The 57,671-nt window shown below is 34.6% G+C and carries 49 protein-coding genes (2 of these 49 cut by a window edge); 7 read left to right on the top strand and 42 right to left on the bottom strand.

Features of this window, described 5'->3' with window-relative positions:
- The 11 genes in view from DOK78_RS04570 to flgB are tightly spaced (at most 34 nt apart) and all read right to left on the bottom strand, a layout consistent with a single transcriptional unit that may run on beyond the window.
- Positions 1–644, bottom strand: partial view of a flagellar hook-basal body complex protein gene (locus tag DOK78_RS04570; RefSeq protein WP_207942452.1) — the 5' portion only. It extends 211 nt beyond the left edge of the window; 644 of the gene's 855 nt are visible here — the first part of the coding sequence; the start codon lies at positions 642–644; its stop codon lies beyond the left edge, outside the window.
- A 34-nt stretch (positions 645–678) separates the two neighbouring features.
- Complete coding sequence (locus tag DOK78_RS04565) at positions 679–1,107, bottom strand: flagellar basal body rod modification protein (protein WP_207942453.1); 429 nt, start codon at positions 1,105–1,107, stop codon at positions 679–681.
- 17 nt (positions 1,108–1,124) lie between these two features.
- Entirely contained in the window at positions 1,125–3,788 is a 2,664-nt protein-coding gene (locus DOK78_RS04560; protein WP_207942454.1) for a flagellar hook-length control protein FliK, read from the bottom strand.
- 26 nt (positions 3,789–3,814) lie between these two features.
- Positions 3,815–4,234: a flagellar export protein FliJ gene (gene fliJ, locus DOK78_RS04555; RefSeq protein WP_207942455.1), complete on the bottom strand. Its 420-nt coding sequence runs from the start codon at positions 4,232–4,234 to the stop codon at positions 3,815–3,817.
- 14 nt (positions 4,235–4,248) lie between these two features.
- On the bottom strand, positions 4,249–5,586 hold the full coding sequence (gene fliI / locus DOK78_RS04550; protein WP_207942456.1) for a flagellar protein export ATPase FliI: 1,338 nt from the start codon (positions 5,584–5,586) through the stop codon (positions 4,249–4,251).
- 7 nt (positions 5,587–5,593) lie between these two features.
- On the bottom strand, positions 5,594–6,394 hold the full coding sequence (locus DOK78_RS04545; protein ID WP_207942457.1) for a FliH/SctL family protein: 801 nt from the start codon (positions 6,392–6,394) through the stop codon (positions 5,594–5,596).
- Complete coding sequence (gene fliG, locus DOK78_RS04540; protein ID WP_207942458.1) at positions 6,378–7,382, bottom strand: flagellar motor switch protein FliG; 1,005 nt, start codon at positions 7,380–7,382, stop codon at positions 6,378–6,380. The genes DOK78_RS04545 and fliG overlap by 17 nt, the downstream gene beginning before the upstream one ends.
- Positions 7,383–7,398: 16 nt before the next feature.
- Positions 7,399–9,027, bottom strand: a complete 1,629-nt coding sequence (fliF, locus tag DOK78_RS04535) for a flagellar basal-body MS-ring/collar protein FliF (protein WP_207942459.1) — start codon at positions 9,025–9,027, stop codon at positions 7,399–7,401.
- A 34-nt stretch (positions 9,028–9,061) separates the two neighbouring features.
- A complete protein-coding gene (gene fliE / locus DOK78_RS04530) occupies positions 9,062–9,382 on the bottom strand; it encodes a flagellar hook-basal body complex protein FliE (RefSeq protein ID WP_422389690.1) in 321 nt (106 codons plus the stop codon).
- A gap of 15 nt (positions 9,383–9,397) precedes the next feature.
- The gene (flgC, locus tag DOK78_RS04525) at positions 9,398–9,841 is read right to left on the bottom strand and encodes a flagellar basal body rod protein FlgC (RefSeq protein ID WP_207942461.1); all 444 of its coding nucleotides are present in this window, start codon (positions 9,839–9,841) and stop codon (positions 9,398–9,400) included.
- 19 nt (positions 9,842–9,860) lie between these two features.
- Positions 9,861–10,235, bottom strand: a complete 375-nt coding sequence (gene flgB, locus DOK78_RS04520; protein ID WP_207942462.1) for a flagellar basal body rod protein FlgB — start codon at positions 10,233–10,235, stop codon at positions 9,861–9,863.
- 620 nt (positions 10,236–10,855) lie between these two features.
- Between flgB and DOK78_RS04515 the strand changes: the two genes are divergently transcribed.
- The gene (locus tag DOK78_RS04515) at positions 10,856–12,904 is read left to right on the top strand and encodes a methyl-accepting chemotaxis protein (protein WP_339076342.1); all 2,049 of its coding nucleotides are present in this window, start codon (positions 10,856–10,858) and stop codon (positions 12,902–12,904) included.
- 65 nt (positions 12,905–12,969) lie between these two features.
- On the opposite strand, the gene DOK78_RS04510 is transcribed toward DOK78_RS04515, so the two are convergent.
- Both DOK78_RS04510 and DOK78_RS04505 read right to left on the bottom strand, forming a co-directional pair.
- Positions 12,970–13,251: a rhodanese-like domain-containing protein gene (locus DOK78_RS04510; protein WP_207942463.1), complete on the bottom strand. Its 282-nt coding sequence runs from the start codon at positions 13,249–13,251 to the stop codon at positions 12,970–12,972.
- Positions 13,252–13,305: 54 nt separating this feature from the next.
- Positions 13,306–15,258 carry a heavy metal translocating P-type ATPase gene (locus DOK78_RS04505; protein WP_207942464.1) on the bottom strand — a complete coding sequence of 651 codons (1,953 nt, stop codon included), beginning with the start codon at positions 15,256–15,258 and terminating at the stop codon, positions 13,306–13,308.
- A 345-nt stretch (positions 15,259–15,603) separates the two neighbouring features.
- Between DOK78_RS04505 and DOK78_RS04500 the strand changes: the two genes are divergently transcribed.
- Complete coding sequence (locus DOK78_RS04500) at positions 15,604–17,043, top strand: helix-turn-helix domain-containing protein (RefSeq protein WP_207942465.1); 1,440 nt, start codon at positions 15,604–15,606, stop codon at positions 17,041–17,043.
- A gap of 74 nt (positions 17,044–17,117) precedes the next feature.
- On the opposite strand, the gene DOK78_RS04495 is transcribed toward DOK78_RS04500, so the two are convergent.
- Together DOK78_RS04495 and DOK78_RS04490 are read right to left on the bottom strand one after the other, a co-directional pair.
- Entirely contained in the window at positions 17,118–18,521 is a 1,404-nt protein-coding gene (locus DOK78_RS04495) for a helix-turn-helix domain-containing protein (RefSeq protein ID WP_207942466.1), read from the bottom strand.
- Positions 18,522–18,553: 32 nt separating this feature from the next.
- Entirely contained in the window at positions 18,554–18,973 is a 420-nt protein-coding gene (locus tag DOK78_RS04490; protein WP_207942467.1) for a hypothetical protein, read from the bottom strand.
- Between the two features lie 281 nt (positions 18,974–19,254).
- On the opposite strand from DOK78_RS04490, the gene DOK78_RS04485 reads away from it, so the two are divergent.
- Positions 19,255–20,697: a helix-turn-helix domain-containing protein gene (locus DOK78_RS04485; RefSeq protein WP_207942468.1), complete on the top strand. Its 1,443-nt coding sequence runs from the start codon at positions 19,255–19,257 to the stop codon at positions 20,695–20,697.
- Positions 20,698–20,732: 35 nt separating this feature from the next.
- Here the strand turns inward: DOK78_RS04485 and DOK78_RS04480 are convergent, their stop codons facing one another.
- From DOK78_RS04480 to DOK78_RS04360, 25 genes are all read right to left on the bottom strand, one after another.
- A complete protein-coding gene (locus DOK78_RS04480) occupies positions 20,733–22,145 on the bottom strand; it encodes a PTS transporter subunit EIIC (protein ID WP_207942469.1) in 1,413 nt (470 codons plus the stop codon).
- A gap of 15 nt (positions 22,146–22,160) precedes the next feature.
- Entirely contained in the window at positions 22,161–23,819 is a 1,659-nt protein-coding gene (locus DOK78_RS04475; protein ID WP_207942470.1) for a glycoside hydrolase family 13 protein, read from the bottom strand.
- Between the two features lie 125 nt (positions 23,820–23,944).
- Positions 23,945–24,943 (bottom strand): LacI family DNA-binding transcriptional regulator, encoded by a 999-nt coding sequence (locus DOK78_RS04470; RefSeq protein WP_207942471.1) that lies wholly within the window; start codon positions 24,941–24,943, stop codon positions 23,945–23,947.
- A gap of 122 nt (positions 24,944–25,065) precedes the next feature.
- The gene (locus DOK78_RS04465; protein WP_207942472.1) at positions 25,066–26,463 is read right to left on the bottom strand and encodes a glycoside hydrolase family 32 protein; all 1,398 of its coding nucleotides are present in this window, start codon (positions 26,461–26,463) and stop codon (positions 25,066–25,068) included.
- Between the two features lie 93 nt (positions 26,464–26,556).
- The gene (gene gtfA / locus DOK78_RS04460; protein ID WP_207942473.1) at positions 26,557–28,002 is read right to left on the bottom strand and encodes a sucrose phosphorylase; all 1,446 of its coding nucleotides are present in this window, start codon (positions 28,000–28,002) and stop codon (positions 26,557–26,559) included.
- The gene (locus DOK78_RS04455; protein WP_243430751.1) at positions 27,999–29,690 is read right to left on the bottom strand and encodes a glycoside hydrolase family 13 protein; all 1,692 of its coding nucleotides are present in this window, start codon (positions 29,688–29,690) and stop codon (positions 27,999–28,001) included. The genes gtfA and DOK78_RS04455 overlap by 4 nt, the downstream gene beginning before the upstream one ends.
- 19 nt (positions 29,691–29,709) lie before the next feature.
- Positions 29,710–30,543 (bottom strand): carbohydrate ABC transporter permease, encoded by an 834-nt coding sequence (locus DOK78_RS04450; protein ID WP_207942474.1) that lies wholly within the window; start codon positions 30,541–30,543, stop codon positions 29,710–29,712.
- Positions 30,543–31,427: a carbohydrate ABC transporter permease gene (locus DOK78_RS04445; protein ID WP_207942475.1), complete on the bottom strand. Its 885-nt coding sequence runs from the start codon at positions 31,425–31,427 to the stop codon at positions 30,543–30,545. The genes DOK78_RS04450 and DOK78_RS04445 overlap by 1 nt, the downstream gene beginning before the upstream one ends.
- 65 nt (positions 31,428–31,492) lie before the next feature.
- Positions 31,493–32,800, bottom strand: a complete 1,308-nt coding sequence (locus DOK78_RS04440) for an ABC transporter substrate-binding protein (RefSeq protein ID WP_207942476.1) — start codon at positions 32,798–32,800, stop codon at positions 31,493–31,495.
- 59 nt (positions 32,801–32,859) lie between these two features.
- Entirely contained in the window at positions 32,860–33,852 is a 993-nt protein-coding gene (locus tag DOK78_RS04435) for a LacI family DNA-binding transcriptional regulator (protein WP_207942477.1), read from the bottom strand.
- Between the two features lie 167 nt (positions 33,853–34,019).
- Entirely contained in the window at positions 34,020–36,203 is a 2,184-nt protein-coding gene (locus tag DOK78_RS04430; RefSeq protein ID WP_207942478.1) for an alpha-galactosidase, read from the bottom strand.
- Between the two features lie 39 nt (positions 36,204–36,242).
- Positions 36,243–37,073 (bottom strand): carbohydrate ABC transporter permease, encoded by an 831-nt coding sequence (locus DOK78_RS04425; RefSeq protein ID WP_002290368.1) that lies wholly within the window; start codon positions 37,071–37,073, stop codon positions 36,243–36,245.
- 11 nt (positions 37,074–37,084) lie between these two features.
- Positions 37,085–37,957: a carbohydrate ABC transporter permease gene (locus DOK78_RS04420; protein ID WP_002290370.1), complete on the bottom strand. Its 873-nt coding sequence runs from the start codon at positions 37,955–37,957 to the stop codon at positions 37,085–37,087.
- A gap of 9 nt (positions 37,958–37,966) precedes the next feature.
- Positions 37,967–39,226, bottom strand: a complete 1,260-nt coding sequence (locus DOK78_RS04415) for an extracellular solute-binding protein (protein ID WP_207942479.1) — start codon at positions 39,224–39,226, stop codon at positions 37,967–37,969.
- A gap of 147 nt (positions 39,227–39,373) precedes the next feature.
- Complete coding sequence (locus DOK78_RS04410; protein ID WP_207942480.1) at positions 39,374–40,684, bottom strand: alpha-glucosidase/alpha-galactosidase; 1,311 nt, start codon at positions 40,682–40,684, stop codon at positions 39,374–39,376.
- 31 nt (positions 40,685–40,715) lie between these two features.
- On the bottom strand, positions 40,716–41,540 hold the full coding sequence (locus DOK78_RS04405; protein WP_207942481.1) for a carbohydrate ABC transporter permease: 825 nt from the start codon (positions 41,538–41,540) through the stop codon (positions 40,716–40,718).
- Positions 41,541–41,555: 15 nt separating this feature from the next.
- Positions 41,556–42,452 carry a carbohydrate ABC transporter permease gene (locus DOK78_RS04400; RefSeq protein ID WP_060792734.1) on the bottom strand — a complete coding sequence of 299 codons (897 nt, stop codon included), beginning with the start codon at positions 42,450–42,452 and terminating at the stop codon, positions 41,556–41,558.
- 82 nt (positions 42,453–42,534) lie between these two features.
- The gene (locus DOK78_RS04395) at positions 42,535–43,800 is read right to left on the bottom strand and encodes an extracellular solute-binding protein (protein WP_207942482.1); all 1,266 of its coding nucleotides are present in this window, start codon (positions 43,798–43,800) and stop codon (positions 42,535–42,537) included.
- A gap of 140 nt (positions 43,801–43,940) precedes the next feature.
- Positions 43,941–44,966, bottom strand: a complete 1,026-nt coding sequence (locus DOK78_RS04390) for a LacI family DNA-binding transcriptional regulator (RefSeq protein ID WP_207942483.1) — start codon at positions 44,964–44,966, stop codon at positions 43,941–43,943.
- Between the two features lie 242 nt (positions 44,967–45,208).
- On the bottom strand, positions 45,209–46,237 hold the full coding sequence (locus DOK78_RS04385) for a LacI family DNA-binding transcriptional regulator (RefSeq protein ID WP_207942484.1): 1,029 nt from the start codon (positions 46,235–46,237) through the stop codon (positions 45,209–45,211).
- A gap of 67 nt (positions 46,238–46,304) precedes the next feature.
- The gene (locus DOK78_RS04380; RefSeq protein WP_207942485.1) at positions 46,305–47,126 is read right to left on the bottom strand and encodes a carbohydrate ABC transporter permease; all 822 of its coding nucleotides are present in this window, start codon (positions 47,124–47,126) and stop codon (positions 46,305–46,307) included.
- Positions 47,126–48,007: a carbohydrate ABC transporter permease gene (locus DOK78_RS04375; protein ID WP_207942486.1), complete on the bottom strand. Its 882-nt coding sequence runs from the start codon at positions 48,005–48,007 to the stop codon at positions 47,126–47,128. Before DOK78_RS04375 ends, DOK78_RS04380 begins: the two co-directional genes overlap by 1 nt.
- Before the next feature lie 55 nt (positions 48,008–48,062).
- Positions 48,063–49,445, bottom strand: coding sequence for an extracellular solute-binding protein (locus DOK78_RS04370; RefSeq protein WP_207942487.1), 1,383 nt, complete (start codon positions 49,443–49,445; stop codon positions 48,063–48,065).
- 159 nt (positions 49,446–49,604) lie between these two features.
- The gene (locus tag DOK78_RS04365) at positions 49,605–51,836 is read right to left on the bottom strand and encodes an ATP-binding cassette domain-containing protein (protein WP_207942488.1); all 2,232 of its coding nucleotides are present in this window, start codon (positions 51,834–51,836) and stop codon (positions 49,605–49,607) included.
- A gap of 133 nt (positions 51,837–51,969) precedes the next feature.
- On the bottom strand, positions 51,970–52,947 hold the full coding sequence (locus tag DOK78_RS04360; protein ID WP_207942489.1) for a VOC family protein: 978 nt from the start codon (positions 52,945–52,947) through the stop codon (positions 51,970–51,972).
- 32 nt (positions 52,948–52,979) lie between these two features.
- On the opposite strand from DOK78_RS04360, the gene DOK78_RS04355 reads away from it, so the two are divergent.
- Positions 52,980–53,561 (top strand): alpha/beta hydrolase, encoded by a 582-nt coding sequence (locus DOK78_RS04355; RefSeq protein ID WP_207942490.1) that lies wholly within the window; start codon positions 52,980–52,982, stop codon positions 53,559–53,561.
- Positions 53,562–53,563: 2 nt separating this feature from the next.
- Positions 53,564–54,103, top strand: coding sequence for a DUF924 family protein (locus DOK78_RS04350; protein WP_207942491.1), 540 nt, complete (start codon positions 53,564–53,566; stop codon positions 54,101–54,103).
- Positions 54,104–54,217: 114 nt separating this feature from the next.
- Here DOK78_RS04350 and DOK78_RS04345 read toward each other — a convergent pair whose 3' ends face one another.
- Positions 54,218–54,883: an HAD family hydrolase gene (locus DOK78_RS04345; RefSeq protein WP_207942492.1), complete on the bottom strand. Its 666-nt coding sequence runs from the start codon at positions 54,881–54,883 to the stop codon at positions 54,218–54,220.
- A gap of 53 nt (positions 54,884–54,936) precedes the next feature.
- A complete protein-coding gene (locus tag DOK78_RS04340; protein WP_207942493.1) occupies positions 54,937–55,869 on the bottom strand; it encodes a helix-turn-helix transcriptional regulator in 933 nt (310 codons plus the stop codon).
- Between the two features lie 108 nt (positions 55,870–55,977).
- On the opposite strand from DOK78_RS04340, the gene DOK78_RS04335 reads away from it, so the two are divergent.
- Positions 55,978–56,457 carry a GyrI-like domain-containing protein gene (locus tag DOK78_RS04335; protein WP_207942494.1) on the top strand — a complete coding sequence of 160 codons (480 nt, stop codon included), beginning with the start codon at positions 55,978–55,980 and terminating at the stop codon, positions 56,455–56,457.
- 163 nt (positions 56,458–56,620) lie between these two features.
- Positions 56,621–57,671 carry the 5' portion of a Ppx/GppA family phosphatase gene (locus DOK78_RS04330; RefSeq protein ID WP_207942495.1) on the top strand. It continues 491 nt past the right edge of the window, so only the first 1,051 of its 1,542 coding nucleotides appear in the window; it begins with the start codon at positions 56,621–56,623; the stop codon falls past the right edge of the window.

Raw genomic sequence — 57,671 nt, 5'->3', positions numbered from 1 at the left:
CCATAATTATTACCACCCAATTTTTGTAAAGCATCGGGGTTGTTAAAAGTTGCGACCGCCACTCGACCAATAATTACATCTTGATTGCCATATTTAGCTGAAACTACCCCATATTTATCAATGGCCATTGATTGGTAAGCTTGACCATTAAATTCTTCAGGAACATTTAATGCTGCTAAAAGACTGTTATTAGTGATATCCGGTGCTGTCGTATTATTTGTGCTCACCGCTCCCATGACTTTCATCCCTGAACTATTTACTAGATCCCCATTGCCATCACGCGTGAAAATACCATCTCTAGTGTATAAGTTATTTCCTTCACCATCACGGACAACAAAATAACCACCACCTTCTAGATAAAAGTCTAAATCACGACCCGTTGAAGTCGGTGCGCCTGGTTCATGAATTGTATCAATGGAACCAACTTGTACACCTAAACCAATTTGTTGCATATTTGTTCCACCAAGTCCACCTGGTTGTCCAGCTGTTGCTTGAGTTGTGGTTTGACTCATAATATCTTGGAACATCACACGACTTGATTTGAAACCAATTGTATTAACGTTGGCAATATTATTTGCGATAACATCCATTTTAACCTGTAAATTTTTCATTCCACTAACGCCTGAGTACATTGATCTTAACATTTTTCTTTTCCTCCTAATTTTTCATGACAACTCATTATATTTTTTCACCAATTTCTTGAATACCACTCATGTAATATTCGTTCCCACCAACAACGATGGTTGCATAACCATCAACGAAGCGGACTTTTTCTACTTTTCCGGTAACAATTTCTTCTCCGTCTCGTACACTGACTTCACGCCCTAACATTTCAAACGCTTGTTGCTGTTGAGACATACGAACAGACTGATTTAGTCCGTCGCCAATTTCTTTAATTTGTTGCAAAGTAGTAAACTGAACAAACTGTCCAATATAATCGGTACCAGCATTTCCTCCAGATTCACCACCACCTGCCGAAACAGTGGGATTACTCATCGATGCAGAAAGAATTTTCAAAAAATCATCCATCGAAATTTCTGAAGGATCGCTTTTTTGACTCGTGGCATATGTTCCACCAAAATTAAGACTATTCACTGCGTCTGTCATCGTTCTTTTTCCTCCTTTTAAGCTAAAATACTCACGCGACTTTCGACTTCATGCTCGACAACATTTTCTTCTAGCTGTTGTTTTCGATATCGACCTGCCGGATGTCGTTGTTGTTGCATTGGACGTTCTTGTGAAAATCCCTGCTGAAACGACTGTGACAATGAGTTTTGATTATCGGTTGTCGAAGCAATCGTTGGTTCTGAACGAGTCACAGTAAACACAGACACATTCTCTTGTTTTTGTAATACTTTATCTAAGCGTGTCGTAATCGCTTCAAACATTTTTTTAGTTTGTTCTGATTGCACGGTTAATTCTAATGAAACAGATTGAGCGGTTACTTTCATTTTGACCTGAATTTTCCCCAAATCTCCTGGGTCTAAGTCAAAAGTCACCACTTTTTCATTTGGTCGCACCATTGTTTGTAACTCTTGCTGAATAGGCTTGGCTATTTCTTGAACTACTTTTTCAAATGTAGGTCCGTGTCCACTTTGAATTTTCGGTACATCTAAAGCGATTGTTCCAGCCTCGCGAACAGGTATCGTCGTTGGTGAACTGGTTACAATCTCTGAATTCCCTACAGATTTTGGTGTGATCGATTTATCTGTTGATTCAGTTTTAGTTGTCGAATGAACTTGGTCTGTCGATTCGACGTTTTCATTTTCAACTGGTAGACTTTGTTTCTCACTTTGTACTTCCACTCGATTTGTTGCTTTTGGTTCGCTAATTTCTTGATCCACTGGTATCGACTTATCTAAGATAGCTGCTGTCTTTTTAGCTGTTTCTGGTACTTCTTCTATTACAGTAGGAACTTGTTGTTTGTCTGAACCCACTATTTTTTCAATAATTGGCGCTTGAACTATTTCAGTAGGTGCTACCTCTTTAGACAGTACTTTGCTGGATAATACTTTTTCAACGAGCGTATCTGAACTTTTATTAGGCAACGTTTCATTTACCGCTTGTGTGCCTTTGGGTAAGTCTACCTCTGGATCGATTGTTCGATTCTTCAATACTACCGCTTCATCTATCCCATTTTCTAAATCAGTATTCAGTGTTTGTTGCTCAGATAATTTTTCAATTACTGACGACTCATCAAGAATCACTTCTGAAGATGGAACAGTTTGTTTGGTCTTAGCAACAGATGTTAGCAGTTCAGCTGTTGCCTCTAATTCTCCACTGTTTATTGGTTGTGTCACTATCGACTCTTCAATAGTGACTGGCCCAAGGAATTGATCAGACATTGATTTCAAACGATTTGGGAACAAACTGCCGTGAATCGATAATTCAGGGTTTGATTGTTCTAACAGATTTTCTTCTCCTTGATGATCCATTCCAAGAAATTTATCAGAAGTTGGACGCAAACGTTCGGGAACCATACTAGCCGCAATCGGTAGTTCAGCGTTTAGCTGTTCTGGCAGATTTTCTTCTCCTTGATGATCCATTCCAAGAAATTTATCAGAAGTTGAACGCAAACGTTCGGGAACTATACTAGCAGCAATCGGTAATTCAGCGTTTAGCTGTTCTGGCAGATTTTCTTCTCCTTGATGATCCATTCCAAGAAATTTATCAGAAGTTGGACGCAAACGTTCGGAAACCATACTAGCGACAGTCGGTAATTCAGCTGTTGGCAGTTCAGCTGATAGTTCTATTCCAACCCCATTTTTAAGTGGCTGTTCCTCTATATTTTTTTCTACTTGTTTCGTCTCTCCCATAAAGTTATCAGAAGTTGAATTTAAAGGATTAGTCCAGCTAATATCTGGACTTGCTGAATCCATTGTAGCCACAGACGAAGACTCTTCACCTGTTGTTTCTGGACTTGTTTGTGGCAATGTGTCTTTTTCTATTTGAGAAAATTCTCCAATTAAGATTTCTGAATTTTGATGCAATTGATTTTCTATAAAGCTTTGAGCTGTTGGCAGATGCTCTTTGGTCACTTGAAACGCCTCTGTTAGCATTTCTTTCGTATCCGGTACCGTTTCTAACAAATCTCCTGTAGGATTTACCAATGGTGGATTAAATTGTTGTTCTTCGATGACGGTATTTACTTCCATCGAACGATTGACGGGTAAAGAATTTATTTTTTCAGACGAATCACTTGTTACTTCTACAGAAAAAGGCGACGGCAGCGCCTCATTTGTCATCACTTCTGGATTTTCATTAACTGATGGAACCGTCTGAATAGCAAACATTTTGTTTTCTGAAACTCTATTAGAATAAGATTCAACAGATTCTTTAAATAAATTAGTCGTTCTATGTTCGTTTGATTTACCCAAAACATCTGTGGAGGGACTATTCGTTTGCATAAAAACTGCATGACTATTTTTTTGTTCCATTCCAACTAAAAATTCTGTGTCCATTCGAGTGGTCGTTTGTTGCATGTTACTAGTTTCATTGGTTGTTGAAGCAGATTGCTGACTTGACTGAGTAGCAAATGTGCTTATGGGTATGCTTGATGCTTGCGATGAATGTTCTTGCTTGGATATATTCGCTTTAGAAAAAGTGTCCTCATCCATGGACTGTTCTAGCTCTGAATGTTCAACAGTAGTTTCTTCTGATTGAACATCCTCGTCTGATGCCGACTGAAACTGTTGGAAGAACATTTGAAACATAGTACTGTCTGGGGCTGAAGATTGGTGGTTGGTTGTTGGAAACGTACTATTCGTTATTTGATGAATTCTTTCCATTTTTCATCCTTTCTATCAGCCGAGAATTAACTGATTCTTTTTCTATTTGCCATCTCATCTAGCATTTTTTGTTCTTCACGATTTACAGCTAATTGATGCTCCGCCATTTGTTTTTCTGAGAGTTTTTCTAAAACTTTTCTTTCTTTTTGTGCGGTAATATATGCTTGTAATTTGAGTTCTACAAAATGTTTAAGCTCATTAATTGTTTGAACTGTTTCTGTTAATTTTTGATTTAAATCTAACAAATACCACTGTTGAATTTGCATTCGATTGACGGTTGTTTCACGAATTTCCATCAATTCCCCTTTTTCTGCAATTAGTTGTTTCAAAATTTCTTCTTGTTCATTCAGTGCTTTTTGTGCTGAAGCATATTCTCTTTTTGCTTCATTTTCTTGAATCCAACGATAATCTAAAATTTTTTCTAGCGAGAATTGAAATTTTTCCACTTTTTACTCCCTTCTTACCCTCTAATCGTTGATACATCGCTAAATAAAGCATGTAGTTTCATAACTGTTTGTTCATAATCAGAAGGTTCTTCTACTTGTTGACGTAAAAAGGCATTGATTGGTTGATGTAACGAAATCGCATAATCTATCACAGCATTACTTCCTTTTTGATAAGCACCAATATCAATTAGGTCTTTTGCTTCCGAGTAAGCAGCCATATTTTCTTTTAGTTCACCGGCATGCTTATGATGTTCTGGAGAAACTAAACTTTTCATCAATCGACTCAAACTATTTTGAATATCAATCGCTGGATAATGATTTTGTGAAGCAATTTTACGCGAAAGTAAGATATGACCGTCTAAAATTCCGCGTACGGCATCAGCAATTGGTTCATTCATGTCATCCCCTTCAACCAAAACTGTATAAAACGCTGTAATTGAGCCTTTATCAGACATTCCACTACGCTCTAACAATTTTGGCAAAGCTGTAAATACAGATGGAGTATACCCTTTCGTGGTGGGTGGTTCTCCGATAGATAACCCAATTTCTCGTTGTGCCATAGCAAAACGTGTAACTGAGTCCATCATCAATACCACCTTCTTGCCTTGATCACGGAAATATTCAGCAATTGCGGTAGCAACGTGTGCTCCTTTTAAACGAACCAAAGGCGGCGAATCTGACGTCGCACAAACCACTACTGATTTTTTGTACCCCTCACTACCTAAATCATTCTCAATAAACTCTTTTACCTCACGACCACGTTCACCGATTAAACCAATGACAATGACATCTGCGTCACAGTAACGAGCAACCATTCCCAACAATGTACTTTTTCCCACACCACTTCCGGCAAAAATCCCCATACGTTGACCTTCACCGACTGTCATAATGCCATCAATTGCGCGTACACCTGTACTCATAATTTCAGCGATTCGTTTTCGTTTAAAAGGGTCTGGAGAGTCATTAATCACTTCATATTCAGGACTATTTTCATTTAAAACTAAATCGTCTAACGGTCGCCCCAGTCCATCGAGCGTGTGACCAAGCAAGTCATCATTTACTTTGACGGTTAAAGTTTTACCCGTAGCTTTCACTAAACATCCTGGGCCAATGCCTTCTAGTTCATCCAAAGGCATTAGCAAAACCGTTTGTTTCACAAAACCTACCACTTCAGATAACGCCGTTTTATTGCTATTGCGGATTTTAATTTCGCAAATTTCTCCAACAAATACATCTAGTCCTTCGACTTTTATGATTAAACCCACCACTTCGCTAACTTTTCCAAATACTGAAAAAAAGGAATGCCTTTTGGCTTGTTCGATATAAGAATCAATTGGTAATGTTAGCTCCATTGGTTGTTCATTCCTTTGTCAATTGTTTTAAAAATCGTTTTAATTCTTTTTCTAATTCAAAAGTTACCAGTGCTTCATCCGATTCCACTGATACATCATAAGGTCCCATAAGTTCGTCTTTCAAAACTAAAAATCTTAAGAAAGGTATTTCTTGTTTTCTGGATTCCATTTTTTCTACCAACAGATCGTAATAGCGTGCATTTGCTCGAATAACGATTAGTTGGTCGGGCTTTTCTAGCTTAATCAAGATTGGTTCAACGATTTTTAAAATCGTTTCGTTATCTATCTCTAATTTGGTTTGAATCAATTCTTGCGTCATCTCAACACTCAATTGAATGATTTCTTGACGCTTTTCTTGCACATAAATCGCACTGCTTTCAATGGCTTCTTGTAAAGATTCTTTGGCTTGAATAAATAAATGTTCAGCCTCTTCTTGAACCTTTTGCATGCCTTCTTCATGGCCTTGTTGAAAGCCTTGTTCATGACCTTCTGCTAAGCCAAGTTGATGGGCTTGTATTTGTACGTTCTCTGCTTCTTGTTCAATTTGAGCAGCTTCTAGTAATGCGGCCTGTTTAATTTTTTCAGCTTCTTCATGTGCTTCTTGTAAAATCTTAGCTTTCATTTCTTCGAGTTGTTGTAACTGTCGCTGTTCTTTTGAAAGTTGCTGTGCTCTAGTTTTATTTTTGGTTAAGTTAAACTCAGGTTCTTTTCTTTCAGGAATGATTGGTCGCGTAGTAACTATCGATTTAGCTGTTGTACTTTTATCAATCGCTGAACCTTTTAGCAAAGAATTATTTGACCACTGCATCTTGCTCGCCTCTTCCAATATAAATCTCGCCAGCTTCATCTAATCTACGGATGACAGCAACCACATGTTGTTGTGCTTCTTCAATTGCTGATAATCGTGTAGGTCCCATAAACTGAATTTCCTCTTTAATATTTTGAACTGCACGACTCGATAAGTTAGCAAAAATAAACTCACGAATGTCTTCGGTTGTTCCTTTCAATGCAAGAACTAACATATTGTTATCAACATCACGCAATACTTTTTGTACATCCAAACGATCCAAACCAACAATATCTTCGAAAGTAAACAAGCTTGATTTGACTTCGTTTGATAAATCTGGTTGACGTTTTTCTAAATCGGTTAAGATATTCTTCTCTGTACCACGACTTGCTGAATTTAAAATTTCCACAAGGGTATGCACACCACCAACATTTTCGGTGCTATTTTCCATTACGTTCGAGAATTTATTCTCAATTACACCTTCAATACGACGAATAATCTTTGGTGAAGTACTAGAAATCATCCCGATTCTTTCTGCAATCTCCACTTGAAGTTTATCTGGAAATTGAGAAAGAACTGTAGCTGCTTTTTCAGGCTGCATATAACACAAAATTAATGCTACTGTTTGAGGATGTTCATTCAAAAGTAAATTTATCAATTGTTGAACATCTGCTTTACGCACAATATTAAATGGACGTTCTCTTAATTGAATTTGATTTAATACATCAATGACATCTTTTGCTCGTTGTGGTCCTAATGCTTGATTTAATAATTCTTTTGCATAATCAATCCCACCATCTAAAACATATTGCCTTGCACTGGAGGTTTCAATCAACTCTTCTAATACAGCATTTCTTTCTTCGGGACTAACCAAATCAGTATTTGCGATTTCGTAGCTGACCTTACGAATAACGTCTTCCGGCAATAATTTCATAATTTTAGAGGAGGTTTCTGAACCAAGCGAGATTAATAAAATCGCTGCTTTTTTTATACCATCAATGGTAGTCATCTTATTTCTCCTCCATTTATTTTTCCTTTGTCCATGCACGAATTAATTCAGCAGCAATTTCAGGATTTTCATCGGCAAATTGTTTCGCACGTTTGTCTCTGTCAACTACTTTCGATTTAATACGACTTGTTTGGGTGTCCTCTTCATCTAATTCATCATAACTATCAGAGGTTGATGACGGATTGACCATTGAAGCAATCGAATCTGCAAAACTAGCTTCTGCAGACATTGATTGTGAACGCTCATTAAAGTTGGGAATTACTTCTTCCATTAGTTCTTCCTCGTCATCATCAACTAAGAAATCATCTTGTTGACGTCTGCGTAATATAAAGAATGTGCCTAACATAATCAGAGAGACCAATAAAACGCCACCACCAATGGCTAAATATATCCAAAGATTATTTAAGATAGTCGATTGATTGTTCGTTGTTGGATTTTCTTCAGCAGCAGCTTCTGCTTGTGTGAAAGTCACACCTTGAATGGCAATTTCATCGCCACGTTCTTCGTTATATCCCACTGCTGATGCTACTAAAGCACGAATTTCTTGTTGAACATCTGCAGGTAAATTTCCACTTATCACAACTGAACTTGTCATGCGTTCAATCATTCCTGGAGCACTAATGGTTTTCGTAATTTCTGTATCAAGTTCATTATTGACATCCCGTCGATACGTGCGATTTCCTTCTGCATCATCACCAGTTACAACCGTCACATTGTCATTTGCTTGCCCCGTTTGTGCTTCCTGAATAGCGTCTGCTGAACCAGTAGCTTCAACACTCTCACTACGAATTTCAGGATTATTATAAGTTGTTCGCGTGCTTTCTACAGAATCAAAATCTAAATCGACGTTGATTGAAACTTGTAGATTCTCTGCCCCATAAATTGGTTCAAGTAATTTTTTGACTTTCTTTTCTAGTGTTTCTTCATACGAATTCTTAATACCGATATAACGATCACTAGCATTTGATAGGGAATTTTCTTCGCCGCTACCAGCTAAAACTAGCCCGTTGCCATCAACTACTTTGACATTTTCAGGATTTAGATTCTCAACTGCACCCGAAGCAAGGGTGACAATTCCTTGAATGGCAGAATCAGAAAGTTGTTTATTTAGCGTTAAAATAATAGACGCCGTAGCATCTTTTTTCTCGCTGCTAAAAACGCCATCATCTGGTGTCACCAAAATAACTTTTACTTTTTGAACACCATCCAACGAACCAATTGCTCGTTCTAATTCACCCGTTAGCGCCCGTTGATACATTACTTTACGGTCTTCATCAGTTGTCATCATATCCGATTGGTCAAATAATTCGAATCCAGTAGAACTATCCGGCAGTTTGTTTTCTACTGCTAAATCAATCCGATAACCATCTATTTCTTGTTGGTCAATCATGATAGTGCTACCTTTATCTTCTAGTTTGTAAGCAATCTTTTTTTCTTTTAAGTCGTTAACAATGATCCCTGCATCTGCTTGACTCAAGTCTGTAAAAAGCACCCCGTATTCAACCCTTGTGCTTATATAGTAAAAGGTACCAATGACAATGAATAAACTCATTATTCCCAAAACAATAATGCGCTTCATCATTGCACTAAGGTTTTGCCATCTGTCTTTTACTTGTTCGAACCACTCATTTACCCTGGCACCCATTCATTCCATCCTTCCAAGCCTTTAATTTACTGCATTAAAACTGCATATTTTTAATATCATTGTATGCTTCTAAACATTTGTTACGAACCTGTACTGCTGTTTGCAATGATAATTGTGCTTCAGTCATATTAATCATGACTTTTGCTAAATCATTTTCATCTCCTGAAATGACACGTGTCGTATCACTATCAATCACATTCATATTTTGATTCAATCCAGCAATTGCTTCGCCCAAATGAGCACCAAAGGATTTGTTAGATGTTGTGTTATTCTCAGAAAGCGTTGGAACCCCCACTGATGATTGCAATTCTCTTAATTGATTTTGATAATCCATTAAACCTTGGATATTAGAAATAGTATTCATTTATTTTTACTCCTTGGAAATTTCTAATGCTTTGCGTAGCATACTTTTATTCATTTCAACGGCAGAGGCATTTGCCTCATATGTACGTAGAGCTTGTATCATATCAACCATCTCGTCTGCCATATTTACATTTGATTGCTCAACATATCCATTTTCATCTGCATCGGGATTTGTCGGATCATAACTAGTACGAACTGTTTGATCTTCTGTAATACCATTAATACGAACCCCGTAACTCATGCGATTAGTAGCTAATGAATTCCTCTTTTGCTCAGTTGTAGAAACATTTTTTAAGCTTTCCGCAAAATCAATTGATTTTTTACGATAAGCGCCCCCTTCAGGCGTACGTGTCGTATTGACATTCGCAATGTTGGTCGAAATCGTGTCTAATTTCAAGCGTTCTAAAGCAAGACCGCTAACATTAATATTTAAGCCGTTAAAAATACTCATTTATTTTTCCCCTCTGCTATTAATTACTCAAGACATAATTCAACATTTTATACCTACCATTTAATTGAGCTGTCAGTGCATTGTAGTAAAGCCCGTTTGTCGCTTGATTTACCATTTCCACTTCTAAATCAACATTATTTCCATTGGCTTTGACACTGCTGGCATTATTTTCTATCACACGTGGATTTATTGATGACGAATTATTTAAATGTTTTTCGTTTGTGGCGCTTAAATTAAATTGATTTTGACCGATAGCCTTTTGTAGTTGGTTTTCAAATTCAACGCGTTTCGCTTTATAACCGTCAGTATTAACATTCGCAATATTGCTAGAAATTAATTCAGCTCGTGTTGTGGAAACTTGCATAGCAGTTTTCAATAAATTATATGTATCCAATTATACAAACCCCTTTTCCTTAAATTCTCATTTTAAATTTCATATTATTAAATAATGATGTTTACAATATCAAAAAGTATCAAATAATAGCTCAAAAAAAAGTTCTAAAACAATCTAGAAATAGATTATTTTTCGAACAATCTCAATCAATTTATATTTTAAAGTTAATTTATCTATTTTTTCTATTTTTTGAAATTTTTATATAATTAAAATTACTACCACCTCAGTATAAAGTGCTGTCATAATTTTTACAATGGAATATATTAATAGAAACTAAATTTTACTATAGAAAAAACCTATTGTAAATGACTAAAAAGGACACATATAAAGGAACAGCAGAAAATAATTAACAAATTTCACAAAAAAAAATATTTGAAGCAGAAAATATACCTTGCGCCCATTTATAATTTTTTTATCAAAATTCAAAAATTTTTATTAAACAAATTATTCTCCATCACATCTATTGCTTTTTTAATATCGTTCAGCTCATTGTTTTTTCGTATTTTTCAAATAAAATTAAATTTCATATTAAAAACAATTAGATAACAACCGATTTAATTTAGGTGAACACACCCATAGAACGTGAATTGTTCAAATTTTTATAGAAAAGAGGAAATGAAGTGAAAAAAGGGCAAAAAAGTATCGGTACAATAATTTTAATGGTTTTAATTTTATTGGCTTTAATACCGATTCTTATTATGTTGTTTAGTTCTTATAACATAACTACCAATTTGTTACAAGAACGAAATCATGTAACACAAGTAAGCACTACTCGTGCAGTGATTACTGAAAAAGACACATTGTTAAACAAAACCAGAGAACGTTTTGAAGAAATCAGTAAAATGCCAAACTTTCAAAATGATTTTGATTTAGCAAAAATTTATGAAACGATGGAATTAGTTACTTATGGAGATACTGAAATCAAAGGAATGACTTTTGCTACATCCGATGACAAGTTCACTTCGTTAAGTGACTTGCCAAGTGATTTCAAACCAAGTACCCGACCATGGTTTCAAGCAGCCGTTGAAAAAAATGGGGAATCTGTATGGTCACCACCATACGAAAATGCAGCGGTAGAAAAAAATTATTTAACAACTGTTTCTAAAGTTGTTACAAACAAAAATGGGGATTGGGGCGTCCTAAGTATGAATGTTTCATACGATGGTATTTCTCAATTGTTAAGTGATTTAACAGTTGGGCGCACCGGTTCAATTACGTTAATCTCAGATTCAGGAATTATTGTGGCAGATATTGATCCAGCACGTATTGGGGAAGATATTTCGAAGACAAAAATATTCAAAGAAATTTCGGATCCTTCTCGAAATGAAGGTTCTATTGCTATCAACGAAGATGGTATCGCCAATATTTATTTCGATAAAGGTCGCGAAGGCAGCCAAAGTTTTGTTTATGCCGCGATTGACGAAGATGAATATGCTGTTGAAATCCAAGCATTGATTAGAAACTCAATAATTATTGCTGTTATTATTACGATAATCGTAATTTTCTTCGCCTTCTTTGTCCGCAATGTGATTAAAGAAATCATTGCTGTTTTTGAAGAATACTTTAATGAATTAAAAAATGGCACTTATCGCAAAATCAAAAAAGCTGATAAGCAAAAAGGAACTGGCATAAATATCTTAAGTAAAGCACGCCGTTACGTTTATCCTGATAAACATGGTACCGAAATTCATCGGCTAGCCGCTAGTTATAATGATATGATTGATGGCACAGCTGGACTGGTTAAACAAGTTCGTCAAGAAAGTGACCATGTTGCAACGATGTCGGAATCCTTATTCGAGTTATCTCAACAAACTAGTTCAGCTACCAGCGAAGTGACCGAAACAATCACAGGAATTGCTGAAGTGACTGGTACACAAGCACAAGAAACAGAACGTAGTGTTTCACAGTTACAACAACTTTCTGATGTGGTACAAGAATTAACCACAAACGTTACGACCATGAATGATCAGTCTCAAGAATCTTCAAGTATTAACCAACAAAGCATGACTGTGATGAATGAAGTCAATACGAGCTGGCAACACGAAATGAATCAAATGGAAATTTTAGTTGATAGCATGAATGGAATGAATCAAAGCATTCAAGCAATCAATCAAATCATTAACGTTATTAATGACATTTCTTATCAAACGAATTTATTAGCTTTAAATGCTTCAATTGAAGCTGCGCGTGCGGGTGAATCTGGAAAAGGGTTCGCAGTGGTTGCTTCTGAAATCCGTCAATTGGCAGAGCAAAGCAAAAATTCAACCAAAGAAATTGAATCAATTATTGCTACGATTCAAGGCCAATCTTCTGAGATGGTCAATCAAGCGTCTCGTTCATTAGATGGTGGAGAAAAACAAACACGTTTAATTGAACAAGCGATTGCTTCTTCAAAAGAAGTATATACTCGTAGCGCAGCAATGATTGAAGGCATTCGCGAGATTGAAAATTCAACTAATCGCATTGTGAACATTCAAAACATTGTATTAGAAAACTTAGAAAGCATTTCAGCATCGACAGAAGAAAATGCAGCGGGTACACAAGAAGTATCTGCAAATGCCGAAGAAGTACTAGCAACAATGGAAGAATTTGTTGGCCATGTTAGTGATTTAAAAGGTATCTCTGATGTTCTAAAACAAAAAATGAATAATATTACTGTTATCGATTAACCGCAAAAAAATATTCCGAGTGATAAAGTCCTGATTGAGGTACTTATCACTCGGAATATTTTATTTTAGTGATAGGCTTGCATGCCGCCTTCAACATTAACCACATCATAGCCTTCTTGTGCTAAAAACTCACAGGCTTGGTTAGAACGAATCCCTAATGTACAAATAACATAATAGGTTGTTTCATCGTCCAACTCAGCTAATTTTGCTGGTAATTCATTTAAAGGAATATTAAATGCTTCGGATAAATGATTTTGTTCAAATGGTTCTTTGTCACGAACATCCAGAATTGCAATGTTTTCTTGACGTTTAATTTTAAATTCTTCGATGGAAATAGACGGATACATTTACTCACTCCTTCAATTCAGTTGTTTTGATACTAACGAATTGAGTCCTATTTGTCAAAAATCCTTTTCTTTAATAGGAACTAATAAGCGTAATCCATTTAAAATGACCACTAGCGTACTTCCCTCATGTGCCAGCACGCCAATTCCAATATCCATTTTACCTAAAATATTTAACACACTAAGCAACACCACAATAAACATTGAAAATAGAATGTTTTGCCAAACAACTTTATCTAATTTTTTAGAAAGTTGATGAGCATACTTAAATTTCGACAAATCATTTTGCATAATGACTGCATCTGCAACATCAATCGCAATATCTGTCCCATCGCCCATCGCAAAACCAATATCGGCTTGGACCAAAGCTGGGGCATCGTTTACTCCATCTCCAACCATCACAGTTTCTCCATAGTTCTCTTGAAGCGCTGTAATAATCGCAGCTTTATTTTCTGGCAAGACATTACCAGCTACTTCATCAATCCCTAATTGTTTGGCAACAGCTTCACCTGTTTTAACTGCATCGCCTGTAATCATCGTGGTATGAATAGTTTGTTCCTGTAGATATTGAATAACTTTTTTTGCTTGTTCATTGGGTGTATCCATCATCGCAATCATGCCTACAACTAGTTCATTTTCTGCAAAATAAACAACCGTTTTTCCTTCATTTGCCCATTTCGCCGTTTTTTCTTGAATGTCCATTGATAATTGTTCAAAAGAAGCTGGTTTCCCAATCCGATACACTTTGTTTTGATGTGTAGTGATTAACCCTTTACCGATTTCATTTGTAACGTCTAAATTTAAAGAAGTCGTTTGACCAAATTCATCTAAAATAGCTTTTGCTAAAGGGTGATTGGCACTTTTTTCCATTGTAATGATAATTTCTTGCCAATCACTTTGTTGGCTCTCATCAACAAAATACATATCTGTCACAACAGGTTGTCCTTTAGTTAATGTCCCTGTTTTATCAAAGGCAACAGCTTTAATATTCGTTAAGTTAGCTAGATAAGAACCGCCTTTAAACAGAACGCCACGTTTAGCTAAATTTGAAATTCCTGATAAAGTTGCTGGAATCGCGCTAGCAGCTAAAGCACAAGGCGACGCTGCAATTAGCAAGACCATCCCACGGTAAAAACTTGTATTCCAGTCCCAATTAAAAACAAAATGTGTCAACAAGATAAAAATCGGGACAATTGCTAAAATAATTTTGACATAAATTGGTTCAATTTTTTTTATTTTCGTTGCAGTTTTAGATAAATTACTTTGTGATTGATTGACCAGTTGCAAAATTTTAGCAAATACTGTTTCACTACTATCTTTGGTCACAGTCATTGTGAATGTCCCTGAACCATTTATCGTACTACCAAATACTTCATCGCCGATTGTTTTTTCTCTCGGAATACTTTCGCCACTAATTGAGGCTTCATCAATTGAACTAACACCTTCGACAATTTGTCCATCTGTTGGAATTTGATCTCCTGGAAGAACTTTTAATTGTTGGCCAATTTGTAGTTGATCGACAGAAACTAAAATTGTTTCGCCATTTTCTTGAATAAGGCGTGCTTCAGTCGGATTCATTTTTAATAAATTAGTAATTTCACGACGACTCCGACCTTCTGCATATTCTTCGAGAAAATGAGCTCCAGCAAAAATCAGAATCAGCAATGCTCCTTCATCAAAATCACCAATAATCGCAGCACCTAATGCAGCTAAAGTCATCAAAATATGAACATTGGGCTGAAATTTTTTCAAACGAATTGAATCAGTGATTGTTTCACCAAAGCCTTCTAAAATGATATGATAACCTGCTGTTAACATACTGATTGTAAAAAGACTATTAGTGATTATTAAAGAAAAATTTCCAATAAGAGCAATAAGATAGATAACTAGTCCCACGCCATATAAATAAACAGGTAAACGACCATGTGAATGATTGTGTTCATGATGATTGTGATGTGTATGGTCATGATGACATTCTTCACTATGTGTATGCTTATTGACTGTTTCCATGATAGTTTCCTTCTTTCTTGAAATCGTTTCATATGATTACTTAATCATTTGTTCATCTATAGAATACATGAGCGATCATTCATTTGTCAAATGATATCCTAAAAATAAAAAAAGAAACGACTACAAGTTTCAGCCGTTTCTTTCATCTCTTCTTATTCATCGAAAACCAGGTAATTTATCTACTTATGACTAGTTTTAATTTAGACATATCTTAATATAATAAAGAATATCCGCTCACTTTTAAATTCAAAATTAACCCTCATTATTCGTTGTTATTTTGAGTACAGTCCTTTTTTCATTGAGTTAAAATTAAGATTATATGAGAGGAAAAAAGGAGGTGATTTGATGTTCGCTTTACATAAAAGCGTTCGTTTAAAGCGAGATATTCTTGAAGTATTAGAAAACACTAATGAGTATATATCTACAAAACAACTAACTGATATACTTGTTTATCCCTCTTTCAATAGTGTAAAACAAGCATGCGCGGAACTAAAACAACAATTCGAACAGTTTTATCACAAAGAAGATGCTGAATTTAGTATTAAAGTATCTGAAGGCGTCAAACTCATTCGTCATAGCGCAAACACACATCATTTAATCGAAGAATTAGTTGCTAATGACCTGGCTTATACGTTATTGTTTAACCTATTAGTCAAGCGTACACTTGTAACTGACTTATTTTTAGAAAACAACTATATCACCAGAACCACCTTATATAATCGTATACGAATTTTAAATGATAGTTTACATCGTTATGGCTTACACATAGCCCTTTCCAGTCGGATTAGTTTCAGAGGAGCAGAACATCATATTCGTATGTTTGGTTATATTTTTTTGTTTAATTGTCATCGAATGATCCAATTCTTGCCTGATATCACCCTTGCTAATCAGATGAACATTGAACAAGTAACTACCAATATTTTTGATTACTTAAAGATTCCTATTTCAAAAAATCAAAAACAAAAACTCGCAATTTTAACCTATATAAATACTGAAAGCATCAAGACTCATTCGCATATACCAGAGAATATTTTATTTCAACATACAAATTCCATTATTTATCCAGACAAACCTGATTTTTTATCTCATTGGTCCATGTCTGATTGGCAATTTTATGTTGCTTTTTTGTATATATACAACTTAATTGACTCTCAATATAATGATCAGTTAATACTAAAATCAGAGTTTCTATTTGAAGAGGCTATTCAAACATGGTTGATATCATTTGAAAAGTATCTCTTTCCATTATTTGAGTCAGAAAAAAAAGCTACAAAAATTTTATTAGATAAACAGTTAATCTATACAATGAATTTTCCGTTTGAAGAAAAATTACTGGATAATTTTAATGAATTGAATGACTATACAGATTACCAGCAATTTCCTGAACTTATAGAACGCTTTGATTTTTTTTGGCAAGAATTAACTGAAAAACAAAAGATTTATCAAAATTCAGAGTATATACGAAGAATGTCGTTATTAACTGCAATCAAGTTAGTTGATTTTGAGCAACTAACACCTAAATTAAAAATTTATATTTTTTCAGATATCAGTGATTTGCATAAAAATTATTTACGAGCTCGATTAAAAACTACGTTAACTACATACGCTTTAACATTTGTTGAAAATTATAAAGAAGCTCAATTAATCATCAGTACCATTGAATTTTTAGAAGAATTGAATGAATCTCAAAGATTGTTACAAGTATGTAGTAACTTTTCTTTAATCGATATGTCTATCGTTGAACGCGCAGCACAAAAGATAACCAGTACTGCTATCGATGGATAAAAACACGAGTTCCACAAAAAAGCTATCACAAAAATAGTTGCCTAATTTTGTGATAGCTATTTATCTTATAAAATTTATGCTAGTTTAGCATGTGTTAAAAATTCTTGAAGTTGAACTGCCAACATCAATAAATCTTTTTCCGATACCCAAGGATTAATGACAACAATCTTTTGACGTTTATTAAAGTTCGTCCGATTGATTTCTTCCGTAATAATCGTAAAGTCCGCATCCATAAAATCATCGACAAATTCGATGACGACTTCTCCCATAAAATATCGATAAATTTTGTTTTTAATTAACTGCAAAGAACTAGCTGAAACTTTTGAGTAGATAAAAATGTGTACTTTTTCAAATGTTTGTTCCAACGGGATAAAATTTTGACACATTAAATAGCTTTGGCACTTAACAAAGTTGTTAGCATCTTGCACATTTTTGCTATAACTTTGCCAGAACTCTTGAAATTGACGATCAAACGCTGTATCTTTTTGCTCAGCTTCTTCGACAGTAACTGGATACAATAAAGAATGGAGTTCGCCATCTAAAAAATGATAATTTTTAATAAGATGGAGCCGATGGAACATAGTATAAATCATATTTTTTTCAGCTGGAACTAAAATCCGAAAATGTCTCTCAAAAAATTTAATCCATTTCTGTGCTTTAAATTTGGTACTTGTATCCATTTTGACAGATACTGCTTGATTTGGGCACAATTCAAAACAATATAAAACAGAATTAAATAGCTCCCAGTCTTTATTTCCCCAGCCTGTCAATTCTTCTTTTAAAGGTACTTTGTTTTTACGATCGTTTTTTGACAAATTGTATCCTAAATGCACCGATTGACTGATAATAAAAGACCACGTAGATAGCAAATGTACCATATAATTATTTGGCTCAACCTCTAGCTCATTGGCTAATAAATGACCGATTCGATAGTATTTTTCTTCAACTGCATCTGAGTACACACTCTTGGTGTATGGCTGTAATCCATACATAAGTAAGAATAACATGATTCGAATCCCTTCTTCAGAACCATTGATTTTTACTTGATGTGAAATACTAATATGTAAGTCAAAGCGATGTAAGAACTGATTGATTTGCGTGATTTTACGACGTAATTTTGAAAAACTAATGCCATGTTCGTCGCAAAAAGCTTGTGATGAAAATGAACGTTCATAAATAAATTTTTGAAACACAGCATATTCAAGCGTACCAGTTAAAATTATCTCAGAAATTTGATCCAAATTCATTTCTCCTCGATACAATCGAGTCCCATAGCGTGTGGATGCTTCTACATAAAATTGTTGTTCGGGATAAATCTGCTCTAATTGCTGATTAATTTCTCGATAATATTTTCGCATCGTTTGATATTGTACACCTAAATATTCGGCAATTTTTTCACTGTTAACATAACTTTCATGATTATCTAAATATTGAAGTAATTTCAGTTTAATTTGTGTCTCTTTAGATAAACCAAACATAATCTCGCTCCTTTCTTGTCTAGAAAATATTTTTATTTCTGATCTTTCAACAAGGGTACTAATAGTCTAATCGGCACTAAAATCATTAAAATTAATAGGCAGATGTTTCTCGTATCACCCACATAATCATACATGCCACTAACTTGCACAAATGATGCCAGTGCAAAAAAAGCCAGCAAACAATCTAAACTTGTCAGCATAAATGTAATCATATTTTTTTGAGAGACTAAACTGTATTTACTAACGAACATGTATAGTGTCAACCCATTCAATAGTAGCGAAGTGCAAAAGATGCCTAAATGAACAAATAAACTCATTTTTAAGATACTAGTTAATTGCATATAGAACATATCGCCCACAATCAACAAGAGTAAATTGATAAAAATCAACTGAACTGACAAGTAAATATAGTTCCTAGCTGTTGCTTTTAATTTGTGTGACATAGGTTTCATTTTTTCTCATCCTCTTTTATAATCAAATTCCAATAATAGTTTCATAAAATGAGAATCCACTAAATACATGCATCTATATCATTTGTGTTATTATTATAAATAAATTTCTTGTTTTCACAAATACTTATAGAAAAATTCCCACAATATACTGATATAATAAGAAATATATGATAAAAAAGAAATTCCAAATTTCCCATAATTATTCGTTGTTTTTTAAACTATAATTACTCATCGATAAAAATAAGATTAAAAAAAGATGAGAAGATAAGGAGTTGATAAAAATGTTCGCGTTACACGGCAGCGTTCGGCTCAAACGAGACATCCTCGAAATTTTAGAAAATAATACAGAATATATCTCTACCAAAGAAATCACTGAACTGTTAGGTTATCCGTCCTTTAACAGTGTCAAACAAGCATGCACAGAACTAAAGCAACAATTTGAACAGTTATATACAAAAGAAGAAGCTGAATTTCTTATCAAGGTATCTGGTGGTATTAAACTCGTTCGTAATGGTGTCAATATCCAGCGTTTAGCTCAACAATTATTAGTCAACGATATTGTTTATCCTTTGTTATCGGTTTTGTTCATCCAGCGCACAACTTCAACAGATTTATTTTTAGAAGAACACTTTATATCCAGAACTGCACTTTATAATCGAACACGAATCTTAAATACGATTTTGCATCATTATGGTCTGCATATTTCTCTTTCCAGTCGCATCAGTATTAACGGCGAAGAAAGCCGAATTCGAATGTTTGGTTATATTTTTTTGTTCATTGCACATCGAATGTTTAAACATTATCCAAATCACGAATATCAAGAAGATTTGGAACAAGTCACTGCTGATATTTTTGAGTATCTTGACATCCCGCTTACCATTAATCAAAAACAAATGCTGACATTATTAACTCTGGTGAACCATCTTGGCGTAATCCATGAACAGTTTCTTACACCAGATAATTTATTATTACAACATTTAAGCTCTGTCACTTACCCAGATAAACCGCCTTTTTTAACTACTTGGTCGACTTCTGATTGGCAATTTTATGTTGCTTTTTTGTATATCTATAATTTAGTTGAAACAAAATATGACAGCCATCTTTTGTTAAAAAATGAACTTTTATTTGAAAAAGAAATTGATTCTTGGTTACTATTATTTGAAGAATATTTCTTTTCTTTATATGAGTCAGAAAAAGAACCGGCACGTGTTTTATTAGATAAACATTTAATTTGTGCGATGAATTTTCCTTTTGAAGAAGAATTGTTGGATAATTTTAAAGGCGTCAATGAATATACGGTCCGTGAGCAATTCCCCGAATTTATGGAGCTTTTTGATTTATTTTGGCAAAAAGTATCAAATAAAGAAATGATTTATCAGCAATCGGAATATGTTCGTCGCATGTCGTTATTAACTGCAATTAAGCTGATTGATTTTGAACGTATGAAACCTAAAATTACTATTTATGTTTTTTCAGATGTTAGCGAATTACATAAACATTATTTTCAAGTTCGTTTGAAAAATAATTTATCCAATTATTCACTAAGTTTTGTCGATGATTATCGAGAAGCAGAGCTCATCATAAGTACCATTGAATTTTTAGAACAGCTTACTGAACAACAAAAACTCTTACAAGTTCGGATTAACTTTCCTGTCCTTGATATGCTGTTAGTTGAACAAGCCATCCGAGAAATAACGGCTAATCTATGCACAGAAGACACATAAAAAGCGCCATAGAAATTTTCTATGACGCTTTTTTTTTATTCTGCATTCATTACTTCTTGAGGAACAGCGAAGAAATACGTACAAATGAAAGCAACTACAAATGTAGCAATTCCTACAGCTACGTAACTAAATAATTGATAAGAATCATAAATATACATTAATGGTGACAAAATAACTGCTAATCCATAAGAATTTGCTTGAATACCTAGCATTGATAATATTGCTCCACCAAGTGCTGAGCAAGCTAACATAACAATTAAAGGTTTTGTTCCATAACGTAAGGTAATTCCGAATAATGCTGGTTCACTAACACCTAGTAATTGAGTAATACCCGCACTGGTACCAATAACTTTAACATTTTTGTTTTTCGCTTTAATACTAATGGCAAAACAAACGGCAGCATTTGCAAAACCATACATTGCACACAATGTAATTAAAGGATTAAACCCTGTCGATGCTAACAAAGTCGTTTCAATCATAATAAATAAATGATGCATACCTGTCATAACAGCTAATGGATAAATAAATCCAATAATTAAGCCACCTATACCTAATGGTACATGGATTAATCCTTCAACTACGTAAACTAAACCATCTTCTATAAAATGCAACAAGGGTCCCAACACTAACAGTCCCATTAGCATCATACCAGCAATAACAAAGAACGGTGTAAACATTAAATCTAAGGAGTCTGGCATACGTTTACGTAAGAATTTCTCAAAAGTTGCACCTACTATTCCGATCACTAAAGCAGTTAGTACACTTCCTTGATATCCAACAATTGGAATAAACCCAAAAGCAATCAATGGTTCAACACCACTATTAATATCCGCTACAGCATAGGCATTTGGAAGCATCGGTGAAACAAGCATTAAACCAATAACAAAGCCAATAATCGGTGTCCCACCAAATTTCTTAAAAGCTGACCAACAAATCAACGCTGGTAAAAACGCAAAGACTGTATCAGTTAAGACACTCATCAATGTTAAAATATATTCAGGAATATTATCCGCTGATGTTCCAAATAATTCTAAAAATGCCTCATTTAAGACGACACCCTTTAGCCCTAAAAATAAACCTGTTGCCACAATCCCCGGAATAATTGGAATAAAAATATCTGCTAACGTCCGAATACCACGCTTAATGGGATTACCTTCTTTTTTCACTTCAGCTAAATCTGCTTGTTTATTCCCAATTTCTTTATCATTTTGAATAATGGAATCATAAACTTTATTGACAGTTCCTGTCCCTAATATAATTTGATATTGTCCGGCATTAAAAAATACACCTTTTACTTGGTCAATTTGTTCAATTTTTTTATCATCAATTACTGCACGATTCTTTACCTCTAAACGTAAACGTGTTGCACAATGGGTAATCGTTAAAATATTATCTTTTCCAACTACTTCTAAAATTTCTTCACCAATTTTTTTATAATCTGTCGCCATCTTTGTTCCTCCGATCTACTTAAATAGAATGCTTTGATATGGTGCAAGAGTAATTTCTTGTCCTGAAACAACATTGTCATGAGTCACTAAATATAACTTTTCAATCGCTTTAGGCAAATTTACCTTTTCTTTGTTAACGCCTAAATTCGTTAATACATAAATTTTTTCATTCTTCCACTCACGTGTATAAGCAATCACATTTTCAGGAACTTCTGAGATAAAATCAATCGCTCCTTTTGTCAACACTTCATGTAATTCAGAATGCTGCCGTAAAGCAATCATTTCCTTATAAAATCCCAATACTGAATTATCTGTCGTATGAATGTCTGGATATTCTTTTGTCATTTCTAACCAAGGCTGATGAGTGGAGAAACCACCGTATTGACTACTGTCCCATGGCATTGGAGTTCGTGAATTATCACGACTACGCATGTTAACAAAATCTAACGCTTCTTTTTCAGAAAAACCTTCTTGAATAGAGCGATAATAATTATCAATACTTGAAATATCGTCAAATTGTTTAATGTCTGTTCGTTGTGCGTTAAGCATACCTAATTCTTGCCCTTGATAAATAAACGGCGTTCCTCTTAAGAAGAAATACATGGCACCAATCCCTTTGGCAGCTTCTGAATTTTGAAATTCCTCTTTAACTAGCTTAGATAACGCCCGCGGTTGATCATGATTCTCGATAAAATTTGCTCCCCAACCAGCATTTTGTAAAGCTTCTTGAGATTGAATAACTAATTCTTTAAATTCTTTTGTTGTCCAGTTTGTACGTTTAAACCAATCAGAGCCAGATTCTACATCGATATCAGCATAATGGAAATCAAAAATCATTGAAAAATAACCATCTTCCCCAATAAAATCTGAAAACTCTTCATAAGCCACACCAGGCGCTTCACCGACTGTAACACAATTATATTTTTCAAATGTTTCTTTTTTCAACTCGTTTAAAAACACTTCAATTCCTGGGCGATTACGTGTTTTATGTTTACAAGAAACTAACCCATCTACCCCATCCGCTGGCAGGCTGCTGTAATCTTGATCCTTTTTTACAAAAGTAATTGAATCAATTCGGAAACCAGCAATCCCTTTATCCAACCATCGATTAATCATTTGATACAATTCTTGACGTACTTCTGGATTTTCCCAATTCAAATCTGGTTGACGTTTATCAAAGACGTGTAAATAATAACAATCTTCTTCCGGAACTTTCTCCCAAACAGACCCACCGAAAATTGAACGCCAGTTATTTGGTTTTTCTTTTCCTTCTTTGAAAATATAATAATCACGATATTTACTATTTTTATCTGCTAAAGCTTTTTTAAACCAAATATGTTCATCTGACGTATGATTAATCACTAAATCTAAAATAATTTTAATATCTAATTTTTTGGCTTCTAACAATAGTCGATCAAAATCTTCCATCGTACCAAATTGGGGATCAATCCCTTCAAAATCAGCGATATCATACCCATTATCAATCATTGGAGAGGTAAAAATAGGGCAAATCCATAAAGTGGTAATACCTAATTCTTTTAAATACAGTAATTTTTCACGAATACCATTTAAATCCCCGATTCCATCATTGTTTGAATCTTTAAAGCTTTTTGGATAGACTTGATAGATAACTTCATCTTTCCACCAGTCTTTTGTTATAAGTGTATTTGTCATTTCATTCTCCTTTAATTTTAGTGGTATCGATACCATATAATAAAAACAAAAAAATATTTTCACTAATAATTGGTTTAAACATCAGATGGTATCGATACCATATTTTGATTTAAGAGAATCCGCGTTTAAACGGATGCTCGTTGAATTAATGATAATTGTAATTGCGACTGATCAATTTGATAATTTGTTGCTTCAATCAGGGAAATTAATAATTTGGTTGCTTCCACACCCAAAGCTTCGACTGGTTGTTCAATTGTCGTTAAAGGCACTGATAACAAAGAAGTAACTGGTTGATTATCAAAACCCATAATCGCAATATCTTCAGGTATATTATAACCACCATCTTTGAAAGACTCTAATACTCCCATTGCTACCTCATCACTATTGGTAAAAATCGCATCTGGACGTTGTTCTTTAGGCAAAGTGATTAATTGCTGCGCTACTTTACGACCATCTGCAATCGTATGCACTTGTTGAAATACCCATTCTTTTTTGAATGGTAACGAATTTTCTAATAAAGCTCGTTCAAAGCCTTGTGTTCTTTCTTTTCCGTGACCTTTAGTTGTTAGTGTTCCACCTGTGCAATACGCTATTTTATGATAACCTTTTTGAATCAGAAATTGTATCGCCTCATAAGTGGCTTGCGACTGATTCGTTACCACGCTTGGAATATTTGCTTCTGAAATTTTCTCATTACAAAAAACAATCGGACCATGTTCTTGATAGCTTTCAATTACTTTAAAGTCTCCTTCAACGGAACACATGATTAAACCTGTAATGACTTGTTGTTTTAACATTTCTAGCATTTTCATTTCAGCAGTTTGATCATCATACGTTTGCATAATTAGTACATTATAACCTTGTTGCTTGGCTTGTTTCTCGATTGCATCTACTAAATATGAAAAAAATGGATTAGTAATCCGTGAAACTAAAATACCAACCATCGTTCCTTTTTTTGAACGAAGTTGAGTGGCAATTGAACTTGGCGTATAATTTAGCTCTTCCATTGCTTCTTTAATACGTTTTTTACGCTCTTCCGAAACATATGGATGATTGTTCAAGTATCGTGAGACTGTCGATACAGATAAATTCGCTCGTTTTGCGACATCTTTAATCGTAGCCATTTTGCCTCCTCCTTTGTGGTATCGATTCCATATATAATATAAAAGATTATGTATCCGTTGTCAACTAGTTATGCAAAAAAATCTGTTCTATCAAAAAATTATAGAACAGATTTCAAAAGTATTCATTCGTTTTCTATTATTTGGCAAGTTGATAAAGGCATCGTTGGAAAAAAGCGCATAGACATTGTTTTTTGCCCATTACCAATAAACACTTCAATACTTGATGTGTCTAAAATAATTTCAACAAAGTTCTCTCTTAACATACCTTTTGAATCATATATTCGATAATTTTGAAAGTCTTTTTCTTTTCCCAAAATAGTAGTTTGCATTTTTTCTCGAGAAAGCGTAAAAAATGTTCCCTCTTTTTTTAAACTAAGTATTTCTCCAATTTTATTTTGAAATTGGATATTAAAATTATTTTCAGGTACAAATTCTATTTTCAGATACTTCGGTTGAGTATTCAGTGGAATAATTTCTGCCATATTCGTTTTTAAAAATAGCTTATCCGTGATAGAGTGTGTGAGTGGTCGTTGAATAAGTTGTCCATTCTCTATAGATAATTGCCGCACACTAGTCATACATCCGGCCCATAAATGATTCAACTCATGGGTTGGAATATTACGATCCCACATTTGCATCCAAGAAATCAATACGGGTTTATTTTTGAATATAGTCATTTGTGGAGCGTAAAAATCCAACCCAGCATCGATTTCCTCATAATAATCATAACTATATTGACCAGTTTCCCAATTCATGTTCCCTACAAAATAAATACAAGAAGAGAGGTTAGTAAACTTCTCTTTTTGACTAGGCATTTCAATTGCTGAAAGAATTAATATATCTTTACCATCAATCGTCAATAAATCAGGGCATTCCCACATGATACCCAACTCTTTATTTCCAGTTAAAAGAATTGATTTGAAGTTCCATTCTTTACAATCCAGTGATTCAAACAAGACAATTTGTCCTTCACTGGCTGGTGTTTTCGTGACGATTAGAGCATAATAGCGGCCTTTTCTGTAAATAATCTTAGGATCTCTAAAATCAACAGCTGAAATAAATGATGGACAATTAATAGTCGAAATTACGGGATTTTCGGTACTTTTATCAAAATCTTTAAAGTTAGTCGAGGTAGCAATACATTGTTGCTGAATAGCTTGGCCATTTATCTGTTCACAGCCTGTATACATTAAAATTAATTGATTATCTACGAGTACTGCAGTACCAGAAAAACAGCCTTTTTCGTCAAATACATGGTCTGGTGCGAGAGCTACAGGTTGATCTTGCCAAGTTAGACCATCTGTACTTGTCATGTGTCCCCAATGCATGGGTCCCCAAACACTATCATATGGATAAAATTGATAAAATAAATGTAGTTTATCATTAATTGCAATAAACCCATTCGGATCATTCATCCAACCAATTGGTGGTTGTGCATGGATTTTTTGACGAAATTGAGGATTTACTTTTTCTTTATTATTTTTAATATATCGATTTGCTCTTTCTACTGTATAATTCATATAAATCCTTTCTGCTAAATCCAAAATTAGAACAACTTGCTATCTATGCAAATAAATAGCAAATTGTTCTATTTAGTTCACGATTTCTATTATTTATTGTTTCAAAATTTTTATATTTTTAGACTCAATGATAAATTCTTTCGTATCCAAGTTAGCCGTTAATGTTGCACTATCACGACCGTTTTTATTTTTACGTGTAATCACTATTTCTGATTCTGATGGTGTTGCTACTTCAATCGTTCCATCCAAATCAAACGCCGGAGATTCATTTCTAAATTTCAAAAGAGCAAATAATTGTTGAATCACTGGACGTTGCACTTCTTCTTCAATTTCGGCTAAATCATAGTAATGACGATTAATATTACGCCCTTCTTTCGTTGCTTCCAACAGTTCAATATCATTTTTGCCTGCTAATAAACCAACGTAATAAATTTGTGGAATTCCTGGCGCAAATACTTGAATCGCACGTGCTAAAAGATAGCTACGGTCATTATCGCCTAATGCACTATAATAGGTGCTGTTAATTTGATAAATATCTAAATTATTGTAATTGGCACTTGAATAGACCTTCTTCACATTCGCCCCGACTTTATACAATTCCTCAGAGGTGTAATCCAATTCTTCATCTGTTAATAAATCACGAGCGTCCACAACACCAATTCCATCATGCGTATCCAATGTCGTAAACTGCTTCATCGGACTCATTTTCAACCAATGGGCTAAGCGTTCTGATTTTCCACTATAAAGTGAATACAAAGTCACCATTGGCAAGGCAAAGTCATAGATATAATAATCATGATTGGCAATTTTCATTTGAATGGAATAATGCTCATGGATTTCTGGTAATAATTCGACGTCATATTTCGCTGCTTCTTGACGTACTTCGTCTAAAAGTTCCCAAATATCTGGTTCCACGAAGAAATCATTGGTATCTAATTTTTTAATCGCATAAGCAAAAGCATCTAATCGAATTAAAGAACAGCCATGACTTGCCATATCTTTGATAGTTTCTCGAATAAATTCTTTTACAACTTCTTTGGTCACGTCTAAATCAATTTGTTCTTCGCCAAAGGTATTCCAGACTTCTTCTTTCGTACCATCTGCAAATTCTACCGTTTGAAATGGCGCTTTGTCTTTACGCTTGTAGATTAAATCGATGTCTTCTTGCGTTGGTCGATTTTCTGGGAAAAATTCATGAATACGAATAAACATTTCTTTGTACGGTGACTGCTCATGATTTTTTTTGAAATCTTGGAAAAATTTCGATTCACGAGAAATGTGATTAATCATAAAATCAAACATCAAATAATAGTCTTCACCTAATGCTTCAACATCTTCCCATGTTCCAAGAGCTGGATCAACTGTCGTATAATCACTCGGTGCAAAGCCTCGGTCACCTGTCGATGGGAAAAATGGTAACAAATGGACACCACCAATAACACCTTGTAAATGTTTGTCTAAGACTTGCTTTAATTCGCCCATGTTTTTTCCTAAACTATCTGCATAGGTGATAAGCATTGCTTCGTTTTTAATTTTCATAATTGTCCTCCATAATTAGCTAATACAATACTTTCAAACGGTCGTAAACGCAATTTTCGACTTTGATCTAATAAAATATCTTCATAATTATTGATTAATACTTGTTGGTACTGTTCATCTACATAATATTCTTGTTCCGTTGCTGTAACGTTTAAGATAACTAATACGATTTTATCTTCTAATTGTCGTTCATAAAGCAAAATATGTTCATTTTTATCTTTCACTGGTAGAAACTGTCCGTAGATTAGCACGTCATTGTATACACTATTTTTCCTTAATTCAATTAATTGACGATAATAATTGAATACCGACTGTTGATTGGTTAGCTGAGCTTCTGCATTGAGTTCTGGATAATTAGGATTTACTTTTAACCATACATTATCAGAAGTTGAGAATCCGGCATTTTTTTGCGTATTCCATTGCATAGGGGTTCGAGAATTATCTCGACTTCGTTTATTGACAGCTTTCAATGCTTGCTCTGGTGCCAATCCATATTCTAATGCACGTTTATATTGAGAATGTGTAGCTACATCATCAAAATCTTCTAATGATGCCATTTCTATGTTGGTCATCCCTAGTTCTTGTCCTTGATAAATAAAAGGGGTACCTCTTAATAACATAAAAAGCGTCGCCAACATTTTTTTACTATAATCATTGATCCATTCTTCTGGAATATATTTATTAATTGAACGTGGTTGATCGTGGTTTTCTAAATATAAAGCGCCCCAACCTTTATCTTGCGTAACTAATTGATTCGTAAAAATATTGGTACGCATATCCGTCCATGTCCATTGGCTATCTTTAAACCATTCACCAGTTTCAGGTACATCAATATCTGTATAACTAAAATCAAAAACCATCGAATAATAGCCATCTTCGCCAATATATTCATCTAAACGTTCATTAGGAACATCGGCTTCTGCTACCGTCATACTATTATGTGGTTTAAATGTCCGCTCTCTCATCTCTTTTAACCACACTTCAATGCCTGGTTGATTAAGAATCCAGTGCCCAATGAAGGCTAACCCATCTTCTCCATCAGATTCAAAGATGCCATACTCTAGTCTTTTTTTGATGTTTAATATCGCATCGATTCTAAATCCGCCTAGTCCTTTATCTAACCAATAGTTAATCATTGCATAGATTTCTTCACGTACTTCTTCATTTTCCCAATTCAAATCAGGCTGCTTTTTAGTAAATGCGTGTAAATAAAACATATTTTCTTCGTTTGGAACTGGTTCCCAAGCAGATCCGCCAAAATAAGAACGCCAATTGTTCGGAGGGTTCCCATCTATTCCTTCTTTGAAAATATAATAATCTCTATATTTGCTAGCTGGATTATGCAAAGCTTCTTGAAACCATACATGCTCATCCGATGTGTGATTAACTACTAAATCCATAAGTACTTTAATATCTAGCTGTTTTGCTTTTTCTAGTAGTTCATCTAAATCTTCATTTGTTCCAAACATTTCATCAATTTGGAAATAGTCTGAAATATCATAACCACCATCATCCATGGGTGATTTATATACCGGACAAATCCAAATGACATCTGTTCCTAACTTTTTGATATAGTCTAATCGACTAATAATTCCTTTGATATCCCCAATCCCATCATTATTGCTATCTTGAAAGCTTTTGGGATAAATTTGATATACTACTGATTCTTTCCACCAACTATTTGCCATCTTCCATCCACCTATTCAATTATTTAATTGCGCCATCTGCTACGCCAGCAATAATTTTCTTTTGCATAATAAAATAGAAAATTAAAATTGGGAGCAATACCAATACTAAAGCTGCCATGGCAACGCTGTAATTTGCTGTATATTTACCAAAGAAATAAAACGTTGATAATGGTAATGTTCGGACATCATCATTTACCAGAACTAACGATGGTAAGAGAAAATCATTCCATACCCACAACACATCTAAAATGGCAATTGTAGCTGTCGTTGGAGACAACATAGGAAACACAACTTTAAAAAAGACTTGTATTTGACTTGCTCCATCAATAATAGCGGCTTCTTCCAATTCAATAGGAATGCTTTTAATGAAACCATGATACATAAACGTTGCCATACTAATTCCAAATCCTAAATAGAAATAAATCAGCATTCCTCGACTATTTAATAGACCAATATTCCCAAAAATAGTAACAAATGGAATCATCAAAGACTGAAAAGGAATAATCATCGAAGCAACTAATGACATGAAAATAACTTTACTTAATTTTGAATTCGTTCTTACTAAATAATACGCCAGCATTGATGAACACAAAATAATTACAGTGACAGATATAGTTGTAACAAGTAATGAGTTAATCAAAGCACTTCCAAAATTCATCGTTTTATAGGCTTCAATAAAGTTATCAAAACTCCAAGTTTTAGGTAAAGCAACTGGATTTTCTACAACCTCAATTCTTGTTTTAAATGAATTAATTAATACCAATAAAAAAGGAAAGGCATATAACACAAACATCAAAGCACATAAAACAAATGTTGTAATTTTAGTTATATTTTTTTGTACTTTTAATCCCATTAAGCTTCAACCTCTTTTCTCTTCATGATTCCAACTTGCGTTAACGCAATTGCTGCAACAATTAAAAATAAGATAATTGCTTTTGCTTGTCCCGTACCATAGTTTTGGTATAGAAAAGCCTCATTGTATACATGCATAGAAATCATTTCTGTCGAACGATATGGGCCACCTTTTGTTAAAGAAAGGTTTGTATCGTAGACCATAAAACTTCTTTGTAATGTTAAAAAAATACTTGTTGTAAATGCTGGTAACATCATTGGAATTTTTATTTTTCGTAGAATTTGCCAATTATTTGCTCCATCTAAAGAAGCCGCTTCAGTTAATGATTCTGGAATTCCAGTTAACCCCGCTATATAAAGCAGCATCATATAACCTGAATTTTGCCATACCCCTACAAGGACTAACGCCCATAACGCCATTTTAGGATCCGCTAACCATGAATTTGCTAATAATTCTGAGCCCACGCCATCACCGATATAAACTAAAATACGAGTGAAAATAAATTGCCAAATAAATCCTAAAATAACTCCACCAATCAAATTAGGTGTAAAGAAACCCATTCTGAAGAAGTTTTGTCCTTTGAATCCACTAGTAACTAATAATGCTAAAGCAAACGCAATTACATTTGTTAATAATAATGCCCAAAATGTATACTTAAATGTCAAAATTAATGAGTTCCAAAAAACTTTATCGTTAAAAGCGTCAATGTAATTTTTTAACCCTACAAATTCAGTTGAAATATTTGTACCTGTAGAATTCGTAACCGTCATATAAATACCTAATAAAAATGGAATAGCTACTACGGTGATAAATACGAAGACAGGTATTGCTGCAAAAATTCCAAATCTTTTTAGCTTTTCGAGCAAGCTTTGATTGTCGTACATCTTTTTTCCCCCTTTTGATAAAAATAAGCGCTGAATCCAGCGCTTATTTTCTTTTCAATACATGCTTATTTTGAATCATTTTTCCAATAATTGACAATTTCTTCTGTCAAACCATCACGGTCAATTTCGCCGCCCAAATATTTTTGAATAGACGCACCCATTGATGGGAAAGCGGTCGGTGGATAATAAGCATTCATCCATTCTAATCCACGATCTTCTTGTAGGTACCCTAATACTGATTGCGACAATGAATCTTTAGGCTCTACTTTGTTACTGCTATTAATTGGAATAAAGCCTAACTTGTTCACATAGTAATCTTGACCTTCTTCATCTTCATACATCCAATTTAAAAAGTCTTTTGCACCTGCTTGCTGTTCTTCCGTTGATTGTGACGCATCGATTGCCCACGTTTGAGGAACGCCAATTGAGATTTGGGTATTCCCATAAGCGCCTTCTTCATCTGAAATTGGCACAGGTAAAATACCATAAGTTGCATCAGGATTTGCTTCTAATAATTGAGGCATTGCCCAATTTCCCATGAACCAAAGACCGATATCACCATTAGCTAATCCTAGTGTTGCTGAATCATAGTCCGCAGACAATGCTGATTTCTTAGCGGCATTGTGTTCTTTCATCAAATCAAATGTATCTACCCAATTGTTGTAGACTTCGTTTTTAGCTAAATCAACTTTTCCATCTTGCATATCTGTCATAAATTGATGTCTGCCTTCAGTTGTATCTGATTGATTCGTAAACATTATATTAGAAAAATGGGCACCTAATGACCAATCCATTGGTGAAATTTCTAAAGCAACTTTCCCATCTAACGCTTCAATTTTCTTGATTAAATCTTCTAAATCACTTCTTGATTGAATAGAATTTTGATCAAAATCGCCACCGACAGCTTCATCTAGTACTTCTTTATTGTATAAGAAACCAAATGCTTCGATTGTTGTTGGAATACCTAATTGTTTTCCATTAACAATTCCTGAATCTAAATAAGTTTGTTCGATATTTTCTACCAAAGGCAAATCAGATAAGTCTAATAATTTGTCTTCCCATAAAGCCAAATCTGAAGCAACCCCCATATTCATCATGACTGGAGCATTTTTGGCAGCATATAAAGAAGTCAATTTTTCATTAATATTTTGTCCTGCTAAAGGTAAAACTTTCACTTCATATTTATCTTGAGAACTATTATATTTAGCAATTGTTTCATCCAATTCCGTTGCAATTTCCTCTTTACCAATTAGCAAGCTGATTTCTGCTTTATCTGCAGAACTACCTTTATCACCATTTGAACCACAACCTGCAATAAAAACTGTTGATGCTAACAATGTGACTAGCCCTAAACCTAAAGTTCTTTTCTTCATTACTGTTTCCTCCATTTCTGATATCGTTATCAGATTATTTATAAGAAAAACTGCACTATTTATGCAGATTCCCTAATGACTATATGCATATTTAACTTCTCATCCTCAATTTTATAAGATTTATTCTCTAAAATATTGAACATTAAGTTAATGGTTTGTTTCCCAAGCTCTTCCGTTGGTTGATGAACAGTCGTTATAGCTGGGGTTGTTAATTCTGCGATGAGTTGATTATCAAAACCTAATACCGCCACATCTTGTGGAACATTAATCCCTAATCGATTCGCCTCAGAAATAAATCCGGCAGCAATCTCATCACTTCCCGTAAAGATAGCATCTGGGCGTTGTTTTAATTCTTGGTAAGTATGTGCAAGTTTTTTCCCATCTTCAATCGTATGTTGATTTGTAAATAACCATTCTCTTGAAAATTCAAGATCACACTCTGTTAATGCTCTTTGAAATCCTTTATCGCGTTCATTTCCTTTACCATCACCATCAAAATAACCACCTGTACAATAAGCAATTTTTGTATAGCCTTTTTCAATTAAATATTTAGCACCGATATACGCACCATATTCTTGATCCAAGCTAATCGTGGGTAACTTACCTGAAATGAACTTTTCGTTACATAAAATGATAGGCCCATATTCTAAGTAGGAAGAAATTTTCTCCTCGTCATTCTCTACTGCACACATGATGACACCATCAATTTGTTTTTGTTGCATGAGATTTAAAAACGTAATTTCTTTTTCTTTACTCTCATCACTTTGAAAAATCATAATCTGAAAATCTCTTTCATATGCTTGTTTTTGAATTTCATCAACAAGATAGGAGAAAAAAGGATTCGTAATGCGAGGAACAATGATTCCTAAAATTTTAGATTGTCTTCCTCGTAACTGTCTCGCCGCTACACTAGGTTGATAGTTCAATTCTTCCATTGCTTTGAGCACTGCTTGTTTTTTTTCTTCTGTAACGTAACGTTGATTATTAATCACTCGCGACACTGTTGACACAGAAAGTCCAGCAAGTTTTGCTACATCTGAAATATTTGCCATTCTCTCCCTCCTTATGACAGCGTTTTCTGATATCGATTTCAATCAAGAATATATCATATTAATTTTAGTAAGTCAATCATCATTTGATTTTTTTTCATCAAAAATAATTCTATTGCTAAAAAGTCCAGCACACACTTCTTGAGTACTGGACTTTCCTTTTTTAGTTACTATATCTGTTTCAAATAAAAGCGTTGTGTTGCATAATCACCATGTAGTTCTGAATCAATATAAAAACCGAGATTCATCAATTCATCGCCAGCAAATGTTACATCTTCCATTTGATAAGTTGCTTCTTCTGCTAATCCTGCTAATTTCAATGTGACTAATGGATGCGCAGCTTCTGCTAATACTCGGAAATAAAAGACCATGGCTTCTGTTTGGTCTTTTGAGACAAACATCCATGCAGTATCATTACCTTCAAACGGACTTTCCAAGCGATAAAAAGTTCCATATTGCAAAAGTTGACGATGCTTTTTATAAAAGGCAACTTGTTCTTTAATTTCTGCTTTTTCTTCAGAAGTTAATTGCGTTAGATCTAGCTCATACCCAAAAACACCAGCCATCGCAGCATTGCCACGAATAGTTAAACTCGTTTCTCTTCCTGTTTGATGATTTGGGACTGCTGAAACATGCGCACCCATACTTGAAATTGGATACACTAAGCTGGTTCCATATTGAATTTTCAGACGAGCCACGGCATCAGTATTGTCGCTCGTCCAAGTTTGTGGCATGTAATACAAGAAACCTGCATCAAAACGACCGCCTCCACCCGAACAACTTTCAAATAAAATAGTTGGATAATTCGTTGTTAATTTTTCTAAAAATTCATATAACCCTAACATATAACGATGAGCCACTTCACCTTGCATCGTTGAGTCCAACAAGACAGAATAGACTTCTGTCATATTTCGATTCATATCCCACTTCACATAATCAATCGGTACACGATCAAAAATCGCCGTCATTTGTTGATAGATATTATCACGAACATCTTGTCTTGAAAAATCAAGGACATATTGATTTCGACTAATTGAGCGGTCACGACCTGGAATGCCCAATGCCCAATCTGGATGTGCTCGAAATAGTTCACTATCTTCAGAAATCATTTCCGGTTCAAACCAAATCCCAAATTTCATCCCTTTATCATGCACTTGCTCGGCTAAATTTTCCAAACCACAAGCAAGTTTGCCTTCTGTTTCAACCCAATCACCTAATGAAGTGAAGTCATTTTCACGACCGCCAAACCAACCATCATCTAAAACAAACATTTCAATGCCCAAGTTTTTCGCATCATCGACAATATTCATGATTTTTTCTTCGTTAAAATCAAAATACGTTGCTTCCCAGTTGTTGATTAACGTGGGACGTTCTTGTAAACGATAGTTTCCACGAATTAAACGGTGATTATACAATTCATGATACGTATGTGATAACGCATTTAGACCTTCATTACTATAAACCATCACGACTTCTGGCGTTTGAAATGTGTCGCCAGTTTTTAGTTGCCAACCAAAATTAAATGAATTAATTCCCATAATGACCCGTGTTTGGTCAAATGGATCTTTTTGAATCACCGTTTCGTGATTACCGCTATAAACTAAATTAAATCCATATGCCTCTCCTTGAAATTCATCTGTTTTGGCATCTACTAAAGCAACAAACGGATTTTGTTGATGGCTGCTTGACCCGCGTTTACTATCTAATACTTTCATCCCTGTATGAATTTTTTCTCTAGTCATTTGACGTTCTCTTGCCCAGGTACCATTTAAATGAATTAACTCGAGTGGACGATTTGAAAAATCAATTGATTGACTAGCTAAGCGATTAATCTCCACTGTTTCATCACTATTATTTACTAATTGCGTAGAACGAATAATTGCACTGTGATTTTGATAAATTGTGTAGAACAACTGTAAAGTCAATCCACTAATCGCGTCTTTCAATTGAATAATCAGCGTTTCAGCTTCATCATCATCTTCCGTATATAAGGCTGGTAATCCCGCTAAGCTGGGCTTTCCTTTTTGAATTTCGTAGCTGTCATAACGAAAATCATTTACACGACTACCGTTTCCTAATTTAATATTATGCGCTGGTTCTCTAAAATCACCATGTCCATATCCTGGAAATTCTAATGGTAATGTATCTAAAGATAATAAACGATCTTGCGCATTTGCATTGTTGGGTGAGAAGGAACGATCTGTTCGGGGATAGCGATACCCACCAGAATAGTGCGTAATCTTTTTTCCAAAATAAAGATGCGTTAAATAATTATTTTCTTCGATTCCTAATAGATAGCTAATTTTTTTATTTTGTAAATGAAATGTTTGTGTGTGATTGTCAAATATAATCATAAGTTTATGAACTCCTTTATAATGAAAATAATTTATTGGTTATTTCACTGCTCCATTGCTCATTCCAGCTATAATACTTCTTTGGAAAGCAAGATAAACTAGTGTAATCGTGACAATTCCTACTGTATAGGAAGCAAAACTTGGACCATAGTCGTTAAAATATTGTCCCGTATAATTATATTGAAACAATGGTAGTGTCCACATATTAGAATCACGATTTAAAATTAATAATGGTAGCATGAAATCATTCCAAAACCATAAAGCATTAAGAATAATAGTCGTAGCATGCATTGGTTTTAACATTGGGAAAACAATTTTGAAATAAGTTGTAAAGTGACTAGCCCCATCAATTTCAGCAGCCTCATCCAGACTGATAGGCACATTTAGTTTAATAAAACCAACATATAAAAATAGCGTCTGTGGTACGGCATAAGTGAGATATAGTAAGATTAATCCCCACATATTTGCTAAACCAATTTTACTCATCATAACGGTAATCGGAATCATAATTACTTGGAAAGGAACAAAAATTCCTAAAATTAAAAATAAATACATCAATCCGTATGCTTTCCCACGAGTCATTTTTCTTGCTAGTGAATAAGCAGCCATAGGAATAATTGCTGTCACAGCAACTACTGCAATGATTGTGATGATTGCCGAATTCCAGAAGTAATGACCAATTCCATCCGCTAACAATCTTCGGAAATTTTCCAAAGTCGCTGGATTAGGAAAACGAAAGAAATTATTCATAATATCGGGTGTTGTTTTAAATGAACCGAATAGCGTTGAGACTAAGGGAACTAAAATCATGAAGCCCCCTAATAATAAAAGCAAGTATTTAGAAATATTTTTTTCTTTTGATGTTTTCATTGGGAAACCTCCTAGATTTCAAATTTTTTCGATAATTTTAATTGTGCCAGTGAAACAATCCCAATTAGGATAAATAAGACTAAAGCAATAGCATTCGCATAACCAAACTGATTGTTTTTAAAAGCATAATTATAAACAAGTAACCCCAAAGATGTTGTGGCATCACTTGGTCCACCACCAGTTAAAGCAAAAATTTGATCAAATGCTGTTAAACCGCCTTTTAATGCCATAATAAATACCATTGAAATACTTGGTAATAAGTAGGTGATTTCAATATTCCAAAAAATTTGCTTATCATTCGCCCCATCCATTCTAGCAGCTTCAATAATTTCTTGTGGAATACTTTGAAAACCCGCTAAGAAAATGATGACTGGCATGGCAATTCCTTGCCAAAGTAAAACAAAAATTACTGCAAAAATCGCTCCCCATGTTGTTCCTAAAAGACTGGTTTGTAAAAATTCAATGCCTAACATACTACCAATTTTTGGTAAACCATAGTTAAAAATTTGTTTAAATACTAAAGAAACAACCACGCCCGACAAGACCGCTGGAAAAAAGAACCATGCTCTAAAGAATGTTTTCCCTTTAATATTTGCGTTCAACGCCCGCGCAATCAAAATACCAAAACCAATTTGTCCAGCAATCATGCAAAGCGTCACAATTAAAGTGAAGCCAATCGATTTGATAAACTTCGGATCAGAAAAAAGAATCTTATAATTGTTCAAACCCACAAAATCAAAATTATAAGTCAGACCAGTCCAATTAGTTAAACTGTAAAAAGCACCTTGAACCATTGGAAAGTAGAAAAAAATCATCTGCAAAATAATTGGAATTGCTACAAAAATGATTGCCCAGTAACGATTTAAAATTTCTTTTATTTTCATTTTATTTTCCTACCTTCCGTCAGCTTTCATTGGATTAAAGAAAGCATTTAATGCGTTAATCATGGCTTTTTGATTGCCATTGTGTAAATAATTTGTTGTTAAGGTATAAAAATCATTTTCACTATTCCAATCTTTGGCTAGCCAAACTAAATGACGATCAGTAAAAGCAAGTTCAGTTAAACCACTTAATGGTGAATCTTGAGTATTCTCGATAACACCCTCAACAGCACACGGTGCGCCATCTACATCATAATATTTCTGCATCGCTTCAGGCGTTGTCATATATTCTACAAAACGTTTGGCTTCTTCTTTATGTTGAGAAGTTGCAGAAACTGACAAGGCTAGGTCTCCTGCGCCAATCGTTAGACTTTGACCTGCTTCATCTGCTGGAAAAGGAAAAGTTCCTACTTCAAAATCTGGATTTTGTGAATTAATCATCGGCATTGCCCATGAACCATTCGGCATAATCAACGCATCACCTTTTGTAAAAGTAACTACTGTATCGTTATAACCGGCACCTTGCCAGTTGTTTTGCAAAGTTTTTGGTTCTCTTAACAAATCTAATCGATTAAAATCTTTTTGCATTTCTTTGCTTTCAGCATTAATTCCATTAACTTCTGAGAAACGCCAAACATTGTTCGCTTCCTCTTCACCACCCGCAGCAGTCGCTAAAGCTAGTTGGTGATAACCATTTAAAGTCCAGCCTTCTGCTCCTGCAATCGCAAATGGTACTTTGTTTTGATCTTTAATCTCAGCTACTATTTTTTCAAATTCTGCCCAAGTTTCTGGTGCTTGAATCCCCATTTCCTCAAAAGCAGTTTTGTTATAGTAAAAACCATAGACATTAGCGGTTAATGGTATGCTATATACACGATCCTCAATAGCAAAACGTTGTGCATACCCATTTTTGATATTCTCTAAATACGGTTCTTCGGTTAAGTCCTCTAAATAACCAGCTTTCGCCCATTCTTTCAATTCTATACTTTGAGGATAAAGATTAATGACATCTGGTACATCGCCTGCTAACATACGTGTTTTAATTACTTCACCAGCATTCGGTACATCCACAACTTTTACATGAATATCAGGGTTTTTTGCTTCAAAATCTTTAGCAATCTCCTGAATCGTTTGAGTCATTTCTTTTTTTTGATTAAAAAACTCTATTTCTACCTTACCGCTTGCATCTTCCTGATTTTTTCCACAAGCAGTCAAAGAGATTGTTGCTCCTAGTGCTATACAAGCTAAAATGATTTTTTTAGACCACTTCATTTCATGCTCCTCCTTATATAATTCGAATGCGTTTTCTTTCTGTTAACACTAATGTAACTGTTCACTAAGTGTTTTGTCAATATTTTTACTAAATTTAACTAAAAAAAGAGTAAGGAATTTTCAATTCCTTACTCTTTCAGCTTCTTTTTAATTATATTCAGGTAAATAGTCCCCATGTGCTTCGATTAAATCATCCACTAAATTTTTGATATCTGTTAAAGACAATTCAGATGATAGATGTGGATCTAAATACGCTGCTTGATAAATTTTTGATTTATCTAGTGTTAAAGCGGCTTCTACTGTCAGTTCTTGAACATTGATATTCGTCCGATTTAAAGCAGCTAATTGTGTTGGCAATTCACCGACATAGGTTGGTTGCACGCCATTTTTATCGACTAAACAAGGTACTTCCACACAAACATCTGTCGGTAAGTTTGTGATTAAGCCTTTATTTAAGACATTTCCTGCAATCACTGACGGAGTTCCTGTCGTAATAGAATCCATGATATATGAAGCATATTCACGACTTCTCGTATGTGTTAACTCCCCATTATTTACAATGTCCTCTCGCATGCTTTCCCAATCATTAATTTGTTGTTCACAACGACGTAAGTATTCATCCAACGGAATCCCTAATTCGTCAATCAATTCTGGGTATTTTGATTTAATAAAGTATGGATGGTATTCTGCATTGTGTTCACTTGATTCTGTAATATAGTAACCAAAACGTTTCAACAATTCAAAACGTACAGAATCTGGATGTGGATTTGGTTTTTCTGCAGCTAACTGACGAATTGTTGGATAGAAATCTTCCCCATTTTTTGTAATTTCCAACAAGAATGCCATATGATTAATGCCTGCAATTTTCCATTGAAAGTCATTTAAGTCATATTGATCGGCTATTCCTAAATGCTCAAACAATTCTGGTACGCATACTTGAACGCTATGACATAAACCAACAGTCTTAATACTCGTCGCTTTTAAAACACCCATGGTTAACATTGCCATCGGATTTGTATAGTTCAATAACCAAGCATTTGGACAAACTTCTTCCATTTCTTTAGCAAAGTCTAACATTACTGGTAGTGTCCGTAGGGTTCTAAAAATCCCACCAATTCCCATGGTGTCACCAATAGTTTGTCGCAACCCATATTTTTTAGGAATATCAAAATCAATCACTGTTGACGGTTTATAACCACCCACTTGAATAGCATTAATAACAAAATCAGCCTCTCTTAACGCTTCTTTGCGATCAGGATAAGAAACAATATCAGCACGATTTTCATTCGAATTTTTATTAATATTTTTAAGCATTAATTCTGATTCTTTTAGTCGTTTTTCATCAATATCGTACAATGCAATATGTGCATCTTGTAGACTTGGGGTTAACATCGCATCGCCTAATACGTTTTTTGCAAAAATAGTACTTCCTGCACCAATAAATGTAATTTTTGTCATGTAGTTACTCTCCAATCACTAATTAATAGTTTTATAATTTACCACCTGTTGTAGCAATTCCTTCAATGAATTTTCTTTGGAAAACGATGAATATCACAACCATTGGCCAAATTGCTAATAACGAACCTGCCATTAATTGTGGGAAGTTCGTGGCATATTGTCCTTGTAAGTTTGCTAAACCTGAAGCTAAAGGCATCTTATCAATTGAAGTATTGACAATCAATGGCCACATTAAATCTTTAAATGCAAACAACGCTGTGAATATTCCAAGTGCAACCAATCCTGATTTAGCAAGCGGCAACATAATTTTGAAAAAGATCGTCCAAATATTAGCACCTTCTAAATAGGCCGCTTCCTCCAATTCATCAGGTAAACCTAAGAAAAATTGTCTTAATAAAAACGTACCAAACGCACTAACTACCCCTGGTAATATTAACGCTGGAATTGTATTTAAAATACCCAATTTTTGTGCTAATAAATACTGCGGAGTAATAAAAATTGAACCGGGAATCATCATTTGAATAAGTACTAAGCTGAAAAAGATATTTTTCCCTGGAAAATTTAAACGCGCACAAGCATATGCAGCCATTGCTGAAAATAAAACCGAGCCAATCACTCGTCCAACAACCATTAAAAATGTATTGATATAAAAAGCCATGAATGGTAATAAATCAAGTACTTGTTGATAGTTACTTAGCTGAAATTTCTCAGGGAAAATTGTAGGTGGAATTTGGGTAGATTCAACCAACGTTTTCCCTGAAGTTAAAATCATCCAAATAAAAGGTAATGCCATTGCAATACCACCTAAAATAAGCATGATATGGATTGGCGCATTTGAAAAAAATTTGTTTTTCATAATTTGATAGCCTCCTTAATAGTTTACCCACTTTTTCTGCAACTTCATTTGAATTGCAGTAATAATTAATATAATCACTAAAAGGAACATAACGATTGCCGAACCATATCCCTTGTCATTTAAAATAAATGAATGTTTATAGAATAAATAGGCTAATGATTGTGATTTAAACATGGCGGTACTATTAGGAGTAATCATCATAAAAATAACATCAAATACTTGGAAAGCATTGATAACTGTTGTTACAACTACAAAAAATAATGTTGGTGTAACTAATGGTAACGTAATGTTGAAAAACTGCTGGATTGGACTAGCACCATCAATCTCTGCTGCTTCATAATAGTCTTTAGGAATTTCTTGTAAGCCGGCTAGTAATAACACCATGTTATAACCAATAGCACTCCAAACTCCTACAATGATAATAGAATAAATCGCAATCGATGGATCCGTTAACCATGCTGGTCCATCGAGACCTATTTTAGCCAACATGTTATTAATCAGTCCATAATCATTATTGAACATCCAGCGCCAAATCATTGCGACTGCGGATGGTGCAGCAACGACTGGTAGAAAATAAATTGTCCGATAAATCGACAATCCCTTAACTTTTCTATTCATTAAAACTGCCACCAATAAGGACAATACAACAATACTAGGTATCGAAACCACTGCATAAATTAACGTGTTTAATAAAGACTGAAAAACTTCACCGTCTGCAAACATTTTTTGGTAATTTCTTAATCCGACCCATTCAGTATCACCGAACCCCACTGTTTTTTGAAAACTTAAAATTGCTGTTTGAATTGCTGGCCATATATTTAATAAAATTAATCCTAATGCCGTTGGAAAAATAAAAATATAGCCCCATATCACTTGATCTTTACGATATTTTCCAAAAATTCGATTTTTCATAATATCCCCCTTTTTGGTATTCATCCATTAATATACAGACGAAATAGAATCCTTTCGCCTGTATATTGTATAATTAACTAATTTAATTTCCGCTCAATATCGCATTGACTTCTTTTTCAATTTGAGCGGTTCCATCTTCAACAGTTACTTCACCAGAAAGAATACGGTTGATAATTTGAACTTCTGCTTGTTCAGCTCGTAATCCATCTTTATTGTATGGACGAGGGACTCCATACTCCAACATTTTTCCAAAAGCACTCAAATCAATTGTATCTGAAGAAGCAGCCCACTCGTCTTCAAAGCCTTTTAGTGCTGGGATTGATGCACCCGTTTCCGCTTGGATTTTATTGGCGTCCTCACTAGCTAAAAATGCCATTAGTTTTTTCACTTCTTCTGGGTGTTTTGTATTCGCACTGGCAGCCCAACCAAGTCCATTTGTAATTGTTGCATTAACTTTTCCCTTAGGTAACACGGCAGAAGCAGCATTTTCAACTAGATAGTCATTTTTCAAAAATCCCGGTGCAAACCAGTTTCCTTCAATCATCATTGCTAATCTACCTGATTGAAAACGACTTAACTTATCAGGGTCTTGTAATTCTGTAATTGTTGGTGAAGCATGATCCACAAGTGCAATATCTCGATAAAAAGCTAAAGCTTCTTGTGCTTCTGGGGTATTCAAACCTGATTTTGTATTGTCATCGGCAAATACTTCTCCCCCATTTTGATAAATAAATGGCCAGTAACCAGTCTCTGTCCCAATATGTGATGCAAAACCATAGATGCCTTTTGATTCATCTGTTAAATCAATTGCAGCTTGTCTGAGTGTTTCCCATGTCCATGTTTCATCTGGATAATCGACACCTGCATTATCAAATAATTCTTTGTTGTACCATAGTCCCACTACAGAAGCATCTTTAGGGATTGCGTATAGTTCGTCTTCAAGTGTATAGAAATCAGCAATTCCTTCAGTAAAGTTTCCCATGTCAATATCATTTTCTTTGATAACATCATCAAGTCCCATCAAAGCATTCTGTGACATATATTTATAGGATTCGCTAGAGTGCATGGTTACTACATCTGGCATATTACCTCCCGTTGTTGCAGCTTCTAATTTAACCCAATATTGATCCCAAGGCGTTGTCTCCATTTCTACTTTGATATCAGGATTTTGTTTTTCAAATTCATCTAACATTTTTCTTAATCCTGGAGCTTGGTCAGTATCCCAACTCGCATAGCTTAAAGTTACTTGCCCGTCTTTAGAATTGCTATCTCCCCCACCACATGCCGCGAGTAATGTCCCAGTTAAAACAGCTAACCCTGTTAAGGCTATTTTTTTGAAATGTTTCATCTTAATTCCTCCTGTTTTGAATGCGTTTTCTTTTTGTTAACAACACTATAACTGTTTACTTAATGTTTTGTCAATATTTTTTACTAAAAATATTAGTAAACAAAAAAAGTAAACACCCAAATTTTTGGATGTTTACTTTTTTAATCGATATTTTTTTCACTTTCTCTAACAATAATATTATTAGAAACAATCACTTGGATCGAAACTTTTCTAACTTCTTTTATTCGTTCATTAACCATGCGAACTGCTAGTTTTCCAATTTCTTCTGTATTCACATTCACCGTATTTAATGCAGGTGTTAAAAATTCGGCAACTTCAATATTATCAAAACTCACAATCGAAATATCTTCTGGAATATGTAGGCCATTTTTTTGAAGTGAACGATAAACACCCACAGCAATAGGATCATTTCCTACCATGATAGCAGTCGGCAACTTATCTTGAGCATGTTTTTTCAAAAGTAAATCTGCTGCCTGCATTCCGTCAAGTGTGGTCCAGCCTTCTAAATAAATTTGACTATATTTTTCTAATCCTTTTTGTTTCATCCACGTCTCATAGGCTATTTTTCGATAATCATCATCTGACACGTGTTTATTTCCTTGGCTATCTAAACGGACACGTCCTCCTCCAATAAACGCAATGTTTCGGTGGCCTTTTTTATACAACCGATCTAAATGCTGATTCGTTGCTTTCGTTAAATCGGTGTACACTGCATCTACTTCAGCTTCAATACTAGGATCGTCAATCACTACGACATTCGAATTAATTGCCGACACTTCTTCAATCACAGAAGATAATACCTGCCCAATAATCAACACACCTTGACATTTTAACAAATCGTCTTGCTCCAATGGTGTTTCTGATAAACGAATAATTTTTTTCAAATTGACTTTGCTTTGTTCTGCTTCGATTTGAATTCCTCTGCGAATCGTTCGAAAATAGGGATCTTCCAATTCATCTACTTCAGAAACCGTCGTTATCAATGCAATATTCGTTAAATTTTTTGCAACGGGACTTTTTTTGACATAATGATAAAAATTAACCGATTCTGCAATCTTTCGTTTGGTTTCATCGGTTACTGAAAGTGTCGGATCCTCATTTAGCACACGCGATACTGTTGCAATGGACACACCCGCCCGTTTTGCAACATCCCTAATTCCTACCATAATAGCTCCTCTTTTCATATTTGAAAGTGTTTACTAAAATATAATCATACATTTTGAAAATAAGCAAATTTCGTTAAAAATACGCACTGTGACATAATTAAAACAAGAAAAAATATCCGAACAATTTGGAGTAAGTAACGCTAATTCTAGTGAATTTGCGACGAGGAACTGCTAGATCACAGTCCATTCTCTCTATCGTTCGGATATTTTATTGTTAACTATACTTATTTCACAGAGCTTTTTTATTTGATTTTGTGAACAGAGTCTCGAGAAATCAATTCTCCCTCTAATAGTAGTACTTGATTTTTTATTTCTTCTTGTTTGGCCAGTCCAATCAGTTGGTGAAAAGCAATCGCCCCCTTGTTACCTGGATTTAGTCGTATTGTTGTCAACGCTGGGTCCATTAATTCTGCAAAAGTAATATCATCAAATCCAATAATCGATAATTGTTCCATCACTCGTTTATTCTTATTTTTTAAAAATTTTACTAATTTAGCCGCTAAATAATCTCCAGTAACAACAATTGCAGTAAATTCAGCTAATTCTTGATAAATTCGCTCAAATTCAGAGTTGTTATATATCCAATGCGATTTAAAGGTTAAATGATATTTCTTTAATGTATCGATATAAGCTTGATGTCGTTCTTGAATAACACTTGGCTCACCCACAATGTAGTCAAAAGAAAGAAACGCTATTTTCTCATGACCATAATGAATCAAATGTTCCACTGCCAATGTACTAGCTTGATAATCATTTGTATTTACAAATAAACGATTCGTTTGTTGTTCAAGTTCCCTTAATGTTTCTTTTGAAAGATGCGTATCAATATAAACAACAGGGCCATCAAAAACGTTATTTAGTTCCAAAAATTCTTTTACACGTACACCAACAACAATGAACCCCTCAAAACGCCAATTTCTCTGAATAGTTTTAACATCTTCTGCTGAATTAACATTATGCACCAATACAAAATAACCATGATTCTTTGCCTGTTCCTCAATTCCAGACAAAACTTCTGCGGTAAATGGATCAGAAAATACAAAATCAGCATTATCAATAGCCGAAAAATAAAGCAATCCTATTAAATTAGAAGAAGATTGCACTAAGGATCGCGCATTCATATTAGGAATGTAATTATACTTTTCAATAATATTTTCTATTAAGGCAATTTTCTCTTTGGAAACACGATGAGATCTTTTATTAATGACATTTGATACGGTTGTTACACTAACGTTTGCTTCTTCAGCAATTTGCTTAATTGTCACTCTCATAGGTTGTCCTCCCTTTTATCTAATCACCTCTAGTATACCCTACACCCTTTCTTTTAAGTAATAATTTCTATTTCCCTGAACCACTTGCAATACCGGCAATAAATTGTTTTTGGAAAACGATATACACAATAATAACTGGAATAATTGAAATAGAGGTGGCCGCAAATAAACCTCCATAATCTGTCCCATATTGTCCATTAAATAAACGTAATCCTACAGAAATTAATTGCTTGTTCTCATCATTAATCATTAAGAATGGCCATAAGAAATCTTCCCAACTCCACAAGAACTGAAAAATAGCTAAACTAGAAATGGTGTTTCTAGACATTGGTAAAATAATTCGATGAAAAATGAAAAAATCGGAAGCACCATCAACTCTGGCAGCTTCTAACATTTCATCAGAGATTTGTGAAATAGATTGACGAAACATAAAAATGCCAAAACCACTCACAATAGATGGAATAATTAATGATTTGTAAGTATCTAACCAACCGAAGTTAACCATCATTTCATATTTAGGAATAATGGTGACTGCCCATGGTAACATCATAGAACTTAAAACCATCCCAAATAATATATTACGACCACGAAATTTAAATTTTGCAAAGACAAAACCAACTAAAGCACTTGAATAAATAGTCAACACGGTGACTGTTAAAGAAACAACTAAGCTGTTAGCGAACATTCGCATAAAATTAAAGCGTTCCTGAATGCTTGTGTAGTTAGAAAATGTTGATGGTGTTGGAAAAAAGCTTCCCCCAATTTTCACTATTTCGCTATTTGGTGCAAAAGAAGAAATCAACATCCAAATAAACGGAACGACAGTAATTAACGCAATAATTAGTAGAATTGTATTAAAAAAAATCGTTTTTATTCGTTCTGCATTCATTAAGCAAGTCCCTCACTTTCCCCAGTTATTTTAAACATAATCACCGTCAAAATACCAATTATTACAAATAGAATAATTGCCATGGCTGAAGCAACACCAAAATTATATTTAACGAAAGCTTCATCGAAAATTAGATAAGAAATAACATACGTGGAGGTTCCTGGACCGCCTTCAGTCATTATCAAAATTTGCACATACGCTTGTAAATATGAAATTAAAGACGTAATTGTTACAAATAAGGTTGTTGGCTTCAACAAAGGCCATGTAATATTTACAAAGCGTTGCCATTTTGAAGCACCATCCATGTCTGCAGCTTCAAATACATCTTCTGGTAGCCCCATTAAACCACCTAAAAAAATAACAGTAGCATAACCAAAATCTTTCCAAATTGTCATAATAATAATTGCTGGTAGTGCCCAATGTGAATCTTTCAACCAATTAATATCTATATGGAATACTTTGTTAATCAAACCAAATTGGGGATTATATAACCACATCCATACAAAAGATACTGCTACCAATGGAGTAATTGTTGGCATATAAAACATTCCTCTAAAAAAAGTCTTAAATCTTGCTAATTTCGAATAGAGCAAGATAGCTAACCCTAAACCAATAATTATACGAAAGATTACTGAGAAAAAAGCAAAAATAAACGTGTTAGAGATTGAACTCCAAAATAATTGATTGGTTAAAACATTTTTAAAATTAGCTAACCCTACAAAGTCATATTGATCTATTAAAGGATTCCAATCATGCAGACTTCCCGCAAAAGCTTTATAAATAGGATAAATAACAAAAATACCAAAATAACCCACTAAAAATAGAATCGTAACATTTCTTAAACTAAAAATATTCGAACTAACTCGACTTCTACTACCCATTCGTTGTTCTCCTTTATATAAAGCGCTGACAAATTAATTATCAGCGCTATCGATTTTATTTAGCTTCATCAAAGAATTGATAACTACTTTCTAACGAAGTAAAATCAGAATTCTTCATGTCACTATCCATGCGTTCTTGTCCTTCTTTGACAGCTACTTCAACTGACTTACCATTGTAAAGAATATCTTCAATTGTTTGTTTTGCAGAAGTTTCAATGGTTGATGGAAAGGCTCCTGGCCAAATTAAACGTTCTACACGTGGTGCAATCACGCTTAATACGGGGTCTTCTAAAATTCTAGGATTATCTGCTAATGATTTTTTTGTTGGGAAAGAAGCCATCGTTAAACCAGCAGTGACTGAATATTCATCGTTCGCTAAACAAAAACGGATGAAATCTTGTGCGATTGCACGCTGTTCTTCTGTTTGATTTTTATTAATCCCAGGTGTGCTTTCACCATTAAATCGATCATATGCAAATGGTACTTCTTCTGTTGGCGTTGGTGTGGCAAACACGCCATACTCAATGTCAGGATATTTAGCTTCTAATTCGCCAACCATCCAACCCCATTTGTAAACCATCGCTGTCTGGCCATTACCGAAGCTCATAGTAGAGTCGTCACCGAAGTCTTTTGACCCTACTTTATCTTTTTCATATAAATCAACAAAAAATTGAGTATTTTCAATGGTAACAGAATTATCATAGTTTGCTACTTTACCATCTTTAGAAAATAATAATTCACCTTTTTGATAATTCATTCCTTGATATAATGCATTATATGTTTCGCCATTATAGTTGAAACCAGCTTGTACAATTTTATCACCATCTGTTTTAGTTAATTTTTTGGCAATCCCTCTAAATTGCTCCCATGTTTTAGGGATATCTTTATCTGTTAATCCTGCCTCTTCCCAAAGCTTTTTGTTGTAATAAATATTTCCTGTGTTAATCACACTATCCGTATAATAAACATTACCATCAATAATATGTGGATCAACAGAATTAAAATCGGCTTGTAAATTTTCAACAGGAATGTCATACGCTTCTAAATATGGCATGATTAAATCATGCTGTGAATTATGAATATTGAAAACAGCAGGTCCATTTTTTCCTTTTAAGGAAAGTGGTAGTTTTGTCCAAAAATCATCCCATGGTTGGATAACTTCTTTGATTTCCACATTTGGATAAATTTCTTCATAAGCTTCTGCCATTTTCAATGTTGGATCGTTCTCTCCCCAAGTCCAATATTCAATAGTAATCGGCTCTCCCTCATTAACAAGTTTGTTAGGATCAAATGTCACCGTATCACCTAAAACTTCCAAACCTTTATCTGCATTCTCATCTTTTGTACCACCACTTGCTTTATCACCTCCAGAAGAACATGCAGCCAAACTCGTTACCAACAACATCGAAAATAAAGCACTTAAGACTTTTTTCTTCATAAAACATCCTCCTAATTTTAGTTTAACGTTAAACTTTAGTTTTCGAAGATAGTTTAACGTTAAACTCAAAGTGTGTCAAGCGCTTTCAAAAAAATGTTTTTTTTACATTAACAATAAATAAAAAGCATTCAACTTCTGCTGAATGCTTTTTATGATTATCTACACATATTTTCCAGTAATCGTTGTTGATTCTCTCAACTCTTTAACAGTACCTTCAAAAAGAATTTCGCCACCATCACGGCCGCCGTCTGGGCCAAGATCAATGACCCAATCGGCATTGCGAATCACATCGACATTATGTTCAATCACAATCACTGTGTTCCCTTTTTCAACTAAGTTATTGATAATCCGGATAACGTTTTTGACATCAGACATATGCAAACCTGTTGTTGGTTCATCTAAAATATAAATATTCCCGTTTGTCTTTAATTCGTTCGCTAATTTCAAACGTTGCGCTTCTCCTCCAGATAAAGTATCCATTGGTTGCCCTAATGTTAGATAACCAATTCCTACTTCTTGCAAGTTTTTTAATTTGCGTTGAATGTCTTTCGCATCAAAGAAGACAACTGCTTCTTCAATCGTCATATCCATTACTTCAACAATATTTTTTCCTTGATAGACATGTTCTAAAACAGTAGGATTGTACCTTTTTCCATGACAGTGTGTACATTCTACTTCAGATTTATCCATAAAAGATAGATTTAATTCAATCGTTCCACTTCCGTTACATTCCGGGCAAGCACCTTTTGAATTGTAACTGAAATAACCAGCATCCATGCCACTTGCTTTCGCAAAGGATTTTCGAATGCTATTCATGATTCCAGTATATGTTGCTGGGTTTGAACGTTTATTTGTATGGATCGGTGTTTGATTAATTTGAATGGCATCTGGATAGTCTTTCGCAAATACTTGATTAACCAGGGTACTTTTACCTGAACCCGCCACACCAGTGATAGCTGTGAAAATCCCTTTTGGTACTCGCAGCTGAATATTTTTTAAATTATGCAAAGAACTAGACTGACTTTCATAATAATCATTTACCAGCCTTGGTTGTTCATTGATAGGTAGGGATTGTTTTAATGATTTTCCAGTTAAGGTATCTGATTGGAGTAATTCTTCATAGCTACCTGTAAAGGTGATTTCTCCACCGTGCGTACCGGCAAAGGGACCTACATCAACAATGTAGTCCGCAATTTGAATTACATCTGGATCATGTTCAACAACTAAAACCGTGTTACCTACATCACGAATTTTCCGCAATAATTCATTCAAACGATAGACATCGCGAGGATGCAACCCTGTACTCGGTTCATCAAAGATATAAATCATATTCGTTAAACTACTCGCTAATTGTTTGACCATTTTGACGCGTTGTGATTCTCCACCTGATAAACTGTTGGTTTCCCGACATAAATCCATATATCCCAAACCAATATCAACTAAGTCTTGTACACGCTTTTGAATCCCAATAATAATTGGATGACGTGTTTCATTATCAATTTCTTTCAAAATCTCAATCAATTCAGTTAATTGAACGGATGTCACATCATGAATATTGTAGCCATCAATCGTTGAAGCAAGCACTTCAGAATTGTAACGTTTGCCTGCACACGATGGACAAGCTTTCATAACTGTAAATTCTTCAATCACTTTGGCGGCACGTTTACTAGTTTCCTTTTCAGTATGAATAGTGGTACGCATAAAACGCGTTACAATGCCCTCATACGTGACATTCATATCACCAGTTTCTGCCGTTGTAATTTTTTGTGCATCAGCATACATTAAGAGCTGATATTCTTCTGGTGTATACTTGTTAATTTTTTTATCAGGATCAAATAGGCCGGTTTCTGCGTGTAATTTCCAATACCATGAGCCTACTGTAAATCCTGGAAGTAAAATCGCCCCTTCATTTAAGGAACGTTCATGATCGACTGCTTTTTCAACATCTAATGCAATCGTCTTACCAATCCCCTGACAGACAGAACACATTCCACTAGGATCATTAAATGAATAAGCATTTGCATATCCTAAACTAGGTGTTGCAAAACGTGAAAACAACACACGAAATAACGCATTGATGTCAGTAATCGTCCCTAACGTTGAGCGCGCACTGCCACCAATCTTCTTTTGATTGACCACAATCGCTGTAGAAAGATTATTAATCTCATCAACCTCTGGACGACTGTATTTAGGTAAAAATAAACGGGTAAAACTATCATAGGTTTCATTCAGTTGACGACCAGCTTCTTGGGCAATAGTATCAAAAACAATCGATGATTTTCCTGAGCCAGAGACGCCGGTAAAAATAGTAATTTTATTTTTGGGAATTTTGAGACTGACATTTTTTAAGTTGTTTTCTCTTGCGTGGATAATTTCAATATACTCGTTCATTTGGTACTCCCCTTTATTTTGAAATAGTTGAGAATGTTTCAATGAGACACGGTATTTTTGGCAGACGTTTAGTTTACCAAGAAAGCGGTATAAAAATCAAGAAAAAAAGAAGAAGAAACGTCATTGTTTCTTCTTACTCTTCGTCATGGATTTGATTAGCTAATTGTTGCTCCACTTGTTCACGAATGAAATTTAAGTACTGCGGTAAAAATAAAGGAATTTCTTCAAAGCGTGGACTTTGATTTTCATACGCTTTTGCGTCTAGGTTTCCTTCCCCTGTAGCAATTTCAATCAATAATTGATTTGGGTCACGATAATAAAGTGATTCAAAAAATTCACGATCTTTTATTCCTGAATTTATAAAATTGCGCTCTTGTAATTGTTTGTCGATGCGTTGTAAATCAGATTTATTTTCTACGCCAAACGCAACATGATGGACACCACCAATCCCTTCAACGGCAATTGGATTCTCACGATCTTGAATAATCTGAACTTCTTGATAGAACTGAGTGTCTTGATTTTCTAAGATTGTCACTCTTTGATGACCCGAAAAGAAATTGACGTATTCTTTGTGCTGCCAGCCTAGCGACAATAATTCTCGTTCAGTCGCATCGGAATATTGTACGCGTAGTTGAATGGCATCAATTCCTAAAATAGCATGCTCGGTAGGAATCTGATCTGTGACATACGGGAAATAATCATCAATATCTTCAAATTCGCGTAAGGGAACTAAAGCCAATTGTGTTGCATCTGGCCCTTCAAAACGTAAGATAGGTCGTCCAGAAAATGATTCGATTCCATAATGGCAGACGCCTTGTGTTTCAAAATATATTTCCCAAAAATGCAATGATGCTTCAGAAGGAACTTTTAGTATTGTTCGTTCAATCGTATTGGTTCCAAAAAACTGGTTGTTCCCTTCTTGTACTTCAAAAAAAGTCAGTTCAGTTCCCACACGGTGGTGATTATCTGAAAAAAACAGGTGATACATGGTATGATCGTCTTGATTAATTGTTTTCATTAGTAATTTTAAACCGAGTATATTATGATAAAAGTCAAATGTCGGTCGAATAAAGCGATTCACAATAGAAATGTGATGAATACGTGCAGACATAATATAATTCCTTTCTTTTTAGGAGGTTAGTCATGGATTATTTTTTTCAAGAAGGAGCTACTCAACAACAACTAGTTCTGGCCTTTCATGGAACCGGTGGTAATGAGTATCAACTATTAACGACAGTAGCAGAATTATTTCCACAAGCGAGCCTCTTAAGTTTTCTTGGTTCGGTATCAGAAGGCAGCCAACGTCGCTTTTTTGCTCCGTTAATTGACGGACAACTCAATCGACAAGAGTTTGACCAGCAAACGACACAATTTTTTCAAGAAGAACTTCTTACTTTTATTCAAAAATATCAAGAAATCATTTTAATTGGCTACTCCAATGGTGCAAATTTTATTCTTGGTTTGCTTGAACAACATGCTGATATTGCGGATACTGTTATTCTACTGCATCCGAGTCGCCTCGTCTATTCATTCAACCAATCAAGTGAAGTGAAAATTTATTTAACAGTCGGTGCACAAGACAACATTAGTCTGCCGGGTGATGGTTTAAAATTAACTGAAGAATTAAAACAATTTTTCCCAAATACAACAATGATTTTAACTGATGGCGGACACCAATTGACCGAACAAGAAGTCAATGACATTCAAAAACGATTAGGAGAATGATTATGATGAAATCTCAAGCAGTCTTACATTTTTGGTTTAACGAACTAACCCCTGAACAATGGTTTAATAGCACAGATGTCGATCAATTGATTGCGGAGCGTTTCACCAACCTACACAAACAAGCTGCTGCGGGTGAATTGGTTAGTTGGCGGGAAACTATTCACGGACGCTTAGCAGAAATCATTGTCTTAGACCAATTTTCTCGTAATCTCTTCCGTCATTCATCTCAAGCTTTCGCCACGGATGGTATGGCATTAATCTTAGCTCAAGAAGCATTAGCACATCCGGATATCAATGAACTATCCAATGTTGAACGCAGTTTCTTATATATGCCGTTTATGCACTCAGAATCGTTGATGATTCACAATAAAGCTATGATTTTATTTGACCAACCGGGATTAGAAGAAAATTTTGAATATGAAAAACAACATTATGCGATTATTAAACGATTTGGACGTTATCCACATCGTAATCAAGTACTAGGTCGTCTGTCAACAGAAGAAGAAGTGGCCTTTTTAAAAGAACCAAATTCATCATTTTAGCAACAACCCACATGCAAATTGAGGAACAACAACAATCCGAACGCTAGAAAGATTCTTATTGAAACTTTACAAGAATCTCTCTAGCGCTCGGATTTTTTCTATCGCAATGAACTTTTAAGAAAATAATTGAATCAAACGTTCATCACGAAAATCATCAATCACAAAATCAACAACACCCGTCTCTTCTAATTTTTGATGATTTCCATTGGTTGAAACGGCAATAATCTGTTTGGCTTGCGCATTGGCAGCGCCTTGTAAGCCAATCGGAGAATCTTCAAACACCACCATCTCTTGTGGATTGGCATTGATATTTTTTGCAGCTTGCACGTAATAATCAGGTGCAGGTTTGCTATTTAATGTGCCGTTATCATAGACAACTTTTTCAAAATCAAACCATCGATTCAATTGAAAATAATCAAAATAAAACGCCACATTCACACGTGGTGATGCCGTTGCGATATTCATCGAATACCCTTTTTGCTGTAATAAATCAAAAAATTCTGTCACACCATCAATTAATTGATCATGCTCTTTCTCTAAGACAATCTCTCGGTAAATCGCTTCTTTACGATTTGAAAAAGTTTCGCCCTCTTCTTTCGATAATGGGCGATTTAATAGGCGTTCCATGGTTAAATGATTGGTACGCCCGTGAATTTTAGCGAATTCTGTTTCTGAAAGTTGATAGCCTAACACTTCTTGAATAAATTGTTGCCAAGCTTCTTCATGTAATGCTGTATCGCTGAATAAGGTGCCATTAAAGTCAAAAATAATTGCTTTCATTCCCTCTGCTCACTTTCTTTTTCTTTTATCTTAACGTACTTAATAAACTTTTCCTAGTCTATTTCCACTAAACAACGTTGCTTTAAAGCGTTCATAAAGGCAGAAGGTGCTTCTTGAATCGCTATCTCTGTTCCTAAAAACAAAAACCAGTTCACCATTTCTAGCAATTCTTCGGGATTCTTTTCATCTACAAACGTTCGTAATATCGCTCGCATCTGATACGGATCTGTGTATGCCAAGGTTAATTTAAATGGATGATATTTCTTGAATTGCGCAATTGCTTTAGGCCCTAGCGTCGCAATCAAATTCATCGATTCATGTATCGGTTTTCTTTGATGCCAGCGTTGGTTTCCTGTATAGAGTACAACATCTAGCAATTGTCCCACTGCAACTATTTGTTTAGTAGCAGACGACAATTCAATCCCTTCGATAAACCAATTGCCTTTTTCATGATACAAATGCAGCACATACACATCAAACTGTTTTTCTTTAGAAAGTAATGTGATATGACGATTTAGCAACAACAATTGAATAACTTTTTCTAAAAGAGGATGCGGTAAATCAGCTAAGTCTAATAAATCAGGATTATAAGGGTTTGTTCCTTCAAATAATAATAGTTGATTTAAAAGTACCAAATCATCTTGTTGATTTTCTGACAAGAGGGAAAGTAATTTTTCAGCCAATGATTGCCGACTTTTTAAATAAGGTAATTGCTGATTGCGTGTTGCCATAAATGCGACAAAGAGTGCTTTAACTTCGGCATCTAAAAAATGAATCGGCGGTAAAAAAGAGTTGTGCATGACGGAATATCCTCCATCACGTCCGACTTCTGCTATCAACGGTACGCCCATTGTTTCAATTTCTCGAATGTCACGAATAGCCGTGGATCGAGAAATATTGAATTCTTGCATAATTTCTGTAATGGTAAAATGTGCACGATTATTAATGTAACGAATCATCGTGTGAATTCTTTCTGTTTTTTTCATCGTTCGCTCCTAAACAGTGTCATTTTTTGACACGATTTGACTTTATTATAAATGTATCAAATGAGAAATGACAGCATTTGAAACAATCAAAAGAAAGCAGGGATTACAATGTCAGTTTACACATTAGTAGAAAAAGACGCATTTACAGTTTTAGGTTTTGGAACAGAATTAACCAGTGATTACACTGATTATATGGGAATCGCTCAAGAGAAAGCCGCTTTTTGGGAAAAGATTACGACAGATGGCACGTTGGATAAATTAAAAGTATTAGCCGATAATGAGTTTGTCTTCGCTGTCAACGAAGCCTACGATAATAAAATGATGTATTATGTAGGTGTTTTAACGAACGAAACGTTACCCGATGCGACACGCGTCATCCAATTTCCAAAAGGTACGTATGTCATTGTTAAAGCAGAAGCCGCAACTTCTGAAGAATTAAAAGATACCTTAACAGGTCTTGCTTTTGGACAAGCTTTAGTTGAAGAACAAAACTATGAATACATTGGCGGACCAAATGCTGCCGTTGAAATGGGTACACACGATAATCACGTTTTTGGTGAAATGTGGATTCCTGTAGTTGAAAAATAACAAAAAAAAGAGAAACAGTAGAAGTCAGACTGTTTCTCTTTTTTTATTCCCTTTACAATCTTAACACTTCATTTACATAAATATTACCAAAATCTGCTTTTTGCTTTCTATACTTATACTATAATAATAACAAGTTACTTGAGCTTATTGATGGAGGAAATAGATGAAAAAAAAGAAAAATATTGCCATTATTGATATCGGATCAAATACTGTCCGTTTAGTCATTTACCAATTAAATGAACAGATGGTATTTACTGAACTGCAAAATATCAAATTGCCTGTTCGTCTCTATCAATTTCTAGATGAAGAAAATGAACTAACCAAAACTGGTGTTCATCAATTACTACGAGTAATGAATTTATTCAAAGAGATTGCCCATAGCTATGCGTTAGAAGAAATGATTGCAACTGCCACAGCCGTTATTCGGCAATCAAAAAATGCCCAAGAAATCTTAGAGGTAGTCGAAAAGAAAACAGGTATTACTATTCGTTTATTATCTGAGAAAGAAGAAGCTTATTATGGGCAATACGCTATTGTACGTACCACTGCATTTTCAGAAGCCTATACCATTGATATGGGTGGCGGTAGTACAGAAATCACTTATTTTAAGGATAATGAAATCATATATAGTCATAGCTTTCCTTTTGGCGTTGTGACTTTAAAGCAACTTTTTTTTAATGAGCATTCACCCAATAATGAACATGCACTTGAACAAACAAATAGTTATCTCAAAAAACAATTCGCTTCTTTGCCATGGTTAAAAGATCGCAAGATACCAATTATTGCAATTGGCGGTAGTTCACGAAACATTGCAACAGTCCATGAACGAATGACTGATTTTCCAGTCGTAGGAATTCATCAATATGAAATGAAAAAGAAAGATTTAAAAGACACACTCACTTTGTTCACCTCTCTATCTTTTTCCGAGTTGCAGTCATTAGACGGATTAAGCAAAGAACGTGCTGATATTATCATTCCTGCAAACCTTACTTTTATTGCTTTGATGGAACAAGTGCACGCACCCAAATTTATTTTTTGTAATAAAGGCTTGCGTGAAGGATTGTTAATGGAATCTGTGAATCAAAAATATCCCGCAACATACAGTCCACATCATGTAAAGATGACTAGCATCCAACGATTTGTAGACACTTACCAAATTGATAACTATCGCACTAAAAAAAGAACACAAATTGTCGAATTGTTACTCAATGAAA

The sequence above is a fragment of the Enterococcus sp. DIV2402 genome (assembly GCF_017426705.2).
GTDB classification, from domain to species: Bacteria; Bacillota; Bacilli; order Lactobacillales; family Enterococcaceae; genus Enterococcus_F; species Enterococcus_F lowellii.
Note: the sequence above shows the minus strand (reverse complement) of the source record. Positions and strands in the feature narration are given on the sequence as shown.

Bases quoted from the DNA above. Each gene is read 5' to 3' on its own strand.
- DOK78_RS04565 (WP_207942453.1), bottom strand. From the start codon at position 1,107: ATGACAGACGCAGTGAATAGTCTTAATTTTGGTGGAACATATGCCACG.
- DOK78_RS04560 (WP_207942454.1), bottom strand. From the start codon at position 3,788: ATGGAAAGAATTCATCAAATAACGAATAGTACGTTTCCAACAACCAAC.
- fliI (WP_207942456.1), bottom strand. From the start codon at position 5,586: ATGGAGCTAACATTACCAATTGATTCTTATATCGAACAAGCCAAAAGG.
- DOK78_RS04545 (WP_207942457.1), bottom strand. From the start codon at position 6,394: ATGCAGTGGTCAAATAATTCTTTGCTAAAAGGTTCAGCGATTGATAAA.
- fliG (WP_207942458.1), bottom strand. From the start codon at position 7,382: ATGACTACCATTGATGGTATAAAAAAAGCAGCGATTTTATTAATCTCG.
- fliF (WP_207942459.1), bottom strand. From the start codon at position 9,027: ATGGGTGCCAGGGTAAATGAGTGGTTCGAACAAGTAAAAGACAGATGG.
- flgC (WP_207942461.1), bottom strand. From the start codon at position 9,841: ATGAGTATTTTTAACGGCTTAAATATTAATGTTAGCGGTCTTGCTTTA.
- DOK78_RS04510 (WP_207942463.1), bottom strand. From the start codon at position 13,251: ATGTATCCGTCTATTTCCATCGAAGAATTTAAAATTAAACGTCAAGAA.
- DOK78_RS04505 (WP_207942464.1), bottom strand. From the start codon at position 15,258: ATGGAAACAGTCAATAAGCATACACATAGTGAAGAATGTCATCATGAC.
- DOK78_RS04500 (WP_207942465.1), top strand. From the start codon at position 15,604: ATGTTCGCTTTACATAAAAGCGTTCGTTTAAAGCGAGATATTCTTGAA.
- DOK78_RS04495 (WP_207942466.1), bottom strand. From the start codon at position 18,521: ATGTTTGGTTTATCTAAAGAGACACAAATTAAACTGAAATTACTTCAA.
- DOK78_RS04490 (WP_207942467.1), bottom strand. From the start codon at position 18,973: ATGAAACCTATGTCACACAAATTAAAAGCAACAGCTAGGAACTATATT.
- DOK78_RS04485 (WP_207942468.1), top strand. From the start codon at position 19,255: ATGTTCGCGTTACACGGCAGCGTTCGGCTCAAACGAGACATCCTCGAA.
- DOK78_RS04480 (WP_207942469.1), bottom strand. From the start codon at position 22,145: ATGGCGACAGATTATAAAAAAATTGGTGAAGAAATTTTAGAAGTAGTT.
- DOK78_RS04475 (WP_207942470.1), bottom strand. From the start codon at position 23,819: ATGACAAATACACTTATAACAAAAGACTGGTGGAAAGATGAAGTTATC.
- DOK78_RS04470 (WP_207942471.1), bottom strand. From the start codon at position 24,943: ATGGCTACGATTAAAGATGTCGCAAAACGAGCGAATTTATCTGTATCG.
- DOK78_RS04465 (WP_207942472.1), bottom strand. From the start codon at position 26,463: ATGAATTATACAGTAGAAAGAGCAAATCGATATATTAAAAATAATAAA.
- gtfA (WP_207942473.1), bottom strand. From the start codon at position 28,002: ATGAAAATTAAAAACGAAGCAATGCTTATCACCTATGCAGATAGTTTA.
- DOK78_RS04455 (WP_243430751.1), bottom strand. From the start codon at position 29,690: ATGGCAAATAGTTGGTGGAAAGAATCAGTAGTATATCAAATTTATCCC.
- DOK78_RS04450 (WP_207942474.1), bottom strand. From the start codon at position 30,543: ATGGGATTAAAAGTACAAAAAAATATAACTAAAATTACAACATTTGTT.
- DOK78_RS04445 (WP_207942475.1), bottom strand. From the start codon at position 31,427: ATGTACGACAATCAAAGCTTGCTCGAAAAGCTAAAAAGATTTGGAATT.
- DOK78_RS04440 (WP_207942476.1), bottom strand. From the start codon at position 32,800: ATGAAGAAAAGAACTTTAGGTTTAGGGCTAGTCACATTGTTAGCATCA.
- DOK78_RS04435 (WP_207942477.1), bottom strand. From the start codon at position 33,852: ATGGCAAATATTTCAGATGTAGCAAAACTTGCTGGACTTTCTGTGTCA.
- DOK78_RS04430 (WP_207942478.1), bottom strand. From the start codon at position 36,203: ATGATTATATTTGACAATCACACACAAACATTTCATTTACAAAATAAA.
- DOK78_RS04425 (WP_002290368.1), bottom strand. From the start codon at position 37,073: ATGAAAACATCAAAAGAAAAAAATATTTCTAAATACTTGCTTTTATTA.
- DOK78_RS04420 (WP_002290370.1), bottom strand. From the start codon at position 37,957: ATGAAAATAAAAGAAATTTTAAATCGTTACTGGGCAATCATTTTTGTA.
- DOK78_RS04415 (WP_207942479.1), bottom strand. From the start codon at position 39,226: ATGAAGTGGTCTAAAAAAATCATTTTAGCTTGTATAGCACTAGGAGCA.
- DOK78_RS04410 (WP_207942480.1), bottom strand. From the start codon at position 40,684: ATGACAAAAATTACATTTATTGGTGCAGGAAGTACTATTTTTGCAAAA.
- DOK78_RS04405 (WP_207942481.1), bottom strand. From the start codon at position 41,540: ATGAAAAACAAATTTTTTTCAAATGCGCCAATCCATATCATGCTTATT.
- DOK78_RS04400 (WP_060792734.1), bottom strand. From the start codon at position 42,452: ATGAAAAATCGAATTTTTGGAAAATATCGTAAAGATCAAGTGATATGG.
- DOK78_RS04395 (WP_207942482.1), bottom strand. From the start codon at position 43,800: ATGAAACATTTCAAAAAAATAGCCTTAACAGGGTTAGCTGTTTTAACT.
- DOK78_RS04390 (WP_207942483.1), bottom strand. From the start codon at position 44,966: ATGGTAGGAATTAGGGATGTTGCAAAACGGGCGGGTGTGTCCATTGCA.
- DOK78_RS04385 (WP_207942484.1), bottom strand. From the start codon at position 46,237: ATGAGAGTGACAATTAAGCAAATTGCTGAAGAAGCAAACGTTAGTGTA.
- DOK78_RS04380 (WP_207942485.1), bottom strand. From the start codon at position 47,126: ATGAATGCAGAACGAATAAAAACGATTTTTTTTAATACAATTCTACTA.
- DOK78_RS04375 (WP_207942486.1), bottom strand. From the start codon at position 48,007: ATGGGTAGTAGAAGTCGAGTTAGTTCGAATATTTTTAGTTTAAGAAAT.
- DOK78_RS04370 (WP_207942487.1), bottom strand. From the start codon at position 49,445: ATGAAGAAAAAAGTCTTAAGTGCTTTATTTTCGATGTTGTTGGTAACG.
- DOK78_RS04365 (WP_207942488.1), bottom strand. From the start codon at position 51,836: ATGAACGAGTATATTGAAATTATCCACGCAAGAGAAAACAACTTAAAA.
- DOK78_RS04360 (WP_207942489.1), bottom strand. From the start codon at position 52,947: ATGTCTGCACGTATTCATCACATTTCTATTGTGAATCGCTTTATTCGA.
- DOK78_RS04355 (WP_207942490.1), top strand. From the start codon at position 52,980: ATGGATTATTTTTTTCAAGAAGGAGCTACTCAACAACAACTAGTTCTG.
- DOK78_RS04350 (WP_207942491.1), top strand. From the start codon at position 53,564: ATGATGAAATCTCAAGCAGTCTTACATTTTTGGTTTAACGAACTAACC.
- DOK78_RS04345 (WP_207942492.1), bottom strand. From the start codon at position 54,883: ATGAAAGCAATTATTTTTGACTTTAATGGCACCTTATTCAGCGATACA.
- DOK78_RS04340 (WP_207942493.1), bottom strand. From the start codon at position 55,869: ATGAAAAAAACAGAAAGAATTCACACGATGATTCGTTACATTAATAAT.
- DOK78_RS04335 (WP_207942494.1), top strand. From the start codon at position 55,978: ATGTCAGTTTACACATTAGTAGAAAAAGACGCATTTACAGTTTTAGGT.